Source organism: Nonomuraea sp. NPDC000554, assembly GCF_040300065.1.
Classification (GTDB): domain Bacteria; phylum Actinomycetota; class Actinomycetes; order Streptosporangiales; family Streptosporangiaceae; genus Nonomuraea.
The window spans coordinates 76,222-133,892 of sequence record NZ_JBEPDC010000025.1; the positions used below are offsets into that span (position 1 = coordinate 76,222).

Annotated in this window: 42 protein-coding genes and 1 pseudogene (2 of these 43 only partly in view); 21 read left to right on the forward strand and 22 right to left on the reverse strand. The window is 71.7% G+C overall.

Going from position 1 to position 57,671, the window contains the following annotated elements; genetic code table 11:
• From ABT294_RS37020 to ABT294_RS37030, 3 genes are all read left to right on the forward strand, one after another.
• On the forward strand, window positions 1-581 hold the 3' portion of the coding sequence (locus tag ABT294_RS37020) for a hypothetical protein (RefSeq protein WP_350811060.1). The gene continues 211 nt to the left of window position 1, outside the view; only the last 581 of its 792 coding nucleotides appear in the window; the start codon falls outside the window, past its left edge; its stop codon occupies window positions 579-581.
• A 106-nt stretch (window positions 582-687) separates the two neighbouring features.
• The gene (locus ABT294_RS37025) at window positions 688-5,016 is read left to right on the forward strand and encodes a cation-translocating P-type ATPase (protein ID WP_350811061.1); all 4,329 of its coding nucleotides are present in this window, start codon (window positions 688-690) and stop codon (window positions 5,014-5,016) included.
• 94 nt (window positions 5,017-5,110) lie between these two features.
• Window positions 5,111-5,248 carry a hypothetical protein gene (locus ABT294_RS37030; protein ID WP_350811062.1) on the forward strand — a complete coding sequence of 46 codons (138 nt, stop codon included), beginning with the start codon at window positions 5,111-5,113 and terminating at the stop codon, window positions 5,246-5,248.
• Window positions 5,249-5,361: 113 nt separating this feature from the next.
• Here ABT294_RS37030 and rph read toward each other — a convergent pair whose 3' ends face one another.
• Window positions 5,362-8,007 (reverse strand): rifamycin-inactivating phosphotransferase, encoded by a 2,646-nt coding sequence (gene rph, locus ABT294_RS37035; protein ID WP_350811063.1) that lies wholly within the window; start codon window positions 8,005-8,007, stop codon window positions 5,362-5,364.
• 128 nt (window positions 8,008-8,135) lie between these two features.
• Here rph and ABT294_RS37040 point away from each other — a divergent pair, with 128 nt between their 5' ends.
• The gene (locus ABT294_RS37040; protein ID WP_350811064.1) at window positions 8,136-8,795 is read left to right on the forward strand and encodes a TetR/AcrR family transcriptional regulator; all 660 of its coding nucleotides are present in this window, start codon (window positions 8,136-8,138) and stop codon (window positions 8,793-8,795) included.
• Here ABT294_RS37040 and ABT294_RS37045 read toward each other — a convergent pair.
• Entirely contained in the window at window positions 8,792-9,496 is a 705-nt protein-coding gene (locus tag ABT294_RS37045; protein WP_350811065.1) for a beta-ketoacyl-ACP reductase, read from the reverse strand. The genes ABT294_RS37040 and ABT294_RS37045 overlap by 4 nt on opposite strands.
• Before the next feature lie 57 nt (window positions 9,497-9,553).
• Window positions 9,554-10,894, reverse strand: a pseudogene (locus ABT294_RS37050) (2-isopropylmalate synthase); the annotation flags it as partial.
• A gap of 242 nt (window positions 10,895-11,136) precedes the next feature.
• On the opposite strand from ABT294_RS37050, the gene ABT294_RS37055 reads away from it, so the two are divergent.
• The 3 genes from ABT294_RS37055 to ABT294_RS37065 all read left to right on the forward strand — a co-directional run bounded on the left by ABT294_RS37055 (window position 11,137) and on the right by ABT294_RS37065 (window position 13,830).
• Window positions 11,137-12,018 (forward strand): UbiA family prenyltransferase, encoded by an 882-nt coding sequence (locus ABT294_RS37055; protein WP_350811066.1) that lies wholly within the window; start codon window positions 11,137-11,139, stop codon window positions 12,016-12,018.
• 196 nt (window positions 12,019-12,214) lie between these two features.
• Window positions 12,215-13,156: a sensor histidine kinase gene (locus tag ABT294_RS37060; protein WP_350811067.1), complete on the forward strand. Its 942-nt coding sequence runs from the start codon at window positions 12,215-12,217 to the stop codon at window positions 13,154-13,156.
• Window positions 13,153-13,830 (forward strand): response regulator, encoded by a 678-nt coding sequence (locus ABT294_RS37065; protein ID WP_350811068.1) that lies wholly within the window; start codon window positions 13,153-13,155, stop codon window positions 13,828-13,830. The genes ABT294_RS37060 and ABT294_RS37065 overlap by 4 nt, the downstream gene beginning before the upstream one ends.
• Before the next feature lie 26 nt (window positions 13,831-13,856).
• Here ABT294_RS37065 and ABT294_RS37070 read toward each other — a convergent pair whose 3' ends face one another.
• From ABT294_RS37070 to ABT294_RS37120, 11 genes are all read right to left on the reverse strand, one after another.
• Window positions 13,857-14,774, reverse strand: a complete 918-nt coding sequence (locus tag ABT294_RS37070; RefSeq protein ID WP_350811069.1) for an aldo/keto reductase — start codon at window positions 14,772-14,774, stop codon at window positions 13,857-13,859.
• A 48-nt stretch (window positions 14,775-14,822) separates the two neighbouring features.
• Window positions 14,823-15,830: a cytochrome d ubiquinol oxidase subunit II gene (gene cydB / locus ABT294_RS37075; protein WP_350811070.1), complete on the reverse strand. Its 1,008-nt coding sequence runs from the start codon at window positions 15,828-15,830 to the stop codon at window positions 14,823-14,825.
• Between the two features lie 12 nt (window positions 15,831-15,842).
• The gene (locus tag ABT294_RS37080) at window positions 15,843-17,126 is read right to left on the reverse strand and encodes a cytochrome ubiquinol oxidase subunit I (protein WP_350811071.1); all 1,284 of its coding nucleotides are present in this window, start codon (window positions 17,124-17,126) and stop codon (window positions 15,843-15,845) included.
• A 2-nt stretch (window positions 17,127-17,128) separates the two neighbouring features.
• Window positions 17,129-18,580 (reverse strand): class I adenylate-forming enzyme family protein, encoded by a 1,452-nt coding sequence (locus tag ABT294_RS37085; protein ID WP_350811072.1) that lies wholly within the window; start codon window positions 18,578-18,580, stop codon window positions 17,129-17,131.
• On the reverse strand, window positions 18,577-19,653 hold the full coding sequence (locus ABT294_RS37090) for a sugar phosphate nucleotidyltransferase (protein ID WP_350811073.1): 1,077 nt from the start codon (window positions 19,651-19,653) through the stop codon (window positions 18,577-18,579). The genes ABT294_RS37085 and ABT294_RS37090 overlap by 4 nt, the downstream gene beginning before the upstream one ends.
• Before the next feature lie 36 nt (window positions 19,654-19,689).
• Window positions 19,690-20,505, reverse strand: coding sequence for an AfsR/SARP family transcriptional regulator (locus tag ABT294_RS37095; protein ID WP_350811074.1), 816 nt, complete (start codon window positions 20,503-20,505; stop codon window positions 19,690-19,692).
• Window positions 20,506-20,805: 300 nt separating this feature from the next.
• Window positions 20,806-21,450, reverse strand: a complete 645-nt coding sequence (gene gntA / locus ABT294_RS37100; protein WP_350811075.1) for a guanitoxin biosynthesis heme-dependent pre-guanitoxin N-hydroxylase GntA — start codon at window positions 21,448-21,450, stop codon at window positions 20,806-20,808.
• Window positions 21,451-21,466: 16 nt separating this feature from the next.
• Entirely contained in the window at window positions 21,467-22,906 is a 1,440-nt protein-coding gene (locus tag ABT294_RS37105) for an acyl-CoA carboxylase subunit beta (RefSeq protein WP_350811076.1), read from the reverse strand.
• Complete coding sequence (locus ABT294_RS37110) at window positions 22,903-23,658, reverse strand: hypothetical protein (RefSeq protein ID WP_350811077.1); 756 nt, start codon at window positions 23,656-23,658, stop codon at window positions 22,903-22,905. Before ABT294_RS37110 ends, ABT294_RS37105 begins: the two co-directional genes overlap by 4 nt.
• Window positions 23,642-24,409, reverse strand: coding sequence for an enoyl-ACP reductase FabI (fabI, locus tag ABT294_RS37115; protein ID WP_350811078.1), 768 nt, complete (start codon window positions 24,407-24,409; stop codon window positions 23,642-23,644). The genes ABT294_RS37110 and fabI overlap by 17 nt, the downstream gene beginning before the upstream one ends.
• A gap of 12 nt (window positions 24,410-24,421) precedes the next feature.
• A complete protein-coding gene (locus ABT294_RS37120; RefSeq protein WP_350811079.1) occupies window positions 24,422-26,200 on the reverse strand; it encodes an NAD(P)/FAD-dependent oxidoreductase in 1,779 nt (592 codons plus the stop codon).
• 148 nt (window positions 26,201-26,348) lie between these two features.
• Here ABT294_RS37120 and ABT294_RS37125 point away from each other — a divergent pair, with 148 nt between their 5' ends.
• The 7 genes from ABT294_RS37125 to ABT294_RS37155 all read left to right on the forward strand — a co-directional run bounded on the left by ABT294_RS37125 (window position 26,349) and on the right by ABT294_RS37155 (window position 39,152).
• Window positions 26,349-27,563 carry an MFS transporter gene (locus ABT294_RS37125; RefSeq protein WP_350811080.1) on the forward strand — a complete coding sequence of 405 codons (1,215 nt, stop codon included), beginning with the start codon at window positions 26,349-26,351 and terminating at the stop codon, window positions 27,561-27,563.
• Window positions 27,564-27,685: 122 nt separating this feature from the next.
• The gene (locus tag ABT294_RS37130; protein WP_350811081.1) at window positions 27,686-32,251 is read left to right on the forward strand and encodes a type I polyketide synthase; all 4,566 of its coding nucleotides are present in this window, start codon (window positions 27,686-27,688) and stop codon (window positions 32,249-32,251) included.
• A gap of 4 nt (window positions 32,252-32,255) precedes the next feature.
• Window positions 32,256-34,943 carry an aldehyde dehydrogenase family protein gene (locus ABT294_RS37135; RefSeq protein ID WP_350811082.1) on the forward strand — a complete coding sequence of 896 codons (2,688 nt, stop codon included), beginning with the start codon at window positions 32,256-32,258 and terminating at the stop codon, window positions 34,941-34,943.
• Window positions 34,940-36,613 carry a thiamine pyrophosphate-binding protein gene (locus ABT294_RS37140; RefSeq protein WP_350811083.1) on the forward strand — a complete coding sequence of 558 codons (1,674 nt, stop codon included), beginning with the start codon at window positions 34,940-34,942 and terminating at the stop codon, window positions 36,611-36,613. The genes ABT294_RS37135 and ABT294_RS37140 overlap by 4 nt, the downstream gene beginning before the upstream one ends.
• On the forward strand, window positions 36,613-37,857 hold the full coding sequence (gene fabF / locus ABT294_RS37145) for a beta-ketoacyl-ACP synthase II (protein ID WP_350811084.1): 1,245 nt from the start codon (window positions 36,613-36,615) through the stop codon (window positions 37,855-37,857). The genes ABT294_RS37140 and fabF overlap by 1 nt, the downstream gene beginning before the upstream one ends.
• Before the next feature lie 35 nt (window positions 37,858-37,892).
• A complete protein-coding gene (locus tag ABT294_RS37150; protein WP_350811085.1) occupies window positions 37,893-38,147 on the forward strand; it encodes an acyl carrier protein in 255 nt (84 codons plus the stop codon).
• 75 nt (window positions 38,148-38,222) lie between these two features.
• Window positions 38,223-39,152, forward strand: a complete 930-nt coding sequence (locus ABT294_RS37155) for an acyl-ACP desaturase (RefSeq protein WP_350811086.1) — start codon at window positions 38,223-38,225, stop codon at window positions 39,150-39,152.
• A 188-nt stretch (window positions 39,153-39,340) separates the two neighbouring features.
• Here the strand turns inward: ABT294_RS37155 and ABT294_RS37160 are convergent, their stop codons facing one another.
• Window positions 39,341-42,025: a LuxR C-terminal-related transcriptional regulator gene (locus ABT294_RS37160; protein ID WP_350811087.1), complete on the reverse strand. Its 2,685-nt coding sequence runs from the start codon at window positions 42,023-42,025 to the stop codon at window positions 39,341-39,343.
• Between the two features lie 186 nt (window positions 42,026-42,211).
• On the opposite strand from ABT294_RS37160, the gene ABT294_RS37165 reads away from it, so the two are divergent.
• From ABT294_RS37165 to ABT294_RS37185, 5 genes are read left to right on the forward strand one after another with little or no spacing between them, the layout of a single operon-like run.
• Window positions 42,212-43,531, forward strand: coding sequence for a cation:proton antiporter (locus tag ABT294_RS37165; RefSeq protein ID WP_350811088.1), 1,320 nt, complete (start codon window positions 42,212-42,214; stop codon window positions 43,529-43,531).
• 5 nt (window positions 43,532-43,536) lie between these two features.
• Entirely contained in the window at window positions 43,537-44,949 is a 1,413-nt protein-coding gene (locus ABT294_RS37170) for a pyridoxal phosphate-dependent decarboxylase family protein (protein WP_350811089.1), read from the forward strand.
• A complete protein-coding gene (locus ABT294_RS37175) occupies window positions 44,892-45,491 on the forward strand; it encodes a GNAT family N-acetyltransferase (protein ID WP_350811090.1) in 600 nt (199 codons plus the stop codon). Before ABT294_RS37170 ends, ABT294_RS37175 begins: the two co-directional genes overlap by 58 nt.
• Entirely contained in the window at window positions 45,481-46,119 is a 639-nt protein-coding gene (locus tag ABT294_RS37180) for a DUF6875 domain-containing protein (RefSeq protein ID WP_350811091.1), read from the forward strand. Before ABT294_RS37175 ends, ABT294_RS37180 begins: the two co-directional genes overlap by 11 nt.
• A 37-nt stretch (window positions 46,120-46,156) precedes the next feature.
• Window positions 46,157-46,825 (forward strand): tetratricopeptide repeat protein, encoded by a 669-nt coding sequence (locus tag ABT294_RS37185; RefSeq protein WP_350811092.1) that lies wholly within the window; start codon window positions 46,157-46,159, stop codon window positions 46,823-46,825.
• A 13-nt stretch (window positions 46,826-46,838) separates the two neighbouring features.
• Here the strand turns inward: ABT294_RS37185 and ABT294_RS37190 are convergent, their stop codons facing one another.
• The 5 genes from ABT294_RS37190 to ABT294_RS37210 form a co-directional block, all read right to left on the reverse strand.
• Window positions 46,839-48,155: a M28 family peptidase gene (locus ABT294_RS37190; protein WP_350811093.1), complete on the reverse strand. Its 1,317-nt coding sequence runs from the start codon at window positions 48,153-48,155 to the stop codon at window positions 46,839-46,841.
• Window positions 48,156-48,222: 67 nt separating this feature from the next.
• Window positions 48,223-48,534 (reverse strand): hypothetical protein, encoded by a 312-nt coding sequence (locus ABT294_RS37195; RefSeq protein WP_350811094.1) that lies wholly within the window; start codon window positions 48,532-48,534, stop codon window positions 48,223-48,225.
• A gap of 52 nt (window positions 48,535-48,586) precedes the next feature.
• Complete coding sequence (locus ABT294_RS37200) at window positions 48,587-48,769, reverse strand: hypothetical protein (protein ID WP_350811095.1); 183 nt, start codon at window positions 48,767-48,769, stop codon at window positions 48,587-48,589.
• A 143-nt stretch (window positions 48,770-48,912) separates the two neighbouring features.
• Window positions 48,913-49,680, reverse strand: coding sequence for a GntR family transcriptional regulator (locus ABT294_RS37205; RefSeq protein WP_350811096.1), 768 nt, complete (start codon window positions 49,678-49,680; stop codon window positions 48,913-48,915).
• 259 nt (window positions 49,681-49,939) lie between these two features.
• Window positions 49,940-53,899, reverse strand: coding sequence for a S8 family peptidase (locus tag ABT294_RS37210; protein WP_350811097.1), 3,960 nt, complete (start codon window positions 53,897-53,899; stop codon window positions 49,940-49,942).
• Between the two features lie 253 nt (window positions 53,900-54,152).
• Here ABT294_RS37210 and ABT294_RS37215 point away from each other — a divergent pair, with 253 nt between their 5' ends.
• A complete protein-coding gene (locus ABT294_RS37215; RefSeq protein WP_350811098.1) occupies window positions 54,153-55,187 on the forward strand; it encodes a LuxR C-terminal-related transcriptional regulator in 1,035 nt (344 codons plus the stop codon).
• Complete coding sequence (locus ABT294_RS37220; RefSeq protein ID WP_350811099.1) at window positions 55,168-56,211, forward strand: LuxR C-terminal-related transcriptional regulator; 1,044 nt, start codon at window positions 55,168-55,170, stop codon at window positions 56,209-56,211. The genes ABT294_RS37215 and ABT294_RS37220 overlap by 20 nt, the downstream gene beginning before the upstream one ends.
• Before the next feature lie 236 nt (window positions 56,212-56,447).
• Here ABT294_RS37220 and ABT294_RS37225 read toward each other — a convergent pair whose 3' ends face one another.
• Together ABT294_RS37225 and ABT294_RS37230 are read right to left on the reverse strand one after the other, a co-directional pair.
• The gene (locus tag ABT294_RS37225) at window positions 56,448-57,509 is read right to left on the reverse strand and encodes a glycerophosphodiester phosphodiesterase (RefSeq protein WP_350811100.1); all 1,062 of its coding nucleotides are present in this window, start codon (window positions 57,507-57,509) and stop codon (window positions 56,448-56,450) included.
• A gap of 134 nt (window positions 57,510-57,643) precedes the next feature.
• On the reverse strand, window positions 57,644-57,671 hold the end of the coding sequence (locus ABT294_RS37230) for an alginate lyase family protein (protein ID WP_350811101.1). The gene runs 1,139 nt beyond the window's last position; 28 of the gene's 1,167 nt are visible here — the last part of the coding sequence; its start codon lies off the right edge, out of view; its stop codon occupies window positions 57,644-57,646.

Here is a 57,671-nt window from a genome sequence, read left to right on the forward strand (position 1 = left end):
AGGAGGTCGGCCACGCGGTCGACATCGCCAAGTCGTTCCTCCCCGCTCCTGAGCGCGTCGCCTACTACGGAGTGCTCGGCGCCCTGGCCGTGTTCGGAGTGCTCGAATGGCCCGTCGCGGCCGCCATCGGCGCCGGGACGATCATCGCGCAGCGCGCGCGGAGGGAGGGTGCGCCCAAGGCGGCGGCGCGCAAGCCGCCGGAGCCCGCGCCCGCCGAGCCGCCGAAGCCCGCCGCGACGACCACGCGGAGGCGGGCCACCGCCACCACGGGAGCCAGGCGAACCACCGGAACCACCGCCACCAGAGCCAGGCGAACCACCGGAACCACCGGAACCACCGGAACCACGGAGACCACCGGGACCACCGCCACCAGAGCCAGGCGAGCCACCGGAACCACGGGAACCACCGGGACCACCGCCACCAGAGCCAGGCGAACCACGGGGACCACCGGGACCGCTGCCACCACGGGAGGCAGGCGGACCACGGGAACCACCGCCACCACGCGGCGCAGGACCGCCTCGACCTCCAGCACGTCGACCCAGCGGAAGACCACGGCCGGTCGTGCGCGGTCGGGCGGGTGAGCCCGGTTGGCAGCTGAACCGGACGACGGACAACTGAACGAAGCGTGTGCCCGCGCGGCTGTGCCTGGGCGCCCATCCACGGACGCCCTTGATAGGAGGCCGCACGGTGTGGTCCGGTCTGCTCACCGTTGACACGTTGCTGAACATGCTTCCCGAGCCGGTGCGGAGCATGGTTCCGCGCCCCCGCCGGGTGCAACCGTGCGCTGGCGGGGTCCGCGTCGAGCTGCGGGGCATCGGCGGCCAGGGAACCGAGCGGCTCGCGCGCGCTCTCGAGGAGCGGCTGCTGGCGTCGGGCGTGCCACGCGCCGAGGTGAACGGGGCGCTCGGCTGCGTGTTCGTCGGCGGGGACCTGTCCATGCTGGACATGGACAAGATCGTGGCGATCGTCGAGGAAGTCGACTCGGGCGCCGCGGTGCCCGCGCCCCGGGCGATCGACGGCGTGGAGCAGCAGGCCCGCTCCGCGATCAGCCTCGGCCTGCACCTCGTCGGCACCGGGGTGGCGCTGGTCGGCCGGGTCACCGGGCTCCCGAGGCTGCCCGCCACGGTCCCCAGCTTCCTCGCCCTGGTCGAGGACGTCCCGCGGGCCCGCCGCGAGCTGGAGCAGCGCCTCGGCAAGCCCGCCGCGGAGGCGCTGATGGTGACCACCCGGATCGTCTCCAACACGCTGGCCATGCGGCCCGTGGCGCTGCTGATCGACTCCGCCGCGGCGGCGGGCCGGTACGTCGACGCGCGCGCAGGTCGCCGCGCGTGGATGCTGCGCGAGAAGGACTTCGCCGCCAAGGACGGCGCCTACCGGCACACAAGGACCGCGGCGGCCTCGCGTGCGACCCTGCTGCCCCGCGGCCCCGTCGAGCGCTACGGCGACGCGGCCGGGGCGGCGGCGGTGGGCGCGCACGCCGTGACCACGGTCGTCAGCCGGAACCACCAGCGGGGCCTGTCGGTGCTCATCACGAGCTCCCCCAAGGCCGCCCGCCTGGGCAGGGAGGCCTTCACCAGCGCCACCGTGCGGGCCCTGGCGCGACGCCGCACGATCGTCCTCGACCGCGACGCCCTGGTCCGCATGGACCGCATCGACACGGTCGTCCTCGACACCGCCGTGCTCACCACGGGCGGCTGGACGCTCGACGGTGTCATCCAGCTCGTCCCGGACGCGGACCTGGACGACCTGCACGCCCGGCTGTTCACGCTCCTCGACCTCGCCGACCCCTCGGCCCGGCGCGAGCGCGACGGGTGGACCGCCGAGCCGTTCGACGCCGGAACAGCGGCCGCCGGGCAGATGGAGGTGTCCTCGCGGCTGGCCGAGTGGCGCGAGGAGGGGATCCGCCCGGTCGCGGTGTCGCACCAGGGCGTCCTGGTCGCCCTGGTGGGCCTGGCGCCGGAGCTGCACCCCATGGCCGAGGCCCTGGTGGCGGCGCCGGGGGGCGCGTGCGAGGTGGTGCTGGCCGGCGGCGAGCCCGGCCTGGGCCGGCGGCTCGGCGTGGCTCGGCTGGTCGACGGCGGGACGCGGCTGGCCATGTCGGTGCGGGCGCTGCAGGCCGAGGGGCGCGGCGTGGCCGTCGTGTCGCAGCGCTCGCGGCGCGGGCTGAGCCAGGCCGACCTGGGCATCGGCGTGCTCGGCGGGACGCGGCGGATTCCGTGGGACGCGGACGTGATGGGCGAGCTCGACGGCGTCCACCTGCTGCTGCGGTGCCTGCCGTGCGCCAGGAAGGCGAGCGCGCGGAGCGTGGGAGTGGCGGCGACGGGGGCGCTCGCCGGGGCGGGGCTGGCGTTCCTGGGCCCCCAGCGGACCGCGGTCCAGCGGGCGCAGCTGGCGCGCGACGGCCTGTCGCTGGCGGCTCTGGTCGCCGGGGAGTGGACGGCGCGTGGGTTGCGGCGGATGGCGCCGCCCATCCAGGTCGACCAGACGCCCTGGCACGCCATGGCGGTGCGGGACGTCCTGGAGCGGCTCCGCTCGTCGCCCAGCGGGCTGACCGAGGCGGAGGCCGCGGGCCGCAGGACGGCGCCGACGCGGCGAGAGGTCCTGGGGCCGGTGTCGCTGCTCGCCGCGTCCGCGGAAGAGCTCGCCAACCCGCTGACCCCGGTCCTCGCCGCGGGCGCGGGCGTGTCGGCGGCGGTCGGCTCGGCGCTGGACGCCGTGCTGATCGGCGGCGTGATGGTGGTCGACGCGGTGCTCGGCGGCGCGCAGCGGCGCGGCGCCGACCGGGCGGTGCACCGCCTCACCGAGATCACCGCCACCCGGGTGCGGCTGCGCCGCCCCGACGGCGGCGTGTCGGGCGTCGCCGACACCCTGGTGCCGGGGGACGTGATCGAGCTGCGCGCCGGTGACGCCGTGCCGGCGGACGGCAGGCTGATCCAGGCAACCGGCCTCGAAGTCGACGAGTCCACTCTCACCGGCGAGTCGCAGCTCGTCGCCAAGACGACGGTGCCGACCGCGGCGCCCGCGATCGCGGACCGCGTCTCGATGGTCTACCAGGGGACGACCGTCGCGGCGGGCCACGGCCTGGCCGTGGTCGTGGCCGTGGGCGACGCGACCGAGGCGGGCAGGACCGCCGTCCTGGCCGAGGAGGGGCCGCCGCCCAGCGGGGTGGAGCTGCGGCTCCGCGCGCTGAGCCGCAGGATCCTGCCCGCCGCGATCGGGTCGGGCGTGCTCCTGATGGTCCTGGACCTGCTGCGCGGCTCGCCCCTGTCGCAGGCGCTCGCCCCGGCGGTGAGCTTGATGGTGGCAGCGGTTCCGGAGGGGCTGCCGTTCGTCGCCACCGTGGCGGAGCTGGCCTCGGCCAAGCGGCTGTCGACGCGTAACACGCTGGTGCGCAACGCGTCGACGATCGAGGCGCTCGGCCGGGTGGACGTGCTCTGCTTCGACAAGACGGGCACCCTGACGCAGGGGCACATCAGCCTGGGCAGGGTGTCGGACGGGTGGACCGAGTCGGAGCCGGAGGGGCTGACGCCCCAGCTGCGGGCGATCGTCGGCGCGGCGCTGCGGGCGGGGCCCCGCTTCGGCGGCGGGCGCGCCATCCCGCACCCCACCGACCGGGCCGTGGTCGAGGGCGCCGACGCGCTCGGCATCACCCCCGTGGACGGGCTACGGGAGTGGACGCGCGTCGACGAACTGCCCTTCGAACCGGCGCGGGGCTACCACGCGGTGCTGGGCCTGTCGGAGTCCGGGCACCTGCTGAGCGTCAAGGGCGCTCCCGAGGTCGTGCTCACCCGCTGCGCGGACGTGATGCGCGGCGGGATGGCCGTCCCGCTGGACGAGGGGATCAGGCGGGAGCTGGAGCAGGAGGTGGACAGGCTGGCCCTGCAGGGCTACCGGGTGCTCGCCGTCGCGGAGCGAGCGGCTTCCAGCCACGCCGAGCTGGACGAGTCGCGCATCGAGAGGCTGCGCTTCCTGGGCTTCCTCGGCCTGGCCGACCCGGTCCGGCCGACGGCGAAGCGCAGCGTGGAGGGGCTGATGCGGGCCGGCGTCAGGGTCGTCATGATCACCGGCGACCATCCCAGCACGGCCGAGGCCATCGCCGCCGAGATCAACGCGCTGAACGGCCTGCGCGTGATGACCGGCCCCGAACTGGACGGCCTGGACGACGACGCGCTGGCCGTGGAGCTGCCGAAGGTGGCGGTCTTCGCGCGGGTCACCCCCGAGCACAAGGCGCGGATCGTCACCAACCTGCGCCGGGCGGGCAAGGTCGTGGCCGTCACGGGCGACGGCGCCAACGACGTGCCGGCGATCAGGCTCGCCGACGTGGGCGTCGCCCTCGGCTCCCGTGCCACGCCCGCCGCCCGGTCCGCCGCGGACCTCGTCGTGGTCGACGACCGCATCGAGACGATCATCGATGCCATCGTCGAGGGCCGGGCCATGTGGGGGTCGGTGCGCGACGCACTGGGCATCCTGCTCGGGGGCAACATCGGGGAGATCGCCTTCACCCTCGGCTCCAGCCTGCTCACGCGGCGTAGCGCGTTGAACGCCCGCCAGCTGCTGCTGGTCAACCTGCTCACCGACATGTTGCCCGCCATGGCGGTGGCGATCAGGCCGCCCAGCGCGGCCAGCCCGGAGAAGCTGCTCGCCGAGGGGCCGGAAGCCTCGCTCGGAGCCGCTCTGACGCGGGACATCTACCTGCGCGCGGTCACCACCGCGGCGGCGGCGACCGCGGCGTGGGTGCTGGCACGGATGACCGGAACCCGCTCCCGCGCCGACACCGTCGGGCTCGTCGGCCTGGTGAGCGCCCAGTTGCTGCAGACGGTGGCGCTGGGCGGCCGGGACCGGACGGTGCTGCTCGCCTCGCTGTCGTCGCTGGCCGTGCTGGCTGTGATCGTCTCGGTGCCGGGCCTCAGCCAGTTCTTCGGCAACCGTCCGATCGGGCCGTTCGGCTGGGGTATCGGGCTCGGCTGCGCCGCGGCCGCGACCCTGGCCGCCGGGGCGATCCAACGATCAAGTTGACAACCGTCATCGATAGTTCACTTTACGGTCACCTCCGCTACAGTTGCCGGGTCAGTTCACGGTGAAATATGCCTTTAACAGCACTGTTCTTAGCGTGAGGTACGAAGTGTCCGAATTCCTGGCTTCTGTAGCGGCCAAGGCGGCTTTCATGCTGCTCGAGGCGCTGATCATGCGCCTCGTCCAGGCCCTTGTCACGTCGCTCGTCCGGCCCGCCGGCCTCCGGCTGGTCTGACGAGGGCGGTATCACCACGTTCGCCGGCGAACCGCTCCAGCCGGCCGAGGTCGTCGGCCGTGCGCTGGAGGGACGCCGCGTCGAGGTTCTCCTCCAGGTGGGCGAGGGCCGGGTCACGAGTCCGACAGCAGCTCCACGTATCCCTCGCTGCCGTTCAGCCGGATGAGCTGCCCGTCCTTGATCCGCTCGGTGGCGTTCTCCACGCCGACGACCGCGGGGAGCCCGTACTCCCGGGCGACCACCGCGCCGTGGGTCATCACCCCGCCCACCTCCATCACGACGCCCTTCACCGAGACGAACAGCGGGGACCAGCTGGGATCGGTGAAGACCGTCACGAGGATGTCGCCCTCCTCCACCTGGGCGTCCTCCATCCTCATGACGACCCGTGCGCGGCCCTCGACCACGCCCGACGAGACCGCGACGCCCGCCAGCGCACCCTCTGGCAGGGCTCCGGTGTCGTACTCGCCGGAGATCACCTCTCCCTCTGAGGTGATCACCCGCGGCGGGGTCAGCTTCTGGTACGTCTCATGCGCCTCGCGCCGCTCGGTGATGAGGGCGTAGTCCAGCTGCCCGGTGTTCACCACGTTCCTGAACTCCTCGATGGACAGGAAGTAGACGTCCTCCGGCTCCTTGATCACTCCCTGCGCGACCAGCTTGCCCGCCTCGACGAGCAGCGCCCGCTTGTACAGTTCGAGCCGCAGCAGCAGGGCGTGCTTGGAGTACTCGCGGTAGCCGATGAAGTGGCGCACCAGGCTCATCTGCCGCGCCGCCTTCTTCGCCTTCCCCGACCCTCCGGGCAGCTGCCTCAGCCGCTCCAGCAGGCCGTTCATCATGCCTTCCGCGTCGGCGCGCCCGCGCTGCTCCTTGCGGGCCCGCTCCCCCGGCGCGAAGTTCCTGATGTTGCTGAGGATGAGCGGCACCAGCAGCGTCGGATCCTCGCTCCAGCGGGTCCTGGTGATGTCGATGTCCCCGGGGCAGTGCATGCCGTACTTGCGCAGGTACTCCTCGAAGGTGTGGCGGACGACGGCGCCGCCGTCAAGCCCGGCCAGCCCGGCGAAGAACGTCTCGCGCCCGGCCCTTTCCAGGTACTCCATGACGGCCGGATACTGCCGGACCACGTCGGCGACGTCCAGGAGCTCCAGGCCCATCGCCGCCACGACGTTGTGGTCGGCGGACTGGGCGACCACGTCGGCGGTGTTCTTCTCGCCCAGCCACTCCTCCATGTGCTTGTTGACCCAGTTCACCGACTGGATGCCGACGAACGCGGCCGCCACGCTGCGGGGGTCGAAGGTGAGGTCGGCCAGCACGTCGTGGTCCTCGATGATGTACGCGAACAGCTCGTCGCCCGACTTGCCGTCGATGCCGCGCCGCAGCCGCTCGACCGTCTCCTCGTTCTGCGCGATGAGCTCGGGGACGACGCGGGGGTCGTCCTCGCGGCCGAGCTTGAGGTACTGGCGCGCCACCGGCAGCGGCCCGCCCTTGCCGAAGTCCATCACCGACGTCTTGCCGTGCGCGAGGTCCTTGACGAACTCCTTCCTGCCCAGCACGGTGCGCAGGGCGTTGGCCATCAGGACGTCGACCTGGCCGAGGCTCTTGAGCGTGACCATCCTGGCCACGGGCGAGGTCAGCTCGTGGGACATGTCCTTGTAGAACCGGTTCCCCGCCACGGTGCCCGCCGAGCGGCCCAGCTTCTCGTGCAGCAGGGCGAAGAACGACAGGCCGAGGGGGGCGAAGGCGTCGGTCATCATCTGCCGGTGCCCGTACGACATGTACACGTGGTTCTTGCCGTCGTGGGCGGCGGGGATCGGGTACAGCGTGGTGATGGGACGGCTCTGCAGCACGTGCAGCACGCCGTCGGCCAGGCCCCACTCGATGTCCTGCGGGCGGCCGAAGTGCGCCTCGATCCGCCGCCCAAGGGCTTCCAGCTGGAGGATCTGCTCGTCGCCGAGGGTCTGCACGTGCTGCCGGGCGGCCTCGATCGGCCGCTCCTCCGTGCCGCCGTCGGCCGAGGCGCACAGCTCCATCGTCTGGACGGACACCTTCTTGTCGATGATCCGCCCCTCCCGCACCCGGTAGGTGTCGGCGTTGACCAGCCCGGAGACCATCGCCTCGCCCAGGCCGAAGCCGGCGTCGATGGAGAGCACCCTCCGGTTGGAGGTGACGGGGTCGGCGGTGAACATGATGCCCGCCGCGTCGGGGAAGACCATCCGCTGGACGACCACCGACACCCGGACGGCCCGGTGGCCGAACCCGCTCTTGATGCGGTAGGCCACGGCGCGGTCGGTGAACAGGGAGGCCCAGCACCGCCGCACGTCGCGGACCACCGACGCGGCCCCCCGGACGTTCAGGTAGGTGTCCTGCTGGCCGGCGAAGGAGCTCGACGGCAGGTCCTCGGCGGTCGCGCTGGACCGCACGGCGCAGGGGACGTCGTCGCCGCCGAGCCCGGCGAGGTGGCCGACGATGCCCTGCTCGATCCCGGCCGGGATGGGCAGGCTCTCGATGGCGGCGCGCAGGCGCGCGCAGGCGTCGGCGATGCCCGCCCGGTCGTCGGCCAGCAGGCCGGACAGCCCGTCGATGAGCCGGCCGACCTCGGGATCGCGCTCGACCACCGCCTGGTAGGCCTCCGTGGTGACGCAGAATCCGGCGGGCACGCGGACCCCGTCGATCGAGGACAGCTCTCCGAGGTTGGCGCCCTTCCCGCCGACCACGGCGAGCTGGGTTCTGTCGATCTCGTCGAAACCGAGTACGTAGGCACTCATGGCTGGAATCCCATCTGGCTCTTGTCGGGCAGTACCGCCGGGCGTGCGCGCCGAGGACAGCTCCGGCTCCTTCGCTGGATTACAATACAGTACATGCCTGAATTTAAATCTAGGGGACTGGTCGCCACATGACCGAGACGGCGGCTTCCGCGCGGCAACCCGGCCGGCCGCGCAGCCAGGAAGCGGACACGGCCATCCTCTGCGCGGCGCTCGACCTGCTGCTGGAGCGCGGGGCCGCCGAGACCAGCATCGAGCAGGTCGCGCAGCGCGCCGGAGTCACCAGGGCGACGATCTACCGCAGGTTCGCCGACAAGACCGCTCTGCTGATCCAGTCGATCGAGGCGGTGCACGAGGAGGACGGCCTCGCCCCCCTGGAGTGGCCCGACATCGACCGGATGCTCGACGACTGGGCCGGCTATCTCAGCCGGCCGGGCAACCGCCGCATGCTCCGCCGGCTCTACGGCGCGGTGGACGACTACCCCGAACTGCTGCGGACGTACCGCGACTCCCACGGCGGGCGGCGCGCCTCAGCCGAGCGCGCCACGCTGGCCCGCGCCGTCGCCGACGGCCAGTTCCCGCCGGAGCAGGACGTGGAGGTCCTGCAGCAGGTGCTCAACGGCGCGGTCCTGCACCATCTCGGCGCGCGTCCCGACACCGAGAACGCCGTCGAGGTCAAGACCTTCCTGTCGGCCGTCCTCCAGCAGACCGGCTACCGGCCGCCCGCGGACAACGCGAAGCGCCCCCGCCACGAGGGGCGGGGGCGCCAAGCGGGGGCGGCGGCCGTCTAGTGGCCCATCGACGCGCCCCCGTCGACCGGGATGACGGCGCCCGTGAGGTAGGACGCCTGGGGCGAGGCCACGAACCTGACGACCTCCGCGATCTCCTCGGGGCTCGCCATCCGCTGCAGCGGGATCGTCGCGCACATCTCGGCGATGCGCTTCTCCGGCAGGACGGCCGTCATGGCGGTGTCGGTGAGGCCGGGGGCGATCACGTTCACCGTGATGCCACGCTTGCCGAACTCCCAGGCGAGGGAGCGGGCGAACCCGACCAGACCGGCCTTGGAGGCGGCGTAGTTGCTCTGCCCCTGCTCGCCCCGCAGGCCCACCGTCGAGGAGATGAACACGATGCGGCCGCGCCTGGCCTTGAGCATGGCCGGCGCCACCTGCCTGACCACGCGGAAGGCGCCCTTGAGGTTGGCGTCCAGGGTGGCCTCGAAGTCCTCCTCGGTCATGCGCAGCAGGAGCTTGTCGCGGGTGATGCCGGCGTTGGCGACGAGGACCTCCACCGGGCCGTGCAGGCTCTGCACCTCCGAGACGGCGCGTTCGACGTCGGCGGGCGAGGTGACGTCGCAGGAGACCCCCGCGAGGTCGGCCGGCGGCTCGCTCGTCCGGTAGGTGACGGCGACCTTGTCGCCGTCGGCGGCGAAGGCGCGCGCCACGGCCAGGCCGATGCCCCGGCTGCCCCCGGTGACGAGGACGGAACGACTCACGGTCTCTCCCTAGGAATCGGCGGGAATATGCGATTTTTCGGAGGGGTACGTATCCCCGTATTTACGTATAAAAGCGTCCGCGATCCGCTCGGGAGTGATCTCTCCGCCTTCGGCGTCCGCAAGAGACTGGATCACATTGGCGAATTCACGTTGCCGCTCGATCGGGACCTCCACCCCGTGGTGGGCGTTCAACACGTAGGCGACCCCGCCCTTGCCGGATTGGCTGTTGATCCGCACCATCGCCTCGTACGAGCGGCCGACTTCGGACGGGTCCAGCGGCAGGTACGGCACCTGCCACGGCAGCTCGTCTGGGGCCACCCCGGCCTCGGCGGCCTCGCGGTCGTGCGCGGCCAGCCCCTTCTTGATCGCGTCCTGATGGGAGCCGGAGAAGGCGGTGTAGACCAGACCGCCGGCGTAGGGGTGGCGGGGATGCACCGCCATCCGGGTGCAGCGCTCGAAGGTCTCTTTGACGGCGTCGATGTCAGAGAAGTCGATCCCGGGGTCAATACCCTGCGTCAGCAGGTTCATCCCCAGCGTGACCAGGCAGACGTTGCCCGCCCGCTCGCCGTTTCCGAACAGGCAGCCCTCGATCCGCTCCGCACCCGCCAGCAGGGCCAGTTCGGCGGAGGCGACCGCCGTCCCGCGGTCGTTGTGCGGGTGGATGGACAGGCAGACGTGCTCCCGCCTGGACAGGTTGCGGTCGAGCCACTCGATCTGGTCGGCGAAGACGTGCGGGTGCGAGCGCTCCACCGTGGACGGGAAATTGAGGATCATCGGACGTCCGAAATCAGGCTGCCAGACGTCCATCACCGACTCGCAGACGTCCAGCGCGAAGTCGGGCTCGGACTCGTTGAACACCTCCGGGGAGTACTGGAAGCGGAGGTCGCATCCGGCGAGAGTACGCTCCGCGTACTTCATCATCAGCCGGGTGCCGCGCACGGCCATGTCCTTGCACTCGTCGCGGGTCATGCCGAACACGACCCGCCTGAACACCGGCGCGATGGCGTTGTACAGGTGGATCGTGGCCCTGGGCGCGCCCTTCAGGCTCTCGACGGTCTGCCTGATCAGCTCGTCGCGGGCGGGGACGAGCACCGTGATCCACACGTCGTCGGGGATGCGGTTCTGCTCGATGAGCATTCGGACGAACGCGTGGTCGTCCCGGCTGGCCATCGGGAAGCCGACTTCGATCTCCTTGTAGCCCATCGCCACCAGCAGCTCGAACATCTCCAGCTTGCGGGCCGGGTCCATCGGGGTGGGGAGGGCCTGGTTGCCGTCGCGCAGGTCGGTGGAGAGCCAGCGGGGGGCGGTGACGGCGCGCCGGTCGGGCCAGGCACGGTCGGGAAGCGATAGCGGCACGAATTCCCGATAGCGCCCTGCGGATATTCGAGGAGATTTCACGGCCGCTTTCCCTTTCTCGCGTCTACTACCGGGGGCAAAGCCGTGATTTACGCTACAACCGGGTCGCGGGGCTCAACAAGTATCGTCCGGAATATCGGAAGTAGTAGACGGGACTACAACCTTCAATGCCCTACTTAACTTCCATCAATAATCACTGGAACATCGGGTTCATGCCAAGCCTTCGGACCTCCCCCGGGCATCCGCCTGCCCTCCGCGTCAGAAGCGGTGTCAGCCTGTTGCGGATGTGCCTGATCGAGACCCGTCCCTCCGTCCTCGTGATGTTCTCACTGCGCTTCGCCGCCGGCGCCACCCTGGGGGCGCAGGCCCTCGACGTCCGGGGCGGCACCCCGTGGCAGATGGTGGGCACCGGCCTGGTCTGGGTCACGGCGATCTTCGCGGTCTACCTGTTCAACGGCGTGATGGACGTCACGGAGGACCGCGCCAACGGCTCCGCGAGGCCGATCGCGCGGGGCGAGCTGGAGCCCGACGTCGCCTTCGCGGTAGCCCGCGGCGCCGCGCTGCTCTCGCTGGCGGGCGCCGCCCTGCTGCCCTCGCCGATCGCCTGGATGGTGCTCATCCTGCTGGCCCTGGGATACGCCTACTCGGGCCCGCCGTTCCACCTGAAGCGCAGATCGGGCCCCGCCGCCGCGATCGGCATGCTCGCCTGCCTCCTGACGTACGCGGCCGGCTTCGTCGTGCAGTCGGACGAGTGCTGGGTCGCCCGCGCGGAGCCGCTGGTGGTCTTCACCCTGGCCGTCTCCCTGTGGACCGGGCTCGTCGGCATCCTCACCAAGGATCTTTCCGATATCGAGGGAGACGCGGAAGCCGGAAGGTCTACTCTCGGAGTGACGCGCGGAGAGGAGACGGTACGGCTGCTCGCCGCGGGGGCCGCGCTGGCCACCGCGACCGCGTTCGGGGCGGTCGTGCTCCTGCTTGACCTGCCGCTGGTCGGGGCGGTCGTGACGATGTTCGTGGGGGCGATCGTCGTCACCGTGGTGACACTCGGGCCGCTTTCGCGGGGCGACCGTGCACACCGGCGGCGTCCGTATCGTGCGTTTATGACTACGCAGTATGGAGTTCATCTGATTTTAGTCGTAGTCATGGCATATCCTCCTGTTGCCTGACCAACATAAATGGGTAAAAATGGGCCATCCGGTTTCCCTAGGTCCGGAGGCGGCCTTGATGGGGAGTCACGCTCGTAACACTAAAGACTTCACAGCCCTAGTAGACAGCTGTCGCGACCAGATCCTCGCCGAATACACGCGCAGGCTCAGAGTCGAATGTGCGTCGCTGGTGCGGGAGTCTGCCACGCTGCGTCAATTGATTGCGAACGCCGAAGAGATTCTGGCCGACGTGGTGACGGCGCTGGAGGCAGGCAAGGTCCGCACAGACGACTCCTACAGCCGCCTGGCCTGGGACATCGGGGCCGACAGGGCACAGGCCGGCATCCATCCCAAGGAGTCCCTGGAGGCGGCGTCGATCTTCTTCAGGGTCGCCCTGCCGGCCCTGAGCGAGTCGATGGTCGCGCTACCCGACTTCGCCCGGCTGTTCAACATCGTGGCACTGAGCCTGGAGCACAGCATCTCGGCCAGGATCCGCGCGGCGTCGGCCGCCTACACGGGGTTCCTCCTGAACAGGGTGCACGACGTGCAGGTGGAGGAGCGGCACCGCATCGCCAGGGAGCTGCACGACCGGATCGGCCACGGCATCAGCGTCGCCCACCAGCAGCTCGAACTGCACGAGTTCAACCGCCTCAGCGAGCCGGCCAGGGCCTCGGGCAACGTCAAGCTCGCCGAGCAGGCCATCCAGGAGACGATGCAGAACCTGCGGCAGGTGACGTCGGAGCTGCACCCCAACGAGCCGCTGAAGAGCCTGGAGAAGGCGTTGCTCTGCTACCTCGAAACCGTCGACACCCGTGAGGTGACCGTCCGGCTGCACGTCAACGGCGACGAGACGTGGGCGCCGCCCGAGGTGCGGGACGAGTCCTTCCTCATCTTCCGCGAGGGCGTGCGCAACGCGCTGGCCCACGCGCGGGCCTCGGTGATCCTCATCCAGATCGACATCGCCCCGCACGAGATGCGGGGCACCGTCCAGGACAACGGCCGGGGGTTCGCGCAGGAGGGGGTGTCGGGCTCGGCGATGGGACTGAGATCGATGCGGGAACGGGCCGAGCTGCTCGGAGGTTCGGTGGTGGTGTCGAGCGAACAGGGCAAGGGCACCACGGTCGACTTCCACGTGCCGCTGCACGAGGCGAACTTATGAGCAGATCCGGCCAGCTGACCACGATCGGCATCGTCGACGACCACGCCCTCTTCCGCGAGGGCCTGCGGGAGATCCTCGAGGCGAGCGACGACCTGGAGGTGGTGGGCGAGGCGGGCGACTCGGCCGAGGCGCTGACGATGGTGGCCGACAAGCGTCCGAACGTCCTCATGCTCGACATCGAGATCCCCGGTGACGGCGTCCTCGACACCGTCGCCCGAATCCGGGTCATCTCACCCGAGACCAAGGTCATCGTCCTGAGCATGTACGACGGGCCCCAGCTGCTGCGCCGGCTGCTGTCGTCGGGAATCCGCGGCTACCTGCTGAAGAGCGTGCACAGGGAGGAGGTGATCTCCGCCATCAAGAGCGTCGTCAGCGACCCGGACCGGCTCGTGCTGGCCGTCTCGCGCGACAGCCTCGCCCAGCTGCACGGCCCGTCGCCGAACGTCCTCACCGACAAGGAGCGGCAGGTTCTGGAGTTCGCCGCGCAGGCTCTCAGCAACCAGCAGATCGCCACCCGGCTCGGCCTGACCGAGGCGACCGTCAAGCGGCACCTGCGCAACATCTTCGTCAAGCTCGGCGCGGTCTCCCGCATCGACGCGGTCAACCGGGCGATCGCCGCGTCGCTGATCACCGCTCCGCGGGACCCGGGAGCGGTGCCGAAGGGATTCGGCTAGCGCCACCGCCCTGACCTGCCAGCGCATCACGCGACTCCCGGGGAGAAGACCTCGGCCAGGCGGTCGCACGTCTCCCGCGACAGCTCCACGCCCGTCGAGGCGATGTTCATCTCCAGCTGGATCGGGTCGTGCGCGCTGGGCACCGGGACGACGTCGTCGTTCCTCGACAGCAGCCAGGCCAGGGCGAGACGGCTGATGCCGATGTCCAGGTCGGCCGCGATCGCCTCCGCCTCGCGCAGCATGCGCCCGGCGTCGGGGACGACGCTCGGCGACAGGCCCGGGTCCATCCGTCGCGGGTCGTGCGGGTCGAGCTGCTCAGGCGAGGGCAGCCCGCCGCCGAGCAGGCCGCGGCCCAGCGGGCTGCGGGCGACGATACCGATGCCCAGCTCCCGCGCCACGGGCAGGTGCTCCTTCTCGGCCGCCTGCCGCCAGAGCGAGTACTCCGTCGCGAGCACCGTGACGGGGTGGACGGCGTGGGCCAGGCGCACCTGGCCCGGCTCCCCGTCGACCAGCCCGATGTAGCGGATCTTCCCCTCGCTGACGAGCTCCGCCAGCTCGGCGACGCTGTTCTCGATCCGCGCCCACGGCTGGACGCGCAGGTAGTAGATGTCGATGTAGTCGACACCGAATCGCGACAGCGTGTCGTCGCAGGAACGCCGCAGCCGCCCCGACCCGTCGGTGCGCCGCGAACCGGCCCACTGGCAGGTGGCGAGCAGCATCTCCGCGCGCTGCTCGGACAGCGCCCTGCCGATCAGGGGTTCCAGCTGGCTGCCCGCGCCCAGGTCGCTGACGTCGAACATGGTGATCCCGGAGCTGATGGCGTGGTAGACGATGGCCATCGACGCGGCCGGGTCGATCCGCCCCTGGGAGCCGGTGAGAGCCGCCGCGCCCAGGCCGATGCAGGATGAGATCGGCCCGGCCTTACCCAGTCTTCTGTGCCTCATGGGATCACCTCCGTTGTCGTCTGCATGGGATGTGACCTCACAGGCACGTCACAGGTATGTCGGCGGGCGGCTGCCCGCTCTCACGCGGAAGGCCCACCAGCTCACCATCTGGAAGGCGGTCAGCAGCGGGATCATCAGCACCGCGACGGGCAGGAGCAGCTGGAGGGTCGCGGTGTCGGCCACGGCGTGGGCGATGGGCAGGCTGGGCCCGCCGTCGCGCGCCGAGGACAGCAGGTTCGGGTACAGGCCGAACCCGACGATGAGCACGGGCAGCCCGGCCGCGCAGCAACTGGCCGCGAACGCCAGCCGGGGGGCGCGCCGGGTCAGCGCCAGGGCGGCCACGCCGAGCGCGACGACCAGCGCCGCGGCCGGCAGGGCCGCCGCCCAGCCGCGGGCGCTCACTCCCCCGGCGGCGCCCAGCACGGCCGTGGCGACGGCGAGCACGGCCGCCGCGGCGAGCAGCGACCGCCCGGTGCGGGTCGCGCGCTCACGCAGCGCGTCACGGGTCCGCATGGCGATGAAGGCCGCGCCGTGCCCGGCGAACAGTGTCAGCGTCGTCGCCGCGCACAGCAGCACGAACGGGTCGAGGAGCTCGGCGGCGCCGACGGCGAAGGTGCCCCGCGCGGTCATCGGCAGCCCGTGCAGCAGCAGGCCGAGCACGATCCCCCAGCCCGCGGCGGCCACCAGCCCGCCGACCAGGGCCAGCGTGTCCCAGACCGCCCGCGCCGCGCGGCTGCCGTGCCTGCTGCGCAACTGGACGGAGACGGTGCCGAGGACCACCGCGCCGACGATGACCGCGATCGGCGCGTACATCCCGGTGAACAGCGCGCCTTCCAGCTTGGGGAAGGCGCCCATGAGCACGCCGGCGGTGGCCACCAGCCACACCTCGTTGCCGAGGAAGAACGGCCCGAAGGAGTTGAGCGCGAGCCGCCGCTCGGACTCGCCGTGGGCGAGCCCGCGCTGCAGCATCTGCACGCCGTAGTCGTAGCCACCGAGGACGAAGTAGCCGACGAGCAGCAGCCCCAGCAGCAACAGCCAGATCGTTTCCAGGCTCATGAGTCGTCGTCCCTAGAGGTGGAGGGCCATGGCGGGTTCCGGGCTCGGCGGCCCCGCGGGCGATCCGAGATCGGTGTCGCGCGGCCCGCGGTGGGCGTACCGCGCGATGAGACACCAGTTGGTGACGGCCAGGGCGGACAGCAGCACGGTGAAGCCGATGAGGGAGGCCAGCATGGTTCCGGCTCCCACGGGCGAGCGGGCCTGGGAGGTGAGCAGCTCGCCGTAGACGGCCCACGGCTGCCTGCCCACCTCGCGGACGAGCCAGCCCAGGGTGGACGCGACGAACGGGATCGGCACGATGGCCATCACGACCAGCGCCGCGCCGCGCGAGCGGGCGAGCACGTCGCGGATCAGGAACGCCGCGCCGAGCAGCGAGAAGACCACGATGAAGAACGCCGAGGTCATCATGATGTCGTAGGCGTTGGCGATCCAGCCGGGCGGGGCGTAGTCGCCGGGCCCGAACCGCGCGGCCATCATCGCCTGCACCTGGTCCACGGTGTAGTGCCCGCGGTCCTCCGGGAGCAGCACGTCGTGCAGCACCGCCATCTTCATCGGCTGGGCCAGGTGCAGCGCGGGGATCTGCCGGAACCCGGACTCGGCGTTGACGATGCCGAACGGCACCGCGACGGCCAGCCCCGCGCGTGCCGAGCTGAGGAAGAACGGCACCTCCTTGGTGCGCCTGAAGAACTGGTAGGCGCTGACCCCGGCGACGAAGCCCCCTCCGGCGACCAGCGCCGCCGCGATGATGTGCCACATGGCGTTGATGGCGTTGGAGTTGGTGAGCAGCGCCGCGACGTCGGTCAGGTACGCCACGCCGTCTCTGACCTGGTGGCCCACCGGGTGATGCATGAACCCGTTCGCCACCAGCACGAAGTACGTGGACGCGTACGCGGTCGCGGTGACCAGCCAGAACAGCAGCATGTGGAGCACCTTGGGCAGCCGCCCCCACCCGAAGATCCACATTCCGAGGAGGGTGGACTCGGTGAAGAAGGCGATGAGGGTCTCCATCGCCAGCGGCGCGCCGAAGACGTTGCCGGAGAAGGCCGACAGGCCGCTCCACGACAGCCCGAACTGGAACTCCATGACCAGCCCGGTGGCGATGCCGAGCGCGTAGTTCACCACGTAGATCTGGCCCCAGAACCTGGTCATGCGCTCGAACCTGGGGTTGCCGCCGATGACGTGGCGCGCCTGCATGTACGCGATGATCGGGGCCAGCCCGAGCGTCAGCAGCACGAATAACCAGTGGAACCCCACGGTGATCGCGAACTGTAACCGCGCCAGTATCTCGACGTCCATGCTCAGCCTGCCCTCGATCCGTCGTCCCGGGAACGCGTGCGGTTCTTGAGGATCGCGGCCGCCTGCTCCCTGAGCGCGGCCGTGTCGACCTTGCCGTTGCGGTTGACGGGGAACTCGGCGACGGTCACCACGGCGTTGGGCCGCTCGTAGGAGGCCAGCGACTCGCGGAACCTGCTCCGCCAGACCCGTTCGTCGTGGACGGTGTCCTGCACGAAGAAGACCAGCACCGCTCCTGACCTGTCGTCGTCCAGCGCGATGACCTTGACGGGCGCGCCGCACTCCTCTGCCCTGCGTTCGAGGTACTCAGGGTAGAGCGTGTGGCCCAGCCGGTGCACCGCGTTCATCCGGCCGAAGACGTGGAGCACGCCCTCCTCGTCCAGCCGGCCGAGGTCGCGGGTCTTGAACCAGGGGCCCTGGAACGGGGTGAGGCCGCCGTCGGGGCGCAGGTAGCCTTCCAGCCGTCCTGCGGTGCGCACCTCGATCTCGCCGGGCGAGCCCGCGGGCACGGGCGTGCCGTCCTCGTCCACGACGCGCACGTCCACGCCCGGCAGCGGGTTGCCGCAGCCCTCGGTCAGGTTCGGGAGCGTGAGCGCGATGTTGCCCGTCTCGGTCATGCCGTAGCCGTCGAGCAGGGGGTGCCCGGTCGCCTGGTGGAAGCGCTCGGCCAGGGGCCGGTTCAGCGGCGCGCCGCCGACGCACCACATGCGCACCTCGCGGAGGCTCTCCAGGAGGGCGGGCGTGCGGGCGGCCAGGGTGAGCATGCCGTGGTAGGTCGGCGGCGTGCCGTCGACGACCGTGGCGCCCGCCCCCGCCACCGCCGCCAGCGCCGGCTCCAGCCTGCGGTAGGGGGCGACGAGCAGGCCGCAGCCGGTCAGCCACCAGATCAGCAGCAGCGACATGCCGTACTGGTGGGAGAAGGGCAGCAGGGGGGCGAGCACGTCGTCGGGCCGGTAGCCCATGTACGTGCCGGTGACGCGGGAGTTCTCCAGCACGGCGTGGCCGGACTTCACGACCGCCTTGGGTTCGCCGGTGGTGCCCGAGGACCACATGACGACGGCGTCCTTCCTGGCCTCCCAGCGGTCGAGCGAGATCGCCTCGTCGGGCGGCTCGGCCGGCGGCGGCCCGGCGGAGTCCAGGTCCAGCACGGACGGCTCCGGCAGCGGGATGCGGTCGGCCGTCACCCCGGCGACCGCCCACCGCACCCCGGCGATGTCGATCATCCGGGTGAGCTGGCTCGACGTGAGCTGCGGGTCGGCCAGGACGATGGAGACGTCCAGGTGGCACAGGGCCAGCAGGGCCGAGACGAACCCCGCGGAGTTCTCCCCCGTCAGCAGCACCCGGTCACCCGCGCGCACCCCCTGCCCGGCGAGCCGCGCGGCCATGTCCAGCGCTTCCTTCTGCACAGCGTGCGGCCACAGCACGGCCCACGGCTGCTGCTCCTCCGGCTCGCTCATCGGACCACACCCGTCGGCAGGGCCACCTGGCTGCGGTCGCCGAGGATCAGCCGCGAGCCCGCGGGCTCCGCCCAGACCTGGGCGTCACGGCCGATCAGCGAGTTCCTGACGGGGCCCACCGCGCGCAGCGAGGCCCGCTCCAGCACGATGGAGTGCTCGATGGCGCTGGCCTGGATGTCGCAGTCGGCGCCGAGCGAGGTGTGCGGGCCGATCACGCTGTCGGTCACGGTGGTGCCGACGCCGACGACGGCGGGCCCGACCACGCGTGACCCCTTGATGGACGCGCCCGCGTCCACGAGGACGGGGCCGAGCAGCTCGCTGGCGTCGTCCACGTCGCCGAGCACCACGGGGTCGAGGCGGGAGAGGACCTCCCGGTTGCAGTCGAGCAGGTTGTCGACGCAGCCGAGGGTGTTCCAGTAGCCCTTGGTGGAGTAGGCGAGGACCGTGCCGCCGTTGGCGACCAGCCACGCCATGACGTCGGTGACCTCGCGATGCCTGCGCCAGTCCGGTGTGGTCGACAGGATGGCCTGGTGCACGCCGGGGTTGAAGACGTACGCGCCGACCAGGGTGCGGTCGAAGTACGGGTGCCCCTGTCCCTGCTTCAGCCCGGTCACGTGGCCGCGCCCGTCGACGGTGACGACGGTCTGCCGGCCGCCCCCGCCGGTGACGTCGCCGACCATGACCAGGGCCTCCGGCCTGTCGCTGCGCCGGAACTCCTCCACCAGCCGGGGGATGCCGTCGAGGATGACGCTGTCGTCCTGTAGGACGAGGAAGTCGTCGCCGTCCAGGTAGTCCCTGGCGATCAGCACGCCGTGCCCGAGGCCCAGCTGGGCGTCCTGGCGGATGTAGGTCACGTCGAGGCCGAAGGCGGCGCCGGTGCCGACGGCGTCGCGGACCGCCTTGTCTTCCTTCCCGACGACGATCGCGATCTCGGAGATGCCCGACTTCCTGATCGCCTCCAGGCCGAAGAACAGCACCGGCCGGTTGGCGACAGTCACGAGCTGTCTCTGTGTGGCGTGACCGAAGGGCCGCGGTCGCGTGCCCGTCCCGCCCACCAGGACAAGAGCCTTCACAGTCCTATCCCTTTCTCATCCGGTCAAGATCCGGGGTCACGCGACGCCGGCTGCCGCCGCGACGCCGCGCCCGCGCCTGCGGACGCCCGGACGGGCGCCCTGCGCGTGCAGCATCTGGTACTGCAGCTGCCGCAGCTCGCGCGAGGGCTCCAGGCCGAGCTCGCGGTCCAGGACGGCGTGCAGTTCCTGGTAGGCGCCGAGCGCCTCGTTGCGCCGGCCCACCTGGCACAGCGCCTCCATGAGGCGGCCGTGGAACCACTCGTTGAGCGGGTTGGTGGCGACCAGGAACCTCAGCTCGCCGATGAGGTCGCGGCCCCTGCCGATCTCCAGGTCGGCCTCGATGCGCATCTCCAGGGCGCGCAGCCGCGTCTCCTCCAGGTCGGCCAGGTACGCCTCCAGGACGCGGCCGGGGATGACGTCGGTGAGCGGGTGCCCGGACCAGAGGTCGAGGGCTTCGCGGAGCCTGTGAGACGCCTCCTCGGCCTTGCCCGTGTCGAGGAGGGCGCGGCCTTCCTGGACGAGCCGGCGGAAGCGGAACACGTCCACCTGCTCGGGGGCGACCTCGATGAGGTAGCCGGGCGGCCTGGTGATGAGGATCTCGTCGCCGGCGGGGAGTTCGGCCTCGTGGTCGAAGAACCTGCGCAGCTGGTACATGTAGGTCTGGACGGTGGTCAGCGCGCTCTTCGGCGGGGTGTCCCCCCACAGCTCCACCGTCAGCGAATCGACGTCGACGATCTGATTAGCGGAGAGCAGCAACAGGCCGAGAATTTGCCGTTGCCGTGCAGCGGTCAGTCTCCATACCCGGGTCTCGTCGGTGATTTCCAGCGGACCGAGCACTTTGAATTCGACCATCGGGCTAAACCCCAATCTCGGACCGACTCCGGTCGCGGTCAGACCCGAAGGTAGCCAGCTCGCAGTGGGGTCACAACAGAAATTCACCAAGGTCACCCCGGGCGAGCCGGAGGATTCGTCCGGGTATCGAAAGGAGTAGTCCCCGCAAAACCGTCCGATCCGGGCAAGCGAGTGGACAGGCTCACGGGCGTCCCGGATCACCAGGCCACCCGGCGTGCGACGGGGCCCGGACATGGCGCGGGCGAGGCCGCCGACGATCGGCTGGACCTCGCCCACCGGGTGCCTGCTCCCGGTCAAAACTCATTCTCCCTTCGGCTTGAACGGGCACTCCCAGGTGGGTTCGGTGAATCTGCCGCCGTAGTGCCGCGCCTCGTCCTTGTAGGTCACAAAACTCGGGTTCACCGACCCGTGGAACGCCCGTTCCCGAGTCCGGATCTTGCTCCGGAGTTTGAAGAACTTGATCCCCAGGGCGTTGAACTGGATATGCGAGTTGAAAACCAGCGTGGGTTTCTCGAATCGCCTGCTCGGCCGTGACGCGCCGTCGTGCAGGCCCACCACGAAGAACGGGTGGGAGCCCACCGAGTAGGCGAAGTCCGCCGACGCAGGGTCGGAGCTGTACTGGTCGTTCCACGGATGGGTCTTGCTGTCCTCGTCGTGCATCGCCTGCAGGTGGCGCCACACCAGGGCCTCGTACTCGTGCTCCGACAGGCCGAGCGGCCCCTCGAAGGTGGCGACGAACGAGGTGAAGCTGCGCGCCGACGGCTCGAAGGTCTCCAGGAACGCGAGCACGTCGCGGTGGTGGGCGAGGACCGAACCGGCCTCGCCCAGTTCCGCGTAGTGGTGGTGCACGATCGCTTTCTTGTGCAGCGCGGCACGAGCCCCGAGGCAGACGAAGTCGCCCTGCTCGATGAACCCGGCCAGGGCGCCGAAGACGTCGTCGTCCATGCCTGAAAGCTCCAGATCAGAGAGGGATGTTGCCGTGGGCGCCCCGCACGGGCGGGGAGGCGGCGATGGCCCGCGCGATCGCGCCCCGGGTCTCGTTCGTGGCGATCACCTCGTCCACCACGCCCAGCTCCACGGCCCGTCCGAGCCCGCCGATGGTCTCGTCGTGCTGCCTGGCCAGCTCTTCCTCCAGGGCCGCCGTCTCCTCGGGCGAGGCGCAGGCGGCCAGGCGGCGGCGGTGCAGGATGCGCACGGCCGCGACCGCGCCCATCACGGCGACCTCGGTGGTCGGCCAGGCGAAGACCCGCGTCGCGCCGAGGGCGCGGGAGTTCATCGCGATGTAGGCGCCGCCGTACGCCTTGCGCGTCACGAGCGTCACCCGCGGCACCGACGCCTCGGCGAAGGCGTGCAGCAGCTTCGCGCCGCGCCGTACGACGCCGTCCCACTCCTGGCCCACGCCGGGCAGGTAGCCGGGGACGTCCACGATGACGACGAGGGGCACCCCGAACGCGTCGCACATGCGTACGAAGCGGGCGGCCTTCTCGGCGGAGGTCGCGTTGAGGCACCCGCCGAGCCGCATCGGGTTGTTGGCGATCACCCCGATGGTCCGGCCGCCCAGCCGGCCCAGCGTGGTCACGACGTTCGGCGCCCACTTGGCGTGCAGCTCCATGCCGGGCCCGTCGAGCAGGCCGTCGATGAGCGGCTGCACGGCGTAGGCCCGCTTGGCGCTCTCCGGGAGCAGGGCCGAGAAGTCCACCTCGGCGACCTCGCCGGGCGGGCCGCCCTGGTCGCCGAGCAGGGCGGTGATGGTCCTGGCCCGCTCGAACGCCTCCGCGTCGGTCTTGGTGGCGATGTGCACGACGCCGCTCTTGCGGGCGTGCGTGTCGGGGCCGCCGAGGGTGGCCATGTCGACGTCCTCGCCGGTGACGCTGCGGACCACGTCGGGCCCGGTGACGAAGATGCGGCCCTGGTCGGACATGATGACCAGGTCGGTCAGCGCCGGCCCGTAGGCGGCGCCGCCGGCGGCGGGGCCGAACACGACCGACAGCTGCGGCACGACCCCGGACGCGCGGGTCATGGCGGCGAAGACCGTGCCCACGGCGTGCAGCGAGCCCACGCCCTCGGCCAGCCTGGCGCCGCCCGAGTGCCACAGGCCCACGATCGGCAGGCCCCTGCGCACGGCGACGTCGTAGGCGTGCACGATGTGCTCGCAGCCGTCGGTGCCCATGGCGCCGCCCTGGACGCGCGGGTCGCTGGCGAACGCCACCGCCGTGACTCCCATGGCCTTGCCGATGCCGGCGAGGACGCCGCTGCGGTCGGCGGGGGCCAGGAGCGTCAGCGTCCCGGGGTCGAAGAACGAGGCGAGTCTCAGAAAGGGGTCTCTGGGGTCCGCGTCCCCAGCCTGCTCCACGACGGTGGAGAGCAGGCTGGAGCCACGGGTGTCGTCGAGCAGGGTCATGAACGCTGCCCTTCGGTTTCCAGGGCGTGCGCGGCGAGATCGGGCAGCGCGGGGGCGCGCCAGATCTGGACGCACGCCGAGATCAGCCAGACCGTGGGGAACAGCATGGCGAACAGCGGGTAGAGCACGCCGTAGCCGAGGTCGGTCACGCCGGTCGCGTACAGGTATCCGGCGGTCAGCACCGCGCCCGCGCCGCCGACGACGCCGAGCCAGCCGATCCACCGCGCGTACAGCCTGCTCACCAGCATGGCGGCGCCGTAGGCCAGCGGCGCGAGGCCGGCCACCAGCAGGACGCCGGTGATCTCGGTGGAGTACGCGGCCCTGGAGCTCGCGCTGAAGATCGCCTCCTGGACGCCCTTGCCGTCCCCTGCCTCCTGCCACACGCGGGTCAGGAAGGTGTGGACGTAGCCGTCACGCGAGTACGTGACGATCAGCAGGGCGACGCCGACGATGGACAGGCCGTTGCCCATCAGCGCCAGCGGCCTGGCCGGCGTGCCGGAGAAGGTCTCGCCGACGGTCAGTAGCCCGGCGAGCCGCAGCGAGGTGCCCACGGCGACCGCGAAGTGCAGCAGCGCCCACAGCGCGGGCGCCGAGGCGATGCCCGTCATGTAGTCGGACGCGGCCACGTCGGCGAACGGGTCCTGGATGCCCACCAGCACGGCCATGGCGCCCATGACGGCCAGCACGACGCCGGCGATCCCGGCCGCCGCGCCGATCCTGAACACGGCGCGTTTCTCAGTCGCCCATCGCATGGAAGCCTCCATCCACGTGGATCACCTCTCCGGTTGTGGCCGGGAACCAGTCGGACAGCAGGGCCGTGCAGGCCCTGGCCACCGGCTCGCAGTCGTCGGCCTTCCAGCCGAGCGCCGACCTGGCGTCCCAGCTCGCCTCGACGCCGGCGAAGCCGGGGATGCCTCGGGCCGCGACCGTCCGCAACGGGCCGGCGGCGACGAGGTTGACCCGGATGCCGCGCGGCCCGAGGTAGCGGGCCAGGTAGCGGGAGCAGGACTCCAGCCCGGCCTTGGCCACGCCCATCCAGTCGTAGTTCGCCCAGGAGACGGTGGCGTCGAAGTCCAGGCCCACCACGGAGCCGCCGCGCGGCATCAGCGGCGCGCAGGCCACGCTCAGCGCCTTGAGCGAGTAGGTGGAGACGTGGAACGCCGTCGAGACGTCCGGCCACGGCGTGTCCAGGAAGTTGCCGCCGAGCGCCGACTCGGGGGCGAACGCCACCGCGTGCAGCACCCCGTCGAGGCGGTCCACGTGCTCCGTGACCCGCTCGCCCAGGGTGGCGAGCTGGCCCTCGTCGGTCAGGTCCAGCTCGATCACGGGCGTGGCGGGGTCGGGCAGCCGCCGCGCGGTGCGCTGGACCAGGCTCATCCGGCCGAAGCCGGTCAGGACGACCTTGGCCCCCTCCTCCTGCGCGACCCTGGCCACGTGGAAGGCGATGGAGGCGTCGGTCAGGACACCGGTGATGAGCAGGTTCTTGCCTGTGAGCAGCCCCATCTCAGCCCGCTCTCAGCTCTCGGCGGGCGTGACCGTGACCACGCCCGTCCGCCAGAGCAGCTTGACCAGGTGGAGCTGGAGCTCGTTGAGGGTCTCGCGGAGGTCGCCGAAGCGCATCCCGCCCTGCTGGAGGCAGTCCCAGACGACCTTGCCGCCGTCGACCTCGTCGAAGCTGCGCACCTCGACGCCCGAGGCGGAACCCTCCACCGAGTAGCGGTGGCACGCCAGCGGCTGCGACAGGGGCGAGATCACCGCGTCGCCGTTGGCGACCGGGTCCTCCCAGTACTTGGTGAGGGCGGCCTGCTCCTCGGGCGACAGCTGGAACGGCGGCGGCGGGGCGAACCCCTTGAAGCCGGGGATGTCCAGGCCCAGGCTCTTCCTGATCGTGGCGCCGGGGGTCAGGCTGACGTGGTCGTCGTCGCCGATCTTCCCGGGGTCGGCCATGCCGTACGCCTTCATGTACGGGCCGTCCGCGTCCAGGTCGGCCTGCGTGCCGTCGGCGTCGGTGAGGACCCGCAGCAGGTCGGGCTCCATCGTCGTGCTGAGCAGGATCTGGAAGGTCTGCTCGCGGATGCCCGAGGTGACGTCCTGGCCGCGGGTGCGCCAGTAGATGCTGTCGGGGTTGCTCTTGCCGATGGCGTGGTACCACTGGTCGATCGAGAGCGAGAAGGACTCGGCGATGCCGTGCCACTCCATGTCGTAGTCGTGCCACAGGTCGCGCTTGTGCTGCTCGTCGATGCTCTCGTCGAAGGTCGCCTTGAGCACGGTCGCCGCCGACAGTCCGTGGTGCATGGCGAAGGCCACGCCCGAGGAGAACAGCGGGTCCACGAAGTAGGCGGCGTCGCCGACCAGGATCCAGCGCTCGTCGAAGTTGGCGAACTGGTCGTTGATCATGGAGTAGTTCGTGGCGGTCTGCATCTTGTCGGAGATCGGCGTGCCGTTCTTGACCAGCTCGCCGATCATCGGGATGTCCTTGATCGCGTTGGTGAACTGGTCGAGCTCGGTGAAGTCCTTGCCGGGCTCCTTGAGGATCGCCGGGATGGTCACGATGCCGACGGAGTGCGTCATCACGCGCTCGCCGTTGATGACCTTCGGAACCGGGATGTACCAGCACCAGCCGTCGGAGAAGGCCGAGCAGGCGATCGGCGACTGGCTCTTCTCGTGGAAGATGTTCCAGTCCTCCGGCATCTCGTACGCGTGCGTGGCGCCGGTGTAGTGCATCCAGATCGCGATGTTCTTGTACCCCGACAGGTAGCTGCGCTTCTTCTTGGAAGCGATGCTGTTGCGCCGGCCGGAGGCGTCGACGAAGTAGCCGCAGCGGATCTTGCGGCCGTCGTTGAAGGTGACCTCGCAGTCGTCGGCGAGCCGGTCGAAGGCCGAGATCGTGTACTCCTCGAACACGTTCGCGCCGCACTCGGCGGCGTGCTGGAGCAGCAGGTGGTCGAACTCGGACCGGTTGACGTGCGCGGCCCACCGCTGGACGCCGTCGGCCTGGTACGACTCGTGGTCGAAGAAGCCGACGCTGGGCGTACCGTCCCACTTGAAGATGCCGCCGAACTTCTTGACCTTGAACTCGCTGGACATCATCTTGTCCAGCGCGCCGATCTCCTCGAGGGCGGGCGTCGTGGGGTGCGCGAGCGACTCACCGATGTGCTCGCGCGGGAATTTCGCCTTGTCGAAAACGGCGACACTCAGATTCGAGGTCCGCGCCAATTGCGCGGCCAATGTCGAACCTGCCGGGCCGCCACCCATGATGACGACGTCGTAATAGTCGCTCAGCTCGTTGGCCATTGCATCCTCTTTCTCCGTGCGTCTGGAGCGGTGGGCCAAGCCCGCCGACGCAACAATCGCACGCAGGGCTGCCCGCGGAACCGAGGAGATTACCGAAGTCATTTGCTACGGCCTTAATACCGGCGCCGCCCGCGTGCACTGTTGACGGGTGGCAGACAACGATTTCAAGGCGCTACTCGCCCCGCCCGAGGCCCGCTGGTTCGTCCTGGCCGGGTTCGTCGGGCGGCTCCAGATGTCGATGCTCGGCATCGCCACGATCCTGCTGGTCACCTCGGCCACGGGTTCCTACGCCCTCGCCGGCGCCGTCGGCGCCACCATCCTCGTCTCCCAGGCGTTCGCCGCCCCCAGGGTCGGCAGGCTAGGCGACCGTTACGGGCAGGGACGGGTGCTCAGGCCCGTCGTGCTGCTCCACGTGCTCGGGCTGGCCGGCATCATGGCCGGTGTCGCGCTGGACGCGCCGTGGCTGCTGTTCCCGTCGGCCGTGTGCGCGGGCGTGGCCTTCCCGCCGCTCGGGCCGATGGTCCGGGCCCGCTGGGCCGCCAGGGTCGGGGGAACGCCCCTGCTCAAGGCCGCCCTGTCGATCGAGAGCGCGATCGACGAGGTCGTCTACATCATCGGCCCCGTGGTCGCCACCACGCTCGCCACCGCGGTGAACCCGGCCGTGGGGTTCCTCGCCGGGCTGGTGCTGACGGCGGTGGGCGGCCTGGCGTTCGCGGCCATGCGTCGTACGGAACCGGCGCCCGTGCCGGGCCGCCAGACCGGCCCCTCGCTGCTCAGGATCCCCGTGCTGCGGCTGACGCTGCTGTTCGCCCTGGCGCTCGGCGTCGTCCTCGGCTCAACCGAGATCTCCATGGTCGGCTTCGCCGAGCACCTGGGCGACACGGTGCTCGCGGGCCCGCTCGTCGCGGCGATGTCGGTCGGCAGCCTGATCACCGGCCTGTGGTACGGCTCGCGCCAGTGGCGTGCCCCGCTGCCCCAGCGCTTCCTGGCCTTCGCCGCCTGCCTGGCCGTCGGCCTGGTGCCGCTCACCCTGGTCGGCGGCGCGCCGCTGATGGCCGTCTGCTCGTTCGTCGCCGGATCGGCCATGGCGCCGACGCTGATCGTCGTCTACGAGATCGTCGAGACCGCGGTGCCTGGCCGGCGGAGCAGCGAGGCGTTCGGGTGGGTGCAGAGCGCGCTGGTGGTCGGCCTGGCCACCGGCGTGCAGCTCGCCGGCCAGGTGACCGACACCGTCGGCGCCCGGCAGGCCTTCCTGGTCACCGTGGCGGCGGGAGCGCTCGCGCTCGTCGTCGCCGCGCTGTCCAGGCGGGCCGTCCAGGACGCGCAGCCCGCCGCCGCACCGAAGGCCGAAGTACTTCGGTAATCCCCTCGGTGGAAAACGGCGGCGCCGGTGCGATGCTGCATTCAGCAAGTTCCAGAAAGCTGCGGAAAGCCGCAGAAAGCGATGACAAATTCTGCGACACGGCGACGCGAAGTAGGGACACCATGCGTGATATCGCGATAGTCGGTATGGGATGCCGTTTCCCCGGCGCAGGAAATATCCAGGAATATCTCCGGCTCCTGCTCGGCGGCGAACGCCGTTTCCATTCTGTGCCGGCGGAGCGCTGGGACCACGGCGTTTTCCACGACCCGGCCGAGGGCAGGGCGCCGCGTAAGGCGTACACCGACCAGGTCTCCTACCTGACGGGCATCGACCGCTTCGACGCCTCCTACTTCCGGATGCCGCCACGGCGGGTCCGCACGATGGACCCGCAGCAGCGGCTGATCCTGGACGTCACCCGCGACGCCATCCAGGACGCGGGCTGGGAGCGGCGCCCCTTCGACCGGGAGAACACCGGCGTCTACTTCGCGATGAGCACCGCCGACTTCATGTACCTCACCCCCAACCCGATGGACATGGAGCCCTGGTCGATCCCCGGCGAGCAGCTCAACATGGCGGCCACCAACGTCAGCCAGTTCTACGACCTCGCCGGGCCCAGCTTCACGGTCGACTCCTCCTGCTCCTCCGGGCTCGTCGCGCTGCACGAGGCCGTGGTGGCGCTGCGGTCGGGCGTGTGCACGGAGGCGCTCGTCGGCGGGGCCTACGTCAACCTCATCCCGCACAGCCTCATCGGCTTCTCCAAGGTGGGCGCGGTCTCCCGCGAGGGCGTGTGCAGGCCGTTCGACCACCGGGCCGACGGGTTCGTCCTCGGTGAGGGGGTCGGCGTCGTGGTGCTGCGCCCGCTGGAGGCCGCGGTGGCCGCGGGCGACCGCGTCTACGCGGTCATCCGGGGCATCGGCTGCTCCAACGACGGCACCACCGACGGGCCGATGACACCGCGCTCGCAGGGCCAGCGGCTCTCGCTGCGCCGCGCCTACGCCGACGCCGGGGTCGAGCCGGGCTCTGTCGGCTTCGTCGAGGCGCACGGGACCGCCACCACGGTCGGGGACCGGGTCGAGCTGGAGTCCCTCCAGCACGTCCGCTACGAGTCCGGACGGGAGCCGGAGACGGCCTACCTCGGCTCGGTCAAGGCGCTGATCGGCCACTCGCTGACCGCGTCCGGCATGGCGTCGCTGATCAAGACCGCGCTCGCGCTGCACCACGGCGTGATCCCCGCCCAGCCCGAGACCGTCCCCGGCCCCGAGGCCGACCCGGCGATCGCCGCGCTGCGCATCCCCGACTCCAACGTCCCCTGGCCGCGTGACGCCGCCGCCGCCCGCCGCGCCGGGATCAACTCCTTCGCGTTCGGCGGCACGAACGTGCACGTGGTGCTGGAGGAGGCCCCGGCCGCGCCTGAGCCCGTGCCGGCGCAGCCGCCCCGCGCCGAGCTGTTCCTGTTCTCCGGCGCGACGGTGGAGCTGCTGGCCGGCTACCTCGACGGGTTCGTCCAGCACCTGGCCGCGCAGCCCGAGCTGCCGCTGGCGTCGGTCGCCGCCACGCTCGCCCGGCGCGAGCTGCTCAAGGCGCGGCTCGCGGTCGTCGCGTCCGGCCACGACGAGCTCGCCGCGCTGCTGCGCACGGCCGCCGCGGCGCTGCGCGAAGGCAGGACGGGCGCGCTCGGCGACGGCATGTACGCCGCGGCGGCCCCCCTCGACGCGGGCCGGCGCGCCACCGCCCTCCTGTTCCCCGGCCAGGGCAGCCAGCGCCCCCACCTGCTGGGGGACCTGTACGAGCGCTTCGGCGGCTTCCGCGCCACGGCCGACGCCCTGGCCGCGGTCGCCCACGAGGGCTTCGGCGTTGACGTCCTGGAAAACGTATACGGCAAGGACGCCGACACCGACGCGGGCCGCGACCGAATCAGGGGAACCGACGTGTGCCAGCCGCTGCTCGGCGTGCTCGGCCTCGCCGCCGCCCGGCTCGCGATCTCCTGCGGGGTGACGCCCTCCGTCTCCCTCGGGCACAGCGTCGGCGAGTTCCCCGCCGCCGCCGTCGCCGGAGTGATGGACGACGCCGAGGCCGTCCGCGTGATGTCCGGGCGCGGAGCCGTCATGCGGCGGGCGGAGAACGGCGAAGGCGGCGGGATGCTGGTCGTCCAGGCCGCCGCCGACAAGGTGGCCGAGCTGTCGGAGGGGATCGCGGGCGTCTGGCCCGCCTGCTACAACACCCCCCGGCAGACGGTCGTCGCCGGAGAACCCGAGGGGCTGGCCGTGCTCGCCGAGCGCTGCGCCACGGCGCGGATCAGCGCCAGGCCGCTGGCGGTGTCCAACGCCTTCCATACCCCCCTGCTGGAAGGAGTCCGCGGAGACATCCGCAAGGATCTGGACCTCCGCGAGATCGGCCGCCCCTCGGCCGCGGCGTACGTGTCCTGCGTCAGCGGCCGGCAGGCCGAGGAGCCCGCCGAGCTGCGGAAGCTGTGGGAGGGGCACGCCTCCTCGCCGGTGCGCTTCGCCGACGCCACGCAGGCGGCCCACGAGCTGGGCGCGCGGGTCTTCGTCCAGGTGAGCGGCGGACGCTCGCTGCTGTCGATGGTCAAGCGGACGCTCGGCGAGCAGCAGGGCTGCCACTACGTCGCCCTGTCGGGTGACACGCCCGACGGCGGGCGGAGCTTCCTGTCGGGGCTGGGGCAGCTCGCGGTGCTCGGCGTCGAGGTGACGCTGCCGGAGGACGACGGGACGCGGGTCCTCACGAGCCTGCCGCCGTCGCCGCTGCTCCGCAAGGTCCACGCCCTGCCGCCCTTCCCGATGCCGTCCCCCCAGGCCGCTCCCGCCGCGCACCCGGGCGCGGGGCAGGCCGCCACGGCCGTGCGGTCATCCGCCGCCGGTCAGCCTGGGCAGCCCGACCCGGCCGTGCACGTCGGTGCCGTCCCAGGGCCGCACCAGGGGGCGCAGCCCCCTCCCCACCACCCGCTCCCAGCGGAGGAGAGTCATGTGAGCGAGATCGTCAGTCTGTTCCGTGAGCAGATCGCCCTGCTGCGCGCGGCCGGGGCCGGCGCGGGCTCCGTCCTGCCGCCCGCGACCGTCTCGACGGCCCAGCAGGCCCCGGTGCCGGTCCCTGTCGCCGCGCCGGCGACGGCCCCCGTGCCCGCGGCGGCTCCGGCGGGTGGGGACGCCGCCGTCAGGGAGAAGGTGTATGAGCAGATCGCCAGGATCGGCGCCTTCCCGATGGACCAGCTCAGCGGCCGGACCCTCCTCGTGGAGGAACTCGGCTTCGACTCGCTGATGATCACCGAGCTGTCCGCCGCGCTCCAGAAGGTGTGGCCGGAGCTGGTCGGCGGGCTGACCGGGCTGCCCAAGCGGCCGTCCATCGACCAGATCGTCGCCGCCGTGGCCACCGAGCTCGGCGTCCCGGTCACGCCCGCCGCCGCGCCGGCGCAGCCTCAGGCGGCGGCCCCTGAGGCGCCCGCGCGGCAGGTGGCCATGGAGGTGGGGCTCGAACAGTGGTCCGACCTGGTGGAACACCGGGAGATCATGAAGAGCTTCGGCCGCAACCCCTACTTCATCGACCACCAGGCCAACATCAGGGACACGACCGTCGTCGACGGCAGGGAACTGATCAGCTTCTCCAGCTACAACTACCTCGGCCTGTCCGGGCACCCGCGCGTCAACGAGGCGGTCCGCGAAGCCGTCGAGCGGTACGGCACGTCGGTCTCGGCCAGCCGGTTCCTGTCGGGCAACCGGCCGATCCACCACGAGCTGGAGCAGGAGCTGGCCGCCCTGCTCGGCACCGAGGACGCGCTCGTCCTGGTCAGCGGCCACGCCACCAACGTCTCGGTGATCGGGCACATCGTCGGCCCCGGCGACCTCATCGTCCACGACGAGCTGGCGCACGACAGCATCCTGCAGGGCTGCGCCCTGTCGGGCGCCACCCGCCGGCCCTTCGCGCACAACGACCCGGCCGCGCTGGACGACGTGCTGCGCCGCCACCGCCACCTGTACCGCAGGGCGCTGGTCGTCGTCGAGGGCGTCTACAGCATGGACGGCGACCTCGCCGACCTGCCCGCCATCATCGAGGTCAAGAACCGGCACGGCGCCGTCCTGCTGATCGACGAGGCCCACAGCCTCGGCACGGTCGGCAAGTCGGGCGGCGGCATCGGCGACCACTTCGGCGTGGACCGCTCGCAGGTGGAGCTCTGGTCGGGCACCCTGTCGAAGGCGGGGGCCAGCTGCGGCGGGTACGTCGCGGGGTCCCGCGAGGTCGTCGACTTCCTGAAGTACACCGTTCCCGGCTTCGTCTACAGCGTCGGGATGACCCCGCCGAACGCGGCGGCGGCGCTGGAAGCGCTGCGCGTGATGCGCGACGAGCCGGAGCGCCTGGAGCGGCTGCGCACCAACTCCGAGCTGTTCCTGAAGCTGGCCAAGAACGCCGGCATCGACACGGGCGTGAGCGCGGAGTCGCCGGTCGTCCCGTGCATCGTCGGTGACAACGAGCAGTGCCTGGCCCTCGCGAACAGGCTCTTCGACCGTGGCATCAGCGCCAATCCGATCCTCTACCCGGCGGTGCCGGAGGAGCTGGTGCGGCTGCGGTTCTTCGTCACCTCCGAGCACACCGCGGAGCAGATCGAACACACCATCAACGTCCTCGCCGAAGAGCTGAAGGGTCTGGCGGGCTCCACGCCCAAAAGGAACGGATGAGACTGTGGACTGGACTACCGGAAAAGTTATAACGCCCACCGCAACCTACACCTCGATCGAGATCGAGGAACTCGCCCTCGGCATGGCCGCGATCATCAGCGACAGCTCGGTGACCGCCGGCGACAGGGTCGTGATCAGCGCTGACAACTCCGCCGAGTACATCGCCGCGCTGCTGGCGCTGATGCACCTGGACTGCTCGATCGTCCTGGTGGACCACCGCGAGACGCTCGCGGAGCGGCGCAGGATGAGCGCGACCGCCAAGGCGCGGCTGCTCATCACCGACAACGACTTCGCCGACCTCACCGACCGCGTGCCGTCGCTGGCCGTGCACTCGCTCGCCGAGGAGGCCCGCCGCCGCAAGCCGGGGACGGAGTTCCTGTCCTTCTCCGCGTGGCACGCCCGCTCGGACGCTCTTGTCACCTGGTCGTCGGGTTCGACCGGGTCCGCCAAGGGCGTCGTCCGCTCGGGCCGGGCCTTCCTCAACGACCTGCAGCGCACCCGCGAGCGGATGGGCTACCGCCCGGACGACGTGCTGATGCCGCTGCTGCCGTTCTCCCACTTCTACGGGCTGACGCTGGCGATCCTGCAGTGGACGGTCGGCTGCTCGCTGGTGGTGGCGCCGCTGGAGCGGCTCGACCTGGCCGTGCGGCTGGCGGCCGTGGCGGGCGCGACCGTGATCGACGCGACGCCGTCCACGTACCACACCCTGCACGCGATGGCCCGGCGCAGGCCGGGCACCGTCAGGGAGCTGAGCTCCGTGCGGATGTTCTGCACCGGCGGGGCCCCGCTGCCGCCGGCGCTGAACGAGCGCTTCGGGCGGACGTTCAGCCGGCCGCTGCTCGACGGCTACGGCAGCAACGAGGCCGGCAACATCGCGCTGGCCAGCCCGGCGAACCCCGGAGGGTGCGGGCGCCCGCTCACCGACGTGGACGTGCGCATCCTGGACCGCGACGGCTCCCCGACCGGCCCCGGCCAGGTGGGCGAGATCTTCGTGGAGTCGCCGAGCCTGATGGCGGGCTACCTGGCGCAGGACGGCACCGTCACCCCGGTCGGCGCCGAGCCGTTCGCGACCGAAGACCTCGGCTACTGGACGCCCGAGGGCAACCTGGTGGTGATGGGGCGCAAGCACGCCGTCCAGCGCATGGGGCACAACCTCTACCTGGAGGCCATCGAGCGCAAGGCCGAGTTCTGCGGCCGTCCCGTGAAGATCGTCGCGGTGGACGACGAGCGTCAGGGCAGCCAGCTGGTCTTCTTCGTGGAGGACCAGAACGAGGCGTCGGCGTCGCACTGGCGCACCGCCATCTGCTCGCTGCTGCCCTCCTACGAGCACCCGAACAAGGTCGTCGTGCTGCCGTCGCTGCCGGTGAACGGCACGGGCAAGGTCGACGTCAGGAACCTGCGGCGGCTCGCGGAGAACGCCGTCTACCGGCCGGTCAGGCTGTGGCCGCGGCCCGCCGAGGAGGAGGACATCGCGCTGCCCGCCGGACTGGACAGGGTCCCGTTCGCCGAGCGGGTGGCCGCGCTGAAGGCGGTGGCGCACTTCTTGCGCACCGACCCCGGCGCCGTCCTGGCCGTGCTCACCGAGATCTCCGACTACAAGTCCGTCGAGGCGGAGATCGACGGGGCGCTGCACACGCTCGCCGGCGCCGTGGAGGAGGTCGTCCGCAACGAGCCGCCGAAGGTGGACCGGATGGCGGTCTTCATGTCCTCCAACGTCCTGCTGACGGCGTACGTGCTGTACCTGCTGGTGCCCGCGCTGTACACGGAGAGCGTCGTCGCCCGCCCGTCGACGCAGGTGGCCGCGCAGACCAGGCGGCTGCACGAGTTACTGGCGCCGGTGCACGGCCTGCCCATCGAGATGAGCTCGCTGAGCCAGCGCAAGTTCCGTGAGGGCCCGGTGGCGGAGGCGGACGTCGTCGTCTTCACCGGCACCTACCAGAACGCCGAGACCATCCGCGCCGACCTGCGCCCCGAGCAGATCTTCATGCTCTTCGGCCAGGGCGCCAACCCGTTCATCGTCGCCCCCGGCGCCGACATCGACGTGGCCTCCGAGGACGCCCTGCGCATCCGGATGCTCAACTCTGGGCAGGACTGCTTCGGCCCCGACGTCTTCTTCATCCACGAGTCCGACGCGCCCAGGTTCGTCGAGGCGCTGCTCAAGCGGCTCTCGACGCTGACCTTCGGCGACTACGACGACCCTGAGGCCGACTACGGGCCGATGTGCTACCCGAGCGCGATCGTCGAGGCGGCCGAGTTCCTTCAGGACAACACGGACCACATCATCTACGGCGGCCAGATCGACTTCCGCACCCGGCAGATCCAGCCGACCGTGCTGCTGCGCTCCGCCCGGGACGAGATGGCGCTCTCCGAGATCTTCGCGCCGCTGTTCAACCTCGTCACCTACAGCGACCTGTCGCAGGTGTACGAGAAGCTCGGCACCGGCTACTACCAGGACCGGGCCATGGGCGCGATGGTGTACGGCGACGCCCCCGAGCTCGTCGAGCACCTGCGCAAGCGGCACATGGTGGGCGTCGGCGAGACGCTGCTCGACATCGACAACGGCAACCTGCCCTTCGGCGGGCGCGGCATCATGGCCAACTACGTCGCCCACCGCAAGAAGCGGACGGCCAGGCCGCTGCTCATCTCCCAGATCGTGGCCGAGTACGCGGGCGACAGGGCGGGCCGGCCATGACCACGTACCCGAGTGCATGGCACGCGGCCGTCGACTTCGTCCAGGCGTGCGGCGTCGAGACCGTCTTCGGGCTGCCCGACGACGACCTCGTCCCGCTCAAGGCGATGGAGCCGACCGGCCTCAGGATGGTGCTCTGCCGCGACCAGCGCGCCGCCGCCTTCATGGCGGCGGGGCACGCGCTGACCTCCGGGCAGACCGCGGTCTGCGTCATCGGGAAGGGACCGGCCGCCGCCAACGTCGTCGGCGGCCTGGTCGAGGCCCGCTGCGGAGGCGCGCCGATGGTGGTGCTCGCGTCGGGCACCGCGGCCAAGGCGCGCGGTTCCGGGGCGTTCCAGGAGCTCGACCAGATGGCGATGATCGCCCCCGTGGTCAAGTGGGCGCACCGAGTCGACCACCCCGACCGCGTGGTCCCCGCCATCGAGCGGGCCTTCCTGGTCGCGGCCAACGGCGCGCCCGGGCCGGTCTACCTGGAGCTCCCCGCCGACCTGCTGGACGCCGAGGTGGTCCGCGACCGCCCGTGGCGGCTGCCGCGGGCGCACCGTCCCGGGCCCGACGCGCAGGCGGTGGAGGAGTCGCTGGCCGCGCTGCGGGCGGCCCGCCGGCCGGTGCTGCTGGTCGGCGGCGGGATGCGGCACAGGAACGCCGACGGCGGCGTGGAGCGGCTGGCCGAACGGCTCGGCGCGCCGATCTTCACCACCGCGTCGGGACGCGGCTGCGTCGATGAGGACCATCCGCTGTACTGCGGGCTGTCCGGCCTCTACGCCGCCGAGGAGACGCAGCCGCTGTGGGCCGGCGCCGACCTGGTGGTGGCCCTGGGCAGCAGGCTGGAGGAGACCGCCACGTACGGCCCGGGATTCGTCCCGCGCGGCGTCCGCGTCGTGCAGGTGAACCTGGAGCCGTCGGAGGTGTCGGCCGAATGGCCGGGGCCGGTGGTCGTCGGGGACGCCGGCGCGGCCGTGCGGGCGTGGCTGTCGGACCTGCCCGCGGACGGGCAAGGGGCGGATCCCGAGTGGACCGCCACCGCGAGGACCGGCCGCCGCGAAGCCGCCGACCGCGTCGCGGCGGAGCGGGACCGGGTGCGCGAGCTGCCCGGCATCCACCTCGCCGACCTGCTGCGCGTCATGGACGAGGTGCTGCCGGACAAGCGGATCCTGGTGCAGGAGAACGGCCTGCAGGACATGTGGACGTACTTCTACCCGCACTGGAGCTTCGGCGCGCAGGCCGGCTCGATCGTGCCGTCGGAGCAGACGAGCCTCGGCTTCGGCGCCGTCGCCGCGGCGGGGGTCAAGCTCGCCGCCCCCGACCACGCGGTGGCCGCCTTCGTCGGCGACGGCGCCTTCGGCAAGCTGGGCGCCGACCTCGACGTCCTGATCGACGAGGGCATCGGCGTCCTGTACGTGGTGCTGGACAACGGCGGCTACGGCTGGCTGCAGGCCCAGCTCGAGCACGGCAGCCAGGACTCGCGGTTCAGGTTCGTCCGCGACCTCGGCGTGACCGGCGGCGCCAGACCCGGCCTGCACCACGTCGTGGTGGACGACAAGAGCCGGCTGGACAAGGAGCTGCGGCTGGCGGCCGAGGCCTGCGCCGCGGGCCGGGTGGCCGTCGTCGAGATACCGGTGCGGCTCGAGGACGTGCCCGCCGATCTCACCGAGATGGAGGGAGAACACTGATGAGAACCTACGGACGGCGTGTCGTCATCACCGGGCAGGGCGTCATCTCGCCGGTCGGGTTGAGCGTCAACGACTTCTGGGACTCGCTGATGGCCGGCCGCAGCGGCGTGGGGCCGATCCAGTCCTTCGACGCGAGCGAGCTGCCTGTGCAGATCGCCGGCGAGGTGACCGGGTTCGACCCGCTCGACTACATGGTCCGGACGGTGAGCCGCCGCATCGACAAGTACGCGCAGTTCGCCGTCGCGGCGGCCATGCAGGCGGTCGAGAACTCCAAGATCATTATTGACGAGGCCAACACGCACCGGGTCGGCGTCCTCATCGGCTCGGGGTACGGCCCCACCGCGCTGGTCCAGTCGGGCACGCTGACGCTGGACCAGCGCGGCCACCGCGGCCTGGCGCCGTGGTTGTCGGCGGCCACCTCGATCGACTGCGCCGCGGGCGAGGTCGCCCTCAGGCTGGGCGCCACCGGCCCGTCCGGCGCGGTCAGCACGGCCTGCGCGTCGGGCACCTCGGCGGTCGGTGAGGCCATGCGGATGATCCAGCGCGGCGACGTGGACGCGGTCATCGCCGGCGGCGCCGACAACTCGATCACCTCCTTCGACATCGGCTCGACCGCGATGTCCAGGGCGCTGTCGCGCCGCAACGACGACCCGCAGCGGGCCAGCCGCCCCTTCGACAAGAACAGGGACGGGTTCGTCATGGCCGCGGGCGCGGGCGCCCTCGTCCTGGAGGACGCGCACTCGGCCGAGCGCCGTGGCGCGCCGATCCTCGCCGAGGTCGTCGGCTACGGCGCGACCAGCGACGCCTACCACCCCACCGCGCCGCACCCGGAGGGGCTGGGCGCCCGCAGGGCCATGCAACTCGCCCTGGACGACGCGGGCATCCCCGCCTCCGAGGTGAACCACATCAACGCCCACGGCACGAGCACCGTGCTGAACGACAGGACGGAGGCCGCGGCGATCCGCAAGGTGTTCGGCGCCCACGCCGAGAACATCCCGATCTCCGGGGTGAAGTCCATGACCGGGCACATGATCGGCGCCGCGGGAGCGGTCGAGCTGATCGCGACCGTCCAGGCGATCCTCACCGGCCACGTGCCGCCGACCATCAACTGCGACGACCCCGAGGACACCGGGCTGAACTTCGTCCCCCACAAGCCCCAGCAGCACGACGTCAGGGTGGCGGTGAGCAACTCGTTCGGCTTCGCCGGGCACAACGCCACCCTCGTCGTGCGGCGCTACGAGTGAATCCACTGATCGCAAACAACCGCAGGGAGAAAGAGATGAGCAAGGAAAGACTGCTGTCGGAGTTCGCCGAGATCGTCAGCGAGGTCGTCGGCCTGCCGGTCGGCGAGGTGCAGCCGGACAGCCACCTCCGTGACGACCTGGACATCGACTCGCTGTCGATGGTGGAGATCATGGTCGCCGTCGAGGAGAAGTTCGGCGTGGCGACCCCCGACGAGATCGCGGCCGACCTGGAGACGGTCGGCGCCGTCCTCGACCACATCGAGCAGAACCAGTCGGTGGGCGTGGCCTGACCCGGACGGCGGCGGGGACCACGTCCCCGCCGCCCCGGACCCCTGTGAAGCTCCGACCAGCTGAAGGAGGAAACGGTGGAGCACGAGCAGAGCGTGAACCTGCTGCGGGAGCTGGAGCCGGTCGTGGCCGAGAACATGGACCGCCACCTCAAGGTGGTCCGTGACTGGCATCCGCACGACTACGTGCCCTGGAGCCAGGGTCGCGACTTCGCGCTCCTCGGAGGCGAGGACTGGCGGCCCGAGGACACCAAGATCGACCCTGTGGCCCGCGCCTCGCTGATCGTGAACCTGCTGACGGAGGACAACCTGCCCGCCTACCACCACAACCTCGTCACCGCCCTCGGGCCTGACGGCGCGTGGGGGCAGTGGATCTACCGCTGGACGGCGGAAGAGGCCAGGCACGCCATGACGCTGCGCGACTACCTCGTGGTGACGCGCGCCGTGGACCCCGTGGACCTGGAACGCCGCCGCATGCAGCTGATGTCGTCGGGGCCCGCCCGCGAGCCCGTCGAGCTGCTGCCGAACGTGGTGTACACGGCGCTGCAGGAGCTCGCCACCCGGCTGTCGCACCGCAACACCGGCACGGCCACCGGGGACCCGATCGGCGAGCAGCTCCTGGCCCGTATCGCCGCCGACGAGAACCTGCACATGCTCTTCTACCGGAACCTGGTCGGCGCGGCGCTGGATCTGGCCCCCGACGAGACGATGGCGGCCATCACGGACGTCGTGCAGAACTTCGAGATGCCGGGGGCCGGGCAGCCGGGCTTCCGCCGCATGGCCGTGATGATCGCCCAGGGCGGCATCTACGACCTGCGGCTGCACCTGGACAAGGTCATCATGCCGATCCTGCGGCACTGGCAGGTCTTCGAGCGCACCGGCCTGTCCCCCCGCGGAGAGGCGGCGCGGGAGGAGCTCGCGTCGTTCCTCGGGCAGCTCGACGTCCAGGCGAGCCGCTTCGTCGAGCGCCGCGACGAGCGCAACGCGGCGGTCCTCAGCCGGGCCTGACGGACGGGCCGCCGCCCGCGACGCGGCGGCCCACAACCGCACCCGACGGACGGGCCGCCGCCCGCGACGCGGCGGCCCACAGCCGCACCTGACGCGTGAGCCGCCGCCCGGCAAGGCGGCGGCGCCCAACCGGCCCCGTAGAGCGCCACCGCCCCCTCCCCCGAAGAGCGGGACGCCGGCGGCGGCGTTCAGCCGGCTTTGACCAGCTCGGCCCGGTTGGAGACGTTCAGCTTCCGGTAGATGCTCGTCAGGTGCAGCTCGACCGTCCGCTGCGAGACGAACAGCAGCTGCGCGATCTCCCTGTTCTTCTTCCCGTCCACGACCAGCTCGGCGACCCTGATCTCGGCGGGCGTCAGCGAGTCCCACCCCGTCTGCGCCCGCCTGCGCGGGCGTGCGCCGTGCTTGAGCAGCTCGGCGTGCGCGTGGTCGGCGAGCGCGGTGCCGCCGCAGTGCTGGCCGAGGTCCAGCCCGCGCCGCAGCATGTCGCGGGCCTCGACCTCCTGGTTCGCGTCCGCGAGCGCGGTGCCGAGACCGACGACGCTGCGGCCCAGCTCCAGCGCGGCGGGCGACCGCTCCAGGATCTCGACGGACTCACGCAGCATCGCCACCCGCCTGTCCGGGTCGGACGTGAGCATGGCCAGGGCCCTCAGGCTGATGCCGAGGGACCTCCCCGCCGGCCACGACCGGGCGGCCCGGACCTGCTCGCGCGCCAGGGCCAGCGCCCGCTCCCGCTCGCCGAGCCGGTCCAGGGCGATCGCCGCGTGCGAGCGCCAGTCGCTGACCGCCGGGTTGGACACCCCCCAGCGGGCCAGCCGCTCACCGCAGGCGAGCAGGTCGTCGACCCCCGCCCGGACGTGCCCGCACGCGATCCGCAGCCGCCCCCTGCTGCCGAGCAGGTGGTTGTACCGCCAGGTGAGCGGCAGCTCGTTGGGCAGCCCGGCCTGCCGCAGCAGCTCGTCGGCCTGCTCGTGCTCGCCGCGCTCCAGGAGCACGTCGATGAGCACCCCGAGATGATGGAAGATCATCGGCTCGGGCAGCCCGTCGGCGACGGCGTCGACCGCGGTGCGCGCGGCGGCCTCCGCCTGCCCGACGTCCCCTCTGCGCAGCGCGGCGTGCGACCTGATCGCGGCCAGCTCGGGCACCTGGACGGGCGGCGCGTGCTGCTCGGCGTCGAGCAGGTGCCGTTCGACCGTGTCGAGCCGGTCGGCGTACAGCAGCGGCAGCAGGCCGAAGCTGGTCACCAGCGAGCCCGCCTCGATCAGCCGGTCGGTCGCGAGCGCCGCCCCGGCCTCGGCCGCCGACCGGTCGAGGTCGTCGCCCGCCCAGGCCAGCCGGGCCGCCAGCGCCGCCCGGGTGCCGCCGTCGTCGGCGGCCGTGATCGGCTCCTGGGGCCGCGACCCGCTCAGCATGCTCAGGATCAGCCGGTAGCCTCGCAGCCGCTCGCTGAGCGGCGGGTCGAGCCGGTCGATCAGCTCGACGTGCTCGTCCAGCACGGCGATCGCGCCGTCGAGGTCGCCCAGCGCCGCCGTGGCGAGCGCGAGATGCTGCCCGATGAGCGCGTGCTCCGCCGCCGTCCTGACCCCGGTGCTGGCGTTCCTGAGGTGCTTGATCGAGGCGTGGTGGTCGTGCCCGCTGAGCGCGACGCCCAGCTGCAGCGTCAGCTTCACCCGGTGCGCGGGCGAGAGCGAGTTGCTGATCGCCCGCTGCATGCAGGCCGTGGCCTGCTCCAGGTAGCCCATCGAGGTGAGCCGGACGGCCACGTCGCAGAGCAGGTCGGTGATCTCCGGGGCGGTGGTGGGGCCGGTGGCGAGCAGGTGCCGTCCGGTGAGCGGCGCGTCGGCGTCCCGCGCGGCCAGGAGCTTCGCGGCGGCGAGGTGGTAGCGGTTGCGCTCCTCGGCGCGCATGCAGCGGTACAGCGCCGTGCGCACGATCGGGTGGACGAACGCGATGGTGCCTCCGGCGCGCAGCAGGCCCAGCTCGGTGAGCGACTGGATGGTGTTGGCGCACTCCGTGTCCTCGATGCCGCACAGCTCCTTGACCAGGGTCGGCCTGGCGTCGCCGTCGAGGACGGCGAGGACCTGGGCGACGGTCAGCGAATGGGCCGAGTGGCGGGTGAGCCTGTCGGAGATGTAGCGCGCGATGCGCGGCGGCGCCAGCCCGGGGAGCAGCCCCGCGGACTCGTCGTCGGTGCCGATGCCCTCCAGGTTGAGCTGGCGGGCCAGGTCGTGCGCGAACCGCGGGTTGCCGCCCGTCAGCCGCCAGCACAGCGCGGTGAACTGCGGGCTGGCCGGCGTCGGCCGGTACCTGTCCAGGAGGCGGCCGACCTCTTCCTGACCCAGCGGGTTCAGGTGGATCTCGGTGTGGTTGAGCGTGTTGCGCAGCTCGTCATAGGCCTGCCGCGACGCAGGCAGCTCCCCTATCGGGACGGAAACCACCAGCAGTACCGGGATGCTGGATAACCTCCGCGCCAGGTGAGCCAGCCAGCCGAGCGAAAGGTCGTCGACGCGGTGCACGTCGTCGACGACGAGCACCAGCGGCCCCTCCTCGGTGACCTGGCGGACCTGCTCGTACAGGACGGCGTACACATCGTCCCTCCCGGAGTCCGGAACGGGTGGCGGCTGCTGCAGTTGGAGGAGCTCGCACACGGCGCCGAGGACGGGCTGCGGGCGCCGGCGACCGCCGGAGGCGAACAGCACCCGGAGCCGTTTCCGCCTGGTGGCGGCGACCACATGGTTGAGCAGGGCGGTCTTCCCCGATCCCGCCCCTCCTTCGACGATCACCACAGCGGAGCGGCTCTCCTCCACGTCGCCGATGAGCCTGTCCAGCAGCTCGATCTCGGGCCCTCGGCCGAGCAGGGGCTGTGGGTCCTGCATGGCTTCCCCCATCTTCAACGGGCGCTTGTCGGCCAGTATCGCGACGGCCGGTGGAGGCCCGCTCAACGCGGATTCAGAGCGGTGCTAGAGGGCCTTTCCACAATGACTTCGGTCATCTCCTCGGTGGAAAACCGCGTGGCCGATGGCAGCCTGGCTCTCGGTCACCCGAGTGGAGAGGTTGATTCCATGGCTCCCATTGCACCGATAGGAGCGCACGCGCTGCTCCTTCTCCTGCTGCAGATCGGGGTGCTGCTCCTGCTGGCACTCGCCCTGGGCCGGCTCGCGGTGCGGCTGAAGCTGCCCGCGGTGGTCGGCGAACTGACCGCCGGCGTCCTGCTCGGCCCCTCGCTGTTCTTCCAGGTCTCCCCCGACCTGTCAGCGTGGCTGATCCCGCACGAGGCCGAGCAGTTCCACCTGCTGGACGCGGTGGGCCAGATCGGCGTGCTGCTGCTGGTCGGCATCACCGGCGCGCACCTGGACACGAAGCTGATCCGCAAGCAAGGCGCGGCGGCCGTGAAGGTCAGCGGGTTCGGGCTGGTGATCCCGCTCGGCCTGGGCGTCGCCACCGGCCTGCTGCTGCCGCAGGCGTTCACCGGAGGCAAGGACCAGACGGTGTTCGCCCTCTTCCTCGGCGTCGCCATGTGCGTCAGCGCGATCCCGGTGATCGCGAAGACCCTCATCGACATGAACCTCATGCACCGCAACATCGGCCAGCTGACGCTGACGGCGGGCATGGTGGACGACGCCTTCGGCTGGCTGATGCTCTCGGTCGTGTCGGCCATGGCCACCACCGGCCTGCACACCGGCAACGTGCTGCTGTCGCTGGCCTACCTGGCCGGCGTGCTCCTCTTCGCCGCCGTCATCGGCCGCCCGCTGGTGCGCAAGGTCTACCAGCTGGCGGCACGCTCCGCGGACGCCGTCCCGACGATCGCGAGCACGGTCGTGCTGATCCTGCTCGCCTCCGCGGGCAGCCACGCGCTCGGCCTCGAACCCATCTTCGGCGCCTTCGTCATGGGCGTGCTCATCAGCGCGTCGGGCAGGCCCGACCCGGCCAGGCTCGCGCCGCTGCGCACGGTCGTCCTCGCGGTGCTCGCCCCGATCTTCTTCGCCACCGCCGGCCTGCGCATGGACCTCACCGCGCTGGCCAGGCCGGACGTCCTGGGCCTCGCCGTGCTCATCCTGGCCATCGCCATCGCCGGCAAGTTCGCCGGCGCCTACCTGGGCGCCCTCACCAGCCGCCTGAACAAGTGGGAGGCGCTGGCCCTGGGCGCGGGGATGAACGCCCGCGGCGTCGTCGAGGTCATCGTCGCCATGGTCGGCCTGCGCCTGGGTGTCATCAGCACCGAGGTGTTCACCATCATCATCCTGGTCGCGGTCATCACCTCGGTCATCGCGCCGCCCATCCTGCGAGTCGCCATGGCCCGCGTGCAGCTCACCCCCGAGGAGGACGAGCGCAGGAAGGCCCACCTCGGCCTGGCCACGCCCGTCCTGGAACGGGTGGGCTGAGCGCGATGGACCTCCAGCACTGGTTGACCCGCGCGGTCCAGGCGTCCGGCGAGTGGGCCGCGGAGTTCGCCCCGTTCACCCCGCACCCGTCGCACCACGTGGACGACGAGCGGTTCGGCGCGGCCTTCGCGGACCTCACCAAGCGTCTGCGCGACAACTACCCGTTCTTCCACCCGAGCTACGTGGGGCAGATGGTCAAGCCGCCGCACCCGGCGGCGGTGGTCGGCTACCTCGCCGCGATGCTCGTCAACCCGAACAACCACGCCCGCGAGGGCGGCCCCGCCACGGCCGACATGGAGCGCGAGGTGATCGCCGAGCTGGCCGCCATGTTCGGCTTCCGTCGGCACCTCGGGCACCTCACGACCAGCGGGACGATGGGCAACCTCGAGGCGCTGTACGTCGCCCGCGAGAGCCACCCCGGCGCGGGCGTCGCCTACAGCGCCGACAGCCACTTCACCCACGCGCGGATGTGCCGCGTGCTCGGGGTGGAGGGGCACGCCGTGCCCGTCGACCGGCACGGCCGGATGGACCTCGACGCGCTGGAGGACCTGCTGCGCCACGAGCGCATCGGGACCGTCGTGCTGACGGCGGGGACGACCGGCACCGGCGCGGTCGACCCCGTCCACGAGGCGCTCGCGCTGAAGGCCCGGTTCGGCGTGCGCCTGCACGTGGACGCCGCCTACGGGGGGTTCTTCACGCTGCTGGCGGGCGAGGGGCTGTTCGACCGCCGCCCGTGGGACGCGATCGCGTTCTGCGACTCGGTCGTGGTCGACCCGCACAAGCACGGGCTGCAGCCCTACGGGTGCGGCGCCGTGCTGTTCCGCGACCCCCAGGTGGCCAGGCACTACCGGCACGACTCCCCCTACACCTACTTCACCCCCAGCGACCTGCACCTCGGCGAGATCAGCCTGGAGTGCTCGCGGGCGGGCGCCGCCGCGGCGGCGCTGTGGCTCACGCTCCGCCTGCTGCCCGCCACCCGCGAAGGGCTGGGGCAGGTGCTGCTGCCCGGCCTGCGGGCGTCCAGGCGCTGGGCGGACCTGCTCCGCGACTCGCCGCATCTGACGCTGTACCAGCCGCCCGAGCTGGACATCGTCACCTACTTCCCGTCCGAGCCGACCCTGGCCGGCGTCGACGAGGCGACGGCCAGGGTGCTGAGCGACGGCATGGCCGGCCCCGACCCCGTCTACGTCAGCACCCTGCGGGTGGACAGTGACGCCCTCACCGAGCGCCACCCCTGGCTCGTGGCGGACGCCCCGAACGCCCGCATCCTGCGCAGTGTCCTGATCAAACCCGAGATCGGCGACTCCCTCGAACACCTGCATCAACGGCTTGAGGGGCTCGCCACCGGAAGGAGTCCCCGTTGTCCAGTCCCACCGTCCCCATCCGCCAGGCCACCGGTGCCGACGCTGAGCCGCTGATCGCGCTGCTGTCGGAGTCCTTCTTCGGGGACGCGCTGACGGTCTGGGCGTTCCCCGACCCCGATCGGCGCAAGCAGATCCTCCCTGACATGTTCCGGGCGTTCTTCGAGCTGTCGCTCTCCCAGGGCGGCGTGTTCACGACCGACGACCACGAAGGGGTCGTGCTCTCGTCCCCGCCGGGGGCGCGGGAACCCGGTGCGGAGTTCGCCGAGCGCCTGCGCGAGATCGCGGGCGAGTACGCCGACGCGCTGATGACCATCGTCGACCTCCAGGACGCGCACCACCCCGCCTCGCCCCGGCACCTGTACCTGGGCTTCGGCGCGGTGGCGCCGCACCGGCAGCGGAGCGGCCTGGGCGCGGAGCTGATGCGGCACATGCTGGAGAGCTGCGACCGCGACGGCACCCCCGCCTACCTGGAGGCCAGCTCCGCGGGCGGGGAGGCGCTGTCGCGTGGCTTCGGGTTCGAGCCGCACGGGCCCGAGATCTTCATCCCCGGTGGCCCGGGGTTGCGTCCGATGTGGCGGGACCCGCATGAGGTCTGAGCCACGCCTGTGGTCCGCCGCCGAGGTGTCGGCGGGCTTCGACCACCCGCGGCTGCCCGAGCTGCGGAAGATCCTCGACTGGAGCAGGGAGTTCCTCACCCAGGGCCATCCCGAGCTGGGCCGTCACGGGCCCGTCTGCCCGTTCAGCGCCCCCTCGCTGCGGCGCGACCTGTTCTACCTGGCCGTCCAGGAGGACGTGGCGGACATCGACTCGACGGCCGAGGTGCTGTCGGCGTTCCGGACGCGGTTCCAGGAGCTGGCCGCCACGTTGCCGTCCGCCAGCAGGGAGCTGCTGACCTTCATCGTGATCCTTCCTGACTTCGACCACGACGACTCCACGGAACTGGACGCGTTGCAGCGGCGGCTGAAGGAGGAGCACGTCTCCGACGGGCTCATGATCGGCCAGTTCCACCCCACCTGCGCCGAGCCGGGGCTGTGGAACCAGGACTTCCGCCCGCTGCGCTCGCCCGTCCCGCTGCTGGCGATCCGCACGATGCTCGCGTTCGACCTGCCCTTCCTCTGGGACGAGGCCGGCCACCTGGACTCCTATCTGGAACGCTTCGCCCCGGACATCCCCGCCAGGATACGGTCACGCATGATCGACAGAATCGTCCCCGCGGGCCGGTAGCGTCCCGGCGCGCGGGAACCCGAGGGACGAGGCGGGCATGAGCACGGACTCACGAATCGAACAGGCCAGGCTGCTCTACGAGCGGGCGGTCTTCGGCGGCGACGCCGGCGCGCTGGAGACCGCCGAGCGGGAGCTGGACGCGGTCGAGGCCGACCTCGCCCTGGCCCGGGGCCGGATCGCGCACGCGCGCTTCCTCGAAGGGCAGCAGGAGGACCCCGGCGAGCTGGCCGCGTTCGAGCGTGCGGCCCGGCTCTACCAGCGGCTCGGCGACGAGCGCGGCGAGGCCGAGGCGCTGTTCTGGATCGGCGCCTTCCACCAGGTGGTGCGGCACGACCACGACGCCGCGGTGCCCGTGCTCGACCGCTCCCGCGAGCTGGCCGCCCAGGCCGGCGACCTGCTGACGGTCTCCTACGCGCTGCGTCACCTGGGTATCGCGGCGCACGTCGCCGGGCGGCTGGAGACGGCGCGCGAGCGGCTGGAGGAGTCGGCGCGGCTGCGCAGGGAGCTGGGCTTCCTGCCGGGCGTGGCCGCGAACCTCGTCGGGCTCGCCTACATCGCCGCCGGTCAGGGCCGCCGCGACGACGCGCTGGCGCTGGTCGAGGAGGCGGGCGCGCTCGCCGAGGCGAGCGACGCGCGGGGCATCGCACGCTCGGTCGAGGAGGCGCGCGAGCACCTGCGGACGTCCGACGCCCCGCCACCTCCGTGACCTCGCGGGGATGTCAGCCGTCCCGCCGCTGTCGTAGCGTGGCGGGCGACCATCCGGCGGTGCCCGCCACGATGCGGACGGCCGCGCGGGCCAGCGGCTCAAGCCCCGCCACGTCGACCTTGTCCAGCGTGTCGGCCGAGTCGAACAGGTACATCGGCGCCGACAGGAAGTGCACCAGCGGCACCCCCTCCGGGTGGAAGAACGCGCCGTCGGTGGGCGGCATCGGCGAGAACACGTCGGGCGGCAGCACGAAGGACCTGCGCAGCCCCTCCGCCTCCAGCGTCGCGGCGACCAGCCCTTCCAGCCGCGGGGCCCGGCTGGTGAACCACCATCTGACCTCCGGGTCCGCGGTCGGCGCCAGCCTGCCGCCGACGGGCTCGCACCGCAGCGCGGCGTGCTCCAGATGCACCTCCAGCACGACGTCGGCCAGCGCCGAGCGGTGCCGCTCGATGAACGCCCTGGTGCCCGCCGCGTGCGCCATGTGCCCCGCGGTGAACAGGAACATCAGGTTGTGCGGACGCGCCTCGACCGGCACCCGCGCCCAGTGACGGGCGGCGGCCAGCACGAGCGCGACGCCGGAGGCGTCCTCCACGGCCGACGCCCACGGCCCGTCGTGGTGTGAGGCGACGATGACGAGGTGCGGCGAGTTGCCCGGCAGCGTGGCGACCACGTTGTGGCTGGTCACCCTGTCGCGGACCGACTGGACGACCAGCTCACCCGCGCAGGGCAGCCGGGCGAGGAGCCGCCTGCCGTCGGCCCCCGTCAGCCACAGACCGGGAATCGGCCGCTCGACCGCGTCATAGGGCACGTAGTAGTCGCACGTCTCCCACGGCAGGCCCGTCAGCGCCCCGACGAACCCGGCGGCGCCCGCGGCCAGCGCGGGCTCGACGACCTCCATCATCCGGGGCCCGAACGGGATCGTCTGGACGAGGGTGTCGAAGACCCCCTCCGGATCGTAGGCCGACGTCGCCAGCGTCTTGACGTACGACTGCGGCAGCTCGGTGAAGGCCAGTTCGTCGACCACGAGGTCGCCCGGCCGGGCCTCGCCGAGCGTCGCGATCCTGCCCCGCAGGCCGGCGGCCGGAGCGGTGAACGGCACCGGCTGCCCTGTGAACTCGGCCCCGTCGTCCAGCCGCAGGACTCCTGCGCCCGGCTGCCAGCGGGTCAGCTCCACCGGTTCGAGCGACACGTCGAGCCCGAACCCGGTCAGCCGCTCGGCCAGCCAGCGCTCCGTCCAGGCATCGGCGGGGTAGCCGGGCCGCCGGACCCCCCGCGACACGATGGTCTCGATCCAGCCGAGCATCTCCGCGGAGGAGGGGACGTGCTCCATGCCCTTGATCCAACCATGGGCATCCGCCGGTGTGAAGCGATAGTTCCGGTCATCCGGACAACCTTGATCACACCCCCACGGTCAGTACGCGCGACGAGAACCAGGCACGCGGCGCGGACCGGGCGGCGGCGCCCGGTCCGTCCGTGCGCAACGGGTCGGTGCGCAACGGGTCGACGCCGAGCAGTCGCAGGTAGGCCAGCAGCGGCTGGGAGTGGCTGTGCAGGTTGGCGACCGGGTACGCCTGCATGGCGACGCCGACCTCGGCCAGGTCCCAGGTGCGGCCGGGACGGTCGGTCTCGGGCGCCAGGTAGGCGTCCGGCCCGGACAGCGTCCCCTCCCAGACGTCCGGGTAGGCGGCCGTGTGCGCGGCCAGGGACATCTGCCGCCACCACTCGGGTGATCGCGAACGTCGGCCCGAATATCCGCTCCGATCACGAAATATCGGTAGAAAGCGCGCCGACCCGGGTGACGCCCGTACCCCGCGTGAGCCACCGCAGCCCCGTGTGCTCGTCGAAGAGGTCGCTCAGCCCGTAGTTGTCGGCGACCAGCGTGATCCGCCGATTCCCCAGATGGACGAAGTGCCGCCGGGTGGGCGGGTCGAGGACGGGTCCCACTCCGCGCGCGGATCCCGCTCCTGATCCATCGTGTAGGCGAAGGCGGGCAGCCCGCACGCGGTGGTCCATGTGCCGAACGCGCTCATCCCGTCACCCCGTCAACCGTCGAATCCGATGCCGTCCGGGCTGGACGCCATGCCCGCTCACTGGCCCATCAGGACGTTCTCGGCGTCGTTGAGCTCCACGGAGAACACGGCGAAGTCGCCACGCGCGTGGCGGATGGTGTACTCGAGCGCCACCCCGCTCTCCGTCCTCGTGCTGCGGGTGGTGGCCAGCAGGGCCGCGGCGATGGGCACGCGCAGCAGCTCGGCGAGCCGGTAGTCGGCGTTGACCGCGCCGATCGTCTCCCTGCCGCTCGCGGGCGTCAGGCCGTACTTCGTGCGGAGCAGGTCGTAGAGCGAGCCGGTCAGGTCCTCGCCGAGGATGCCGGGGACCAGCTCGGCGGGCAGGTGGGCGCTCTCCACGACGCAGGGCGCGCCCTCCAGCAGCCGCAGCCGCTCGACGAAGACGACCTCCTGCCCTTCTCGCAGGCCGAGCGGGACGGCGACGTCGGCGCCCGCCGGCTGCAGGCGCGCCTTCAGCACCTGCGTCGTGGGCCTGCGGCCGAGCCTCGCCATCGTCTCGGTGAAACCGGCCGGGCGGGCGCCCAGTTCGGGTGCGACGGCCAGCGGCGCGGTGTAGGTGCCGCTGCCCTGCCTGGCCACCAGCAGACCTTCCTGGACGAGGTCGCCGATCGCCCGGCGCGCCGTCGCCCTGCTCACGCCCGCGTAGAGCATGAGGTCCTTCTCCGCCGGGATCTGCGTGTCGGGCTCGCAGTCGCGGATGACCGCCCGCAGCCGCTCGCGCAGCTGGTAGTAGAGCGGCACGGCGGCTGACGGATCGAGGGCCAGCCGGCGCTCCCAGTCGGTCATGGTTCCACCTCGGTTGTACGGACGACCGTATCTTTACGCGGCGGCACACACGGTGTCAACGGAGGCCGCCCGCCCGATGGCACGTCCGGCCCCCACCTGCCGCTGCGCTCCTCTCCCGCCCGATGGACGCCCTGGGCGGCGCCCGGGAGTGACAGCTCCGGGCCCGCCACGCGCGGAGCCCGGCCGAAGCGAGCCACGCGCCACACGCCACACGCCACGGCGGGAGCCCGTGAGACGGGCTCCCGCCGGATTCGCGGTGCTATCTGAGGCCGTAGGCGCGGCTGATCGTCTGGTCGACAGTGTTGCCCTCGGCGTCCACGGCCTGGACGCGCAGGCCCACGGTGCCGTTGGCGCCCGCCGTCGGCGGATGCTCGATGGTCGCGCTCCGTGAGGTGGCGTCCTTCCTGGACGTGGCGACCGCCTTCCAGTGGGCGCCGTCGTCGAAGGTGACCCAGAGCTTGAGGTCGGCGAGCTTGGCGTCGGGCCGGTCGTAGGAACCCTGGTAGCCGGTGACCGTGATCCGGTGCGCCCTGCCCGCCGGCGCCCGGTTGTCCAGGTCCAGCCCGAGGTCGTAGCGGAGATTGAGCTTGCGGACAGGCTCACACGGCCCCACGGTCTGGGTGAACATCCAGCCGAGGCAGAGCCCGTCGCTGCTGGACTGCATCCCGCCGGTCGGGCGCTTCGAACGGAACGTCCAGGCGGTCGACACGTCCCGGGCGTACAGCTGCAGCGGGTTGGGGGTGTGGAACGTGTCGGTCAGCCGGTACGTCGACTCCGCTGCAGGCAGGGCGAACCTGGGCATGACGATCATGACCTGGCCGGCGTCGACCCCGTCGCTGACCAGGGGGATCTCCTGGCCGTCACGGTAGAGGTGCAGTTCGTCCTTGCCGCCGTACTGCGCGTAGAAGTTCGCGTTGTAGGTGAAGGCCTCCTGAAGGTTCGGTCCGGCGCCCATGACGGGCAGCGTCGCCATGAGGGTGTCGCCGGTACGGCAGTCGAAACAGGTGGTGCCGCCGCTGGCGAAGGTCTCGCGCGACAGGACCGGGGTCCCGGGCACTCGCGGCTGGGCTCCCCAGTTGTCGGTCTTCGCGCCCACGGACGGGTAGACGTCCATGGCGGTCGCCGTCATCCCCTGGCGCAGCCCGTCGCCGTCGAGGAGGAGGTTCGTGACGCGGCTCCACACCACGTCCGGCGAGACCGGGCCGACGTACTCGGTGACGGTGCTCGGCACGCGCCAGGCGTGCTCGATGCGGAGCGTCTCGTCCATCGTCCCCGGGCGGGTCAGGATTCCCGTGTCCCATCTGACCGTGGCGAGGGCGGGACGGTCGGCGTGGAAGCGGTCCGTGATCTCGTAGAGGTTCCGCTTGCCGACCTCGTAGTCCAGGTCACTGGGAACGCGTCCGCGCTCGTGGAAGAGCAGCGCGTACACGTACGGGCTGTTCGCGACGCCCTCGGTCTGGACGGTCACCGGCCGCCCGGCTAGCGCGGCGGCCAGGGCGCGGCCCTCCTCGGCCGGCAGGCTCATGGTCGGGACGGGGTAGGCCGGCCAGTACCCGGACGGGTCGAGGAAGGCCCGGTGGACGGCGCCGTAGCCGAGCACGCCCACGGCCCCCGCGCTCGCCGCGGCCTGGACCCGGTCGAGGGCGTCGCCCGTGCAGGCGGTCGTCGGGCAGAGGTCGCTCAGGTCGAGCAGGACCAGCTTGCCGCGCACGTTCGCGGCGGTGAGGTCGGCGGCCTGGCCGCGGCCTCCGGACACCAGCGCGATGGCGCGGCGGCCGTCCAGCTTGGGGATTGCGGCCGTGAGGGCCTGGTAGCGGGGGTGCAGGGCGCGCCCGTCGGCCGTCATGCTGATGACGGGGGCTCCCCGCAGGAACTGGCCGGCGAGGTCGAAGGTTCCCTGGGTGACCTTGCGCGTGGGCAGCATCCAGTAGTTGTGCAGGCCGTACGTGGGGTAGGCCGTCTCGGCGCGGAGGGAGCCGACGCCGTTCGCGGCCTCACGCTCGGAGAAGTACTGCGAGGTGAAGACCTCGGTCGGCCGCGGGGTGCGCTGCGTGGCCTTCCGCGCGGTACGCAGGTCGAGGGTGATGGTGGTGTCCTTGGACGCCGTGAACTCCGGCTGGGTCGGCAGGGACATGTTCCACTCACCGTCCGTGCCCCGCCAGGTGACCGCGGAGGTCACGCTGTAGCTGCCGGGGTAGACCTGGATCTCGGACTCGGCGCCGTTGTCCGGGTAGTACGCGAAGTCGAGGTCGTCGCGGTCGTCGGTTCTGGTGACCACCCAGGGGATCGGCGCGAGGTCGGTCGCGCCGTCCGGGAAGACCATCCGTGTCCGCAGTGTGAGCTTCTTGGGCTCGACGAACGCGCCGACTGCGGTGTTCACCGTGACGGCGCCGCTCGCGTCGGCGGCCCGCACGAACCCCTCGTACCAGGTGGCGGGGCCCGACGGGTCGAAGGTGACGGCGACGGGCGCGCTGCCGTGCGCCGGGACGGTGACGGTGTCGCGGTCCAGGGACAGGGTGCGCGCGGGCGCGGTTCCCAGGTGGGCCGAGACGCCGGAGCGCAGGGTGAGCGTCACCGGCCGGTCGCCGTCGTTGGTGTAGGTGAGCGTCCTGGTGGCCGGGCCGTGCTGCGGGTGCGCCAGCAGGCCGAAGTCGACGTTGCCCGACCCGTGCACCGTCTGCCGGACGGCGCGGGCCACGTCCACCCGCCCGGAGCCCTGCTCGTAGGTGGCGTGCCCGTCGTCACGGGCGGTGCTGACGAGGACGGCCTTCAGCTGGGCGGCGGTCCAGTCCGGGTGCTGCTGGGCCAGCAGCACCGCGGCGCCCGCGACGTGCGGGGTGGCCATCGAGGTGCCGGACGCGCTGGTGTACCGGTCGTCCACGGGCGTCCCCAAAGAGGTTCCCGCCGCGCGGGCCGCGGCGATGTCCACACCGGGGGCGACGAGGTCGGGCTTGAGCCCGTAGCCGGCCAGCACCGGGCCCCTGCTGGAGAAGGGGGCGAGCTTCTCCTCGCCGTCGACCGCGCCGACGGTCAGGGCGGACGCGGCCGACCCCGGCGTGTTGATCTTCCGGCTGCCGCCGTCGTTGCCCGCGGCGATGACGAACAGGGAGTCCGACCCGGCGCTCAGGTTGTCGACCGCCTGCGTCATCGGGTCGTCCTGCCCGGCGCAGCACACGCCGATGCTGATGCTGATCACCCTGGCCTGCTGGGCGACCGCCCACTCCATGCCGGCGATGATCGTGGACGCCTCGCCGTGGCCGGTCTTGTCGAGGACCTTGCCGATGAGCAGCGAGGCGTTCGGCGCGACACCGGTGTACTTGCCGTTCGACGCGGCCCCGGTGCCGGCGATGGTCGAGGCGACGTGGGTGCCGTGCCCATGCTCGTCCTGCACGCTCGGCTCGGCGGTGAAGTTCGCGGTGGCCGTGACGCGGTCGGCGACGTCGGGGTGGCCGGTGTCGATGCCGGTGTCGAGGACGGCGACCTTGACGCCGTCGCCCTTGAACCCGGCGGCCCACGCCTCCGGGGCGCCGATCTGCGGGACGCTCTTGTCGAGCAGGGCCCCGACCTTGCGGTCCAGCCACACCTTCGACAGGCCGCTGCCGAGGGTGGCGCTCCTGGCGGCCTGCGGAGGCTCGACGGACGTCCAGAACTGTCCGGCGGCCTTCTTCTCGACCTTGACCGCGGCGCCGTCCACGCTGGGCAGCCCGCGCGGGGCGGAGGTGGCCGGGAGGGCGTCGGCCTGCGCCGACAACGCGTTCGCCGCCTGCTTGGCCCGGCCGTACTGCAGGATCAGGGGCAGGCTCGCGCTCTCCCGGTCGGTGTAGCCGTTGCGCGCCAGGTAGGCGACGTCGAACAGGCCCCTGTCCATGCGGCCGGACGCCACCAGGCCCATCACGTCCGACGGGAAGACGTAGTAGGCGTCGCGGTCGCGTACGGAGAAGAAGGACACCGGGGCGCTGCCGGGGCGTGGGGCAGGTTTCACCTGGTGACGCGGGGTTCCGTCGGGGGCGGTGCTGAAGGAGACCACGTCCCCGGTGATCAGAGTGATCTTCTCCGCGTCCTGGCCGGGCAGCGCGGGCGGGGCCGCGAGGCGGGTCTGGCTGGAGGCCGACGGTCCTGGGGACGGTGACGGCGTCGGCGCCACGGCCATCCCGGTCGTCAGCGCCAGTCCCAGCGCTGACAGCCCGATCGACGGGTGTCGCCATCGGTGGCGAGTCATGGTCCTCCTTGCGGGATCGCATGCTTGATCGACTCCCCCGCACCATGACAGGTCCAGAAATATCCTGAAAAGAAGATGCGTCGTCCTTTTCCCGCCAATGACGGGAAAAGGACGACACGGGCGCACGGCCTCCCACTGACGAGCGAGACGACGCCCACCGGGGCTTCCCGCCGAGCGCAGGCGGCGCCAACCCGCGGCCTCCCACCTACGGGGGCTTCCTGCCAATGACCGGAAAGGACAGCGCGGGCCCGCGGTGGTGAGGATCATGGAGGGCATGCTGCGCATCCTCGGCCTGTCCGCTGCCGAGCAGGCCCTCTACGAGGCGCTGGTGGAGCACTCCCCCGTCACCCTCGAAGAGCTGGGCCGGCTCGCCGCCCAGCACCTCCCGCCGGGGCTGACCGGCGCCGTCGCCGTCAGGCTCGAGGAGCTCGGGCTGATCGCCCGGCTCCCCGAGGACCCGCCCCGGTTCGTCGTCGTCCCGCCGGAGATGGGGCTGGACGCGCTGATCCGCGAGCGGGCCCGCGAGCTGGCCGACGCCCGGCTGCGCGTCGCCCAGCTCTCCACGCGCTACCACCGGACCACGGCCGCGCAGGAGTCCGGCGGGCTGGTGGAGGTGGTGATCGGGCGGGAGGCGGTCCTGCGCCGGTTCGAACAGCTCCAGCGCGGCACGCGCAAGGAGATCCGCGTGTTCGACGCGCCGCCGTACGCGGGCGTCGTGGGCGGGAACACCCAGGAGTTCGACCTGCTGAGCCGCGGCGTCGACTACCGGGTCGTCTACGACAGGCGGGCCATCGAGGTGCCCGGAACACTGCAGGCCATCGCCGACTACGTCGCCGCCGGCGAGCAGGTCCGGGTCGGCGACGTCCCCATGAAGCTGGTGCTCAGCGACTATCCGATGGCCCTCGTACCGCTCCGCCACGACCTGCAGATGGTCGAGTCCGCGCTCGTCGTGCACGACTCGACGCTGCTGGACGCGCTGACGGCGCTGTTCGAGATGTACTGGGAGCGGGCCGTCCCGCTGCACGTCAGCCGCGGACGCGCGCAGCTGGCGGAGACCACGAGCCCGACCGGCCCGCAGCGGGACCTGCTCGCCCGGCTGGTGGCGGGCCAGACGGACCGGGCGATCGCGGCCCACCTCGGCTGGAGCGACCGCACGGTCCGCCGCCACGTCCGCGCGATGATGATCCAGCTGGACGCCCAGACCCGCTTCCAGGCCGGCTACCAGGCCGTCCTGCGCGGGTGGCTGGCCGACGAGAAGAGCCCGCAGGATGACGCGCCCCTCGCCTGACGGCCCCGCCGCCCAGCACGCCCTCGGCGCGGCGGGGCTCACGCCGGCCGAGGAGGCGGTGTACGAGCTGCTCATCGACAGCTCGCCGGCGACCTCGGCCCGGGTCGCGTCCCTGGGAGCGGCGGCCGGGCTGCGTCCGGAGGCCCTTCCCGGCCTGCTCGGGACGCTGGAGGCCAAGGGGCTGGTCACCAGGTCCTCCGACGAGCCGCCACGGTACGCGGCCGTCGCCCCGGAGGTCGCCCTCGACGTCCTCCTGGTCACCGCCGAACGGCAGCTGCTCCAGGCCCGCGAACGCGCCGCCGAACTCGACCGGGCCTACCAGCGCCGCGCCACCGAGGAGGCGCCCCAGGTCGTCGTCGAGGTCGTGACGGGCCACCGGGCGGTGCAGCAGCGGCAGGCCCAGATCCAGCGCGCGGCGTCGCACCAGCTGCGCTGCTTCTCCAAGCCGCCGTACTTCGACCCGCCGGGCAGCGTGGCGGCCCAGCACGAACTGCTCGCCCGCGGCGTCACCGTCCGCATGATCTACGAGCGGGAGTTCGTCGACCGGCCCGGGGCGCTGCGCCAGATCGAGACGATGATCGGGGCGGGCCAGCAGGCGCGGGTGCTGCCCGGCCTGCCCATGAAGCTCTACCTCATGGACGACCGGTTCGCGCTGCTGCTCCTGCGCCACCAGCCTGACGACCCCGACGCCGACGCCGCGCTCGTCGTCCACCCGTCCGGCCTGCTCCAGGCGTTGAGCAGGCTCTTCGAAGGGCTGTGGCAGCGGGCCCTCCCCCTGCGGCTGCGGCCACCCGCGCCCGGGGCCGCGTCGTCGTCCCGCGCCCGGCAGCCCGGTCACGACGACGAGCGGCTGATCGCCCTCCTGGTCGCCGGGCTCACCGACGAGGCCATCGCCCGCCAGCTCGGCATCGGCTACCGCACGGCGGAGCGCCGCATCGCGGACCTGATGAGCAGGCTGGGCGCCCACACCCGCTTCCAGGCAGGCGTCCAGGCCGCCTTCCGCCACCCGCCGACCACGGAGTAGCCCGCTCGCCGCCGCTCCTTCGGCCAGCCGCCCGACAGCGGCGCCACTCCCCCGCCGACGCGCCCGCGCCCCGCCGTCCATCGCCAGAAGCCCCTCCACGGGCGCCCCCGTGGGGGCGGCGCGTGAAGGGGCCGGTGTGCGGCGTGACGACCAACGCTCAGAAGGGGGTCTGAGCGTCACCACCCTGCGCCGTTCCGCACAGTGTCCGGCGCGCTGCTGGAGGGGTCTGCCAGGGGTTACGGCTTGAGCGTGTACTGCTTGGGGAGCTTGAGGCCGCGGGCGGCCATGATCTGGCGGAGGCGGTCGGGGTAGTCGGTGATGATGCCGTCCACGCCGTCGTCCATCAGCTTGTTGAGGGTGGCCTCGTCGTCGATGGTCCACGGGATGACCTTGAGGCCGAGCGCGTGCGCCTGGTCCACCATGTCCTTGGTGACGTACGCCTGGTAGCCGGGGTCGGTCACCTTGCCGTTCTGCGGGAACCCGTGCACGGGCGAGAAGGCGTCCGCGCCGAACGACTTGATCGCCTTGAGCGGGTCGCCGCCGAAGTCGTCGATGTCGATGCCGCCGAGCCACGGCGACGCGCCCGGCTTGCCGGTCTGCAGGAAGTCGCGGTTGGTCAGGGCGACGAGCGGCAGCTTCGGCTCGACCTCGCGCATCCGCATGAGCGCGCCCCAGTCGAAGCTCTGGATGGTGACCTGCCGCAGCAGCCCGGCGCGCCTGATCTCCTGGGCCGTCACCTGGACGAACTGCTCGCGCGGCGCGGTCTCCTGCGGCGCGCCCGCCTCGACCTTGGTCTCGACGTTGAGCATGACGCCGCGGGCGTGGTAGCGGTTGACCAGGTCGAAGACCTCGCGGAGGGTCGCCATCCCGGTTCCGGGCACCGCCCGCTGGCCGGGGAAGTCCGGCAGGGTCAGCGAGCCGCAGTCCATGGTCCTGACCTGGGCCAGCGTGAGCGTCTTGATGTACTTGCCGACGTAGGGGAACTCGGGGTCGCCAGGAGTGGCGGGCGCGGTGTCGCGGCACTTCGTACCGCTGATGCGCCGGTCGTGGGTGACGACGGCCTGGCCGTCCTCGGTGATCTGCACGTCCAGTTCCAGCGTGCCGACCCCGAGCTCCAGCGCGTTGGCGAAGGCGGGCAGGGTGCTCTCCACCACGAGCCCGAGCCCGCCTCGATGGGCCTGGAGGTCGAAGGTGTGACGGGAGTTGTCGTGGATCTCGTCCGCGCCCGCCGTCCCGGTGAGCGCCGCGAGCGCGGCAGTGAAGATCGCGGCCGCCGTGACCACGCGCCATCTGTTCATGACCGACAAGATCGGACGTGATCAAGGACGGTGGCGGTACGAGAGGTGTGCGTGAGACGAAAGTTACGTGAGTCCTCAGTTCAGGGCTCAGCCGGGAGGCCGATCCCCGTTCGAGTCATCGGCGCGGGACAGCGTCAGTTCGGGTTCTCGGCGTGGGTCAGC

What these genes read in the sequence shown, in the direction of transcription:
- ABT294_RS37170 (WP_350811089.1), top strand. Translation starts at nt 43,537, where the DNA reads ATGGACCTCCAGCACTGGTTGACCCGCGCGGTCCAGGCGTCCGGCGAG.
- fabF (WP_350811084.1), top strand. Translation starts at nt 36,613, where the DNA reads ATGAGAACCTACGGACGGCGTGTCGTCATCACCGGGCAGGGCGTCATC.
- ABT294_RS37150 (WP_350811085.1), top strand. Translation starts at nt 37,893, where the DNA reads ATGAGCAAGGAAAGACTGCTGTCGGAGTTCGCCGAGATCGTCAGCGAG.
- ABT294_RS37190 (WP_350811093.1), bottom strand. Translation starts at nt 48,155, where the DNA reads ATGGAGCACGTCCCCTCCTCCGCGGAGATGCTCGGCTGGATCGAGACC.
- ABT294_RS37110 (WP_350811077.1), bottom strand. Translation starts at nt 23,658, where the DNA reads ATGCGATGGGCGACTGAGAAACGCGCCGTGTTCAGGATCGGCGCGGCG.
- ABT294_RS37055 (WP_350811066.1), top strand. Translation starts at nt 11,137, where the DNA reads ATGTGCCTGATCGAGACCCGTCCCTCCGTCCTCGTGATGTTCTCACTG.
- ABT294_RS37140 (WP_350811083.1), top strand. Translation starts at nt 34,940, where the DNA reads ATGACCACGTACCCGAGTGCATGGCACGCGGCCGTCGACTTCGTCCAG.
- ABT294_RS37160 (WP_350811087.1), bottom strand. Translation starts at nt 42,025, where the DNA reads ATGCAGGACCCACAGCCCCTGCTCGGCCGAGGGCCCGAGATCGAGCTG.
- ABT294_RS37070 (WP_350811069.1), bottom strand. Translation starts at nt 14,774, where the DNA reads ATGAGGCACAGAAGACTGGGTAAGGCCGGGCCGATCTCATCCTGCATC.
- ABT294_RS37040 (WP_350811064.1), top strand. Translation starts at nt 8,136, where the DNA reads ATGACCGAGACGGCGGCTTCCGCGCGGCAACCCGGCCGGCCGCGCAGC.
- ABT294_RS37185 (WP_350811092.1), top strand. Translation starts at nt 46,157, where the DNA reads ATGAGCACGGACTCACGAATCGAACAGGCCAGGCTGCTCTACGAGCGG.
- ABT294_RS37080 (WP_350811071.1), bottom strand. Translation starts at nt 17,126, where the DNA reads ATGGACGTCGAGATACTGGCGCGGTTACAGTTCGCGATCACCGTGGGG.
- ABT294_RS37085 (WP_350811072.1), bottom strand. Translation starts at nt 18,580, where the DNA reads ATGAGCGAGCCGGAGGAGCAGCAGCCGTGGGCCGTGCTGTGGCCGCAC.
- ABT294_RS37195 (WP_350811094.1), bottom strand. Translation starts at nt 48,534, where the DNA reads ATGTCCCTGGCCGCGCACACGGCCGCCTACCCGGACGTCTGGGAGGGG.
- fabI (WP_350811078.1), bottom strand. Translation starts at nt 24,409, where the DNA reads ATGGGGCTGCTCACAGGCAAGAACCTGCTCATCACCGGTGTCCTGACC.
- rph (WP_350811063.1), bottom strand. Translation starts at nt 8,007, where the DNA reads ATGAGTGCCTACGTACTCGGTTTCGACGAGATCGACAGAACCCAGCTC.
- ABT294_RS37095 (WP_350811074.1), bottom strand. Translation starts at nt 20,505, where the DNA reads ATGGTCGAATTCAAAGTGCTCGGTCCGCTGGAAATCACCGACGAGACC.
- ABT294_RS37130 (WP_350811081.1), top strand. Translation starts at nt 27,686, where the DNA reads ATGCGTGATATCGCGATAGTCGGTATGGGATGCCGTTTCCCCGGCGCA.
- ABT294_RS37205 (WP_350811096.1), bottom strand. Translation starts at nt 49,680, where the DNA reads ATGACCGACTGGGAGCGCCGGCTGGCCCTCGATCCGTCAGCCGCCGTG.
- ABT294_RS37210 (WP_350811097.1), bottom strand. Translation starts at nt 53,899, where the DNA reads ATGACTCGCCACCGATGGCGACACCCGTCGATCGGGCTGTCAGCGCTG.
- ABT294_RS37105 (WP_350811076.1), bottom strand. Translation starts at nt 22,906, where the DNA reads ATGACCCTGCTCGACGACACCCGTGGCTCCAGCCTGCTCTCCACCGTC.
- ABT294_RS37180 (WP_350811091.1), top strand. Translation starts at nt 45,481, where the DNA reads ATGAGGTCTGAGCCACGCCTGTGGTCCGCCGCCGAGGTGTCGGCGGGC.
- cydB (WP_350811070.1), bottom strand. Translation starts at nt 15,830, where the DNA reads ATGAGCCTGGAAACGATCTGGCTGTTGCTGCTGGGGCTGCTGCTCGTC.
- ABT294_RS37165 (WP_350811088.1), top strand. Translation starts at nt 42,212, where the DNA reads ATGGCTCCCATTGCACCGATAGGAGCGCACGCGCTGCTCCTTCTCCTG.
- gntA (WP_350811075.1), bottom strand. Translation starts at nt 21,450, where the DNA reads ATGGACGACGACGTCTTCGGCGCCCTGGCCGGGTTCATCGAGCAGGGC.
- ABT294_RS37065 (WP_350811068.1), top strand. Translation starts at nt 13,153, where the DNA reads ATGAGCAGATCCGGCCAGCTGACCACGATCGGCATCGTCGACGACCAC.
- ABT294_RS37225 (WP_350811100.1), bottom strand. Translation starts at nt 57,509, where the DNA reads ATGAACAGATGGCGCGTGGTCACGGCGGCCGCGATCTTCACTGCCGCG.
- ABT294_RS37120 (WP_350811079.1), bottom strand. Translation starts at nt 26,200, where the DNA reads ATGGCCAACGAGCTGAGCGACTATTACGACGTCGTCATCATGGGTGGC.
- ABT294_RS37220 (WP_350811099.1), top strand. Translation starts at nt 55,168, where the DNA reads ATGACGCGCCCCTCGCCTGACGGCCCCGCCGCCCAGCACGCCCTCGGC.